The organism is Pseudomonas sp. NBRC 111132, from assembly GCF_001320565.1.
Taxonomy (GTDB): Bacteria; Pseudomonadota; Gammaproteobacteria; order Pseudomonadales; family Pseudomonadaceae; genus Aquipseudomonas; species Aquipseudomonas putida_P.
Window position 1 is genome coordinate 1 of the sequence record NZ_BCBI01000045.1, and the last position, 49391, is coordinate 49391.

Genomic DNA, 49391 nt, shown 5'->3' on the forward strand with positions numbered 1-49391 from the left:
GAGTGTTGTCAACTACGCCTTCTACATGGGGGCAAGCAACGACAACCTGGACGCAATTCGTGACATCGACCCGGCCAGCACACCCGGCCTGAAGGTATTCATGGGTGCCTCGACCGGTAACATGCTGGTCGACAACCCAGACGTGTTGAACGAGATCTTCCGTGTGTCCCCGGTGCCGATCATCACGCACTGTGAAGATACCCCGATGATCAACGCGGAACTGGAAAAAGCCAAAGCGCGCTTCGGCGACGACATTCCAGCCCGAGAGCACCCGCTGATTCGTTCACGCGAGGCATGCATCAAATCTACTCGGCTGGCCATTGAGTTGGCGCGCAAGCACGGTACTCGGCTCCACGTGCTGCACATCTCCACCGCAGAAGAGCTTGAGCTGTTTGAACCAGGGCCAATCGCAAGCAAGCGCATTACCGCTGAGACCTGTGTGCATTTCCTGCACTTCACCGAGCACGACTATGACAGTCTCGGTTTCTTGATCAAGTGCAACCCGGCCATCAAGACTGCCCGTGACCGGGATGCCATCGTGAGGGCGCTAGCTGAAGGCCGCCTCGACGTATTGGCGACTGACCACGCGCCGCACCTGCTTGAAGAGAAGCAAGGCAACTACAGCCAAGCGCCATCAGGTATCCCGCTTGTCCAATATGCACTTCAAACCGCTCTGGAGCGTGTATTCCAAGGAGCGCTGACGCTCGAACGACTGGTTGAAGTCGTGAGCCATGCGCCGGCTGAGCTGTTCCGCGTAAGCAACCGCGGCTACCTTCGTGAAGGCTACGCTGCGGACCTGGTTCTTGTTGACCCTCAGCGTCCGCACTACGTAACCAATGATCAGGTGCTTTCCAAGTGCGGCTGGACGCCTTTCGATGACACCGCATTTTCTTCGAGCATCGTCGCCACTTTTGTAAATGGCGAGCGTGTGTGGGACGGGACAGCGGTAGACAGTTCGGTACGTGGCCAGCGGCTTTCTTTCACTCCCCGCGCTGACCGTGCTTAGTGCAGCAACAAGAGGTTTAGGTAAGCATGAACTTTTCAGAAATGGTGCAACGATTCGCCGCCGCTCTCCCAGGTACCGACTCGTTCAAACACGCCAACGCTCATTGCGAAGCCATCATCCAAAATGAGCCATTCCAATCCTGTGCAGCGTTCTTGATTGCCGGGTTCTGCCGCACATACGTGCTCATCTATGAAGACCAAGCGCTAGAGGCTGACTTCGCCAGACGAAACCACCGCCAGCTGCTGGAGTATATGAACCAGCTGGACACGGCCTTGGTCACCCAAGACCACAGCGTTGTTCACCAAGCGTTGATCGACGTAGTTGAACACTACGCGAAAAGCGACCGAATCTTCTAAGCACCTCGTTTGCCGCGTGAGGGTGACACGGGTGCCACGCACACCTGTAGCGTCCTTGCGCGGCAACTCCTGATAAAAATAAAACAAGTCTGCGCAGCCGAATGCTCGGGGCCAGACCCTTTTAGGATGCTGCAATGAGTCTCAAAAACGACGCGCTCGAATACCACGCCCAGCCACGACCAGGAAAACTCAGCGTAGAGCTTTCGAAGCCTACCGCCACCGCCCGGGACCTATCTTTGGCCTACAGCCCAGGTGTTGCAGAGCCAGTACGTGAAATTGCTCGTGATGCTGAGTTGGCCTACAGGTACACCGGTAAGGGCAATCTGGTCGCGGTGATTTCCGATGGCACCGCCATCCTTGGACTGGGTGATCTCGGCCCGCTGGCCTCCAAGCCGGTGATGGAAGGCAAGGGTGTTCTGTTCAAGCGATTCGCCGGTATCGACGTGTTCGACATCGAGGTCGAATCGGAAAGCCCACAAGCGTTCATCGACACCGTTCGCCGCATTTCGATCACCTTCGGTGGCATCAACCTTGAAGACATCAAGGCCCCTGAGTGCTTCGAAATCGAGCGCACCTTGATCGAGCAGTGCGACATCCCGGTGTTCCACGATGACCAGCACGGTACCGCCATCGTTACCGCCGCCGGCATGATCAACGCCCTGGAAATCGCCGGCAAGAAGCTGGAGGACGCCAAGATCGTCTGCCTGGGGGCTGGCGCTGCAGCCATCTCTTGCATGAAGCTGCTTATAAGCATGGGCGCGGGCGCTAGCAATATCCTCATGGTCGACCGCAGCGGCGTGATCCACGCTGGCCGTGACGACCTGAACCAGTACAAGGCGCAGTTCGCCCACGCTACCGACAAGCGCACCCTGGCTGACGCCCTTGACGGTGCCGACGTGTTCGTAGGCCTGTCCGGCCCGAACCTGCTGAGCCCGGAAGGCCTGAAGTCGATGGCGGCCAACCCGATCGTGTTCGCCTGCTCGAACCCGGACCCGGAAATCTCGCCAGAGCTGGCGCACGCCACTCGCAGCGACGTGATCATGGCTACCGGTCGTTCCGACTACCCGAACCAGGTCAACAACGTACTGGGCTTCCCGTTCATCTTCCGTGGTGCCCTGGACGTTCGCGCCAAGCGCATCAACGAAGAAATGAAGATCGCCGCTGCTATCGCCCTGAAAGACCTGGCCAAGCTGCCAGTGCCTAAGGAAGTGTGCGAAGCCTACGGTGTCGAAGGCCTGGAGTTCGGTCGTGAGTACATCATTCCGAAGCCGCTGGACGCTCGTCTGATCAGCGCCGTATCCGATGCGGTGGCACGTGCTGCGATCGAGTCGGGTGTCGCAACGCTCCCGTACCCAACGCACTATCCGCTCTCGTCTGTCTCTGAGGTTTTCGGCGGCAATTAAGCCCCGCCATTCGAGTTGATCCAAAAGCGCCTGCGCTATCGCAGACGCTTTATGCCATGCAGACGGATAAGTGCTTAAGAGGGTGTATGAGGTCGACAGTTAACATAAGCGTTGACGCGTGTGTGGCGTCGCGTTTCCAACCTCGGAGCTACCGCGCCCTCTTCATCCGCTGCCCAATCAGGGCTTACTACCTGAAGGCATAGAATGACCGCTTCACGCCCTGAGGAGGTCAGTCACCCTAAATCGAGGGTTTTGAGAAGCGTCTGCCGCTTCGCTCGGGCCTGCGCAGCGTGTTTACAGGCGAACGTCTGGGACTCTTGGTAAACTAGGACATCCTTTTTCTTGAGGCGGAGCTGGACGGTATAGCTGACCGTTCCATCGGCCTTTTCCCTTGCTCTGATCGTTGCCATGGTTTTCGGTGGTACAAGCGTGGCTAGCGGTGGTACGCCGTACCACTGCCACACCAAAAACGCCTCAAAAACCCGAAAAATGGCACAAGTATGCGTAGACCAGAATGGCCCTAGAATTAGCTTCAAACCAACAAACCACGCGCCCTGAGCCGTCACGCCGCTTCAGCGTTGCACCCATGATGGACTGGACAGACCGCCACTGCCGGTTCTTCCTGCGCCTGCTCTCCAAGCAAACCCTGCTCTACACCGAAATGGTCACCACCGGCGCCCTGTTGCACAACGATGCCCAGCGCTTCCTGCGTCACGATGCCTCCGAGCACCCGCTGGCCCTGCAACTGGGCGGCAGTGTGCCGGCCGACCTGGCCGCTTGCGCGCGCCTGGCCGAAGACGCTGGCTACGACGAGGTCAACCTGAACGTCGGCTGCCCGAGCGACCGGGTGCAGAACAACATGATCGGCGCCTGCCTGATGGCTCACCCGGCGTTGGTGGCCGACTGCGTGAAAGCCATGCGTGATGCGGTGTCCACCCCGGTGACGGTGAAGCACCGCATTGGCATCAATGGCCGCGACAGCTACGCCGAGCTGTGCGACTTCGTCGGCCAGGTGCGCGAGGCCGGCTGCCGGAGCTTCACCGTGCATGCGCGTATCGCCATTCTGGAGGGGCTGTCGCCGAAGGAAAACCGCGAAATTCCACCCCTGCGCTATGACGTGGCCGCGCAGTTGAAGGCGGACTTCCCGGACCTGGAGATCGTGCTCAACGGCGGGATCAAGACCCTGGACGAATGCCAGAAGCACCTTGAAACCTTCGATGGCGTAATGCTGGGGCGTGAGGCGTATCACAACCCTTATCTGCTGGCCGAAGTGGACCAGCAGCTGTTTGCCAGCGATGCGCCGGTGGTCAGCCGTAGCGAGGCGTTGGCGCAGTTGCGGCCTTATATCGTGGCGCACATGGAAAGCGGTGGCGCGATGCACCACGTTACCCGGCATATTCTGGGGCTGGCCCAAGGGTTCAAAGGCGCGCGGCGTTTCCGCCAACTGCTGTCGGCGGACATCCACAAGGCGGCAGAGCCGCTGGCGGTGTTTGATCAGGCGGTGGAGTTGTTGCAAGGGCGGTGACCCCAAGGGCGAGGGAACCTCAGGCTTGCTTGCGACTCGAAACTTCACCCTTCGTACAGCCCTTCGCGGGCAAGCCCGCTCCCGCAGCTGGCCCGCAGGGCTCCGAGGCCCTTGAGCGGCTGTCGGGGCTCGGGTAATGTCGAGTAAATGCACAGGACAGAGCACGCCCATGACCTCCAAGCTGGAACAACTCAAGCAGTTCACCACCGTGGTCGCCGACACCGGGGACCTGGACGCCATCACCCGCCTGAAGCCGGTCGATGCCACCACCAACCCGTCTTTGCTGCTCAAGGCCGCTGCCATCCCGGGCTATGCCGATCTGCTCAAGCAAGTGAAGGCCGACGCCAAGGGTGATGTCGACCTGGCCTGCGACAAGTTTGCCGTGGCCGTGGGCTCAGGCATTCTCAAGGTCATCCCAGGGCGTATCTCCACCGAGGTTGATGCACGCCTGTCGTTCGATGAGCCGGCCCTGCTGAACAAGGCTCGCCAGTTGATCGCCCTTTACGAGGCGGCCGGTGTGCCAAAAGACCGAGTGCTGATCAAGCTGGCCTCCACCTGGGAAGGCATTCGCGCCGCCGAGAAGCTGGAGAAGGAAGGCATCCAGACCAACCTCACCCTGCTGTTCTCCTTCGCCCAGGCCCAGGCCTGCGCCGATGCCGGCGTGTTTCTGATTTCGCCGTTCGTGGGCCGTATCTACGACTGGTACAAGAAAAGCACTGGCAAGGACTACGTCGGCGCCGAGGACCCGGGCGTGCAGTCGGTCACGCGTATCTACAACTACTACAAGGCCAATGGCTACAACACCGTGGTCATGGGCGCCAGCTTCCGCAATATCGGCCAGATCGAGCAACTGGCCGGCTGTGACCGCCTGACCATCAGCCCGGAACTGCTGCAACAGCTTAGCGATGACCAGGGCGAACTGCCGCAGGTGCTGAAGCCAGGCAATGCCGGTGAAGCCAAGCAGCCGTTGAACGAAAGCCAGTTCCGCTGGGCAATGAATGAAGATGCCATGGGCACCGAGAAGCTGGCCGAGGGTATTCGCCAGTTTGCGCGGGACCAGGAGAAGCTGGAGAAGTTGATGGCTGAAAAGGCCTGATACAGTTCTGGTTTGCCCGACGGGCGGGAAGTGTTCAGCATTTTCCGCCCGTTTTGTTTTGCCTGGCCTTAGTTGTGTATAGCCACCCGAGCTGTCGATGACCTCCTCTACCTCCTTGCCCCTCGTACTCGCCGGCCCGGTACTGCGCCGCCTGGAACCGCAGCGCCTGGCCATTTGGCTGGTCGCTACCCAACCGCTGCAACCCGAATTCATCTGCCCGACCAGCGAAGCCCAGGTCGATTGCCAAGTGGTCGTGGCCGGCCAGCATGCATTCATTCATCTGCTGGACATCCACTTCGCCCGCCCCCTGCCCTGCAACCAACTGCTGGACTACGACCTGATCATCAACGGCCAGGGCATCGCGGGCTGGGCACCGCACCTGCTCTACCCCGGCACCCAGCGCCCAAACCTGGTACTGCGCGAGCGCCTCGACCACTTGCTGCACGGTTCCTGCCGCAAGCCGCATCACCCCGCGGCCGACGGCCTGCTTTGCGCCGACCGCCTGCTACAGGGCTGCGCAAGGCCCGAAGACCGCCCCGCCGTGCTGCTGATGAGCGGCGACCAGGTGTATGCCGACGATGTCGCCGGCCCCATGCTGCGCGCCATCCATAGCCTGATCACGCGCCTGGGCCTGTTCGAAGAGCAGCTGGAGGGCGCAGTGGTGGCCGACAGCCAGGCGCTTTACCAGCACCCGGCCAGCTACTACCACCGCGCCGACCTGCTACCGGCGCAAGCACTGAACGACACCCTGCGCGAACGCTTTTTTGGCGGCAAGCGCAAGCCGATCTTCTCGTCCAGCAACGCCGACAACCATCTGGTGACCTTCGCCGAAGTCATGGCCATGTACCTGCTGGTATGGTCGCCAGTACCCTGGCAGCTGGTGAACATGGGCATGCCCAGCGGGCTCAGCGACGAGCATCAAGCCCGTTACCAACAGGAGCTGCCGCTGGTCCAGGGATTTGCCGACAACCTCGGCCAGGTGGCGCGGGTGATGGCCCACCTGCCCTGCCTGATGATCTTTGACGACCATGACATCACCGACGACTGGAACCTCTCGGCGCAATGGGAAGAAACCGCCTACGGCCACCCGTTCTCGCGAAGAATCATCGGCAATGCCCTGCTCGGTTACCTGCTCTGCCAGGCCTGGGGTAACAACCCGGACGGGTGCAACCCGCTGATCGAGCAATGCCAGGCATTGACCCGCCAGAACCAGGATGAGCTGATCGGCGAGCTGCTGCGCTTTCAGGGCTGGCAGTACAGCCTGCCCACAGAACCACCACTGCTGGTACTGGACACCCGCACCCGTCGCTGGCGTAGCGAGAGCAACCTGGCAAAGCCATCCGGCCTGCTCGATTGGGAGGCGCTGAGCGAGCTGCAGCAAGCGCTGCTTGACCACCCGTCAGCAATCATCGTGTCGCCTGCGCCAATTTTCGGTGTAAAGCTGATAGAAACGGTGCAGAAGGTGTTCAGCTGGCTGGGGTACCCGCTGCTGGTAGATGCCGAAAACTGGATGGCCCACCGCGGTGCGGCGCAGGTCATCCTGAACATCTTCCGCCACTCGCGCACACCGGGGCACTACGTGGTGCTGTCTGGAGATGTGCATTACTCGTTCGTCTATGAAGTACTGATCCGCCATCGCCAGCGCAGCCCGCATTTGTGGCAGGTGACCAGCAGCGGGATCAAGAACGAGTTCCCCCGGCGCTTGCTGGATGTGCTCGATCGGCTCAACCGCTGGCTGTATGCGCCACGCTCACCGCTCAACTGGTTTACCAAGCGTCGCGAGATGGAAGTGGTGCCGCGTACGCCCAGCCACAGCAAGGCTGGGGAGCGGTTATGGAACGGCGCAGGGTTGGGGCAAGTGTTCTTCGATGAACAGGGGCGGCCTGCGCGGGTGTTTCAGCTGGATGCAGGCGGGGGTAAGGCGACCGAGTTTGTCGGCCGAGAGTAGTCCAGAGAAGGCCCTAAAGCCTGTACCGGCCCTTTTGTGCGTATACCCGCTAAAGGGCTAGGACAGGCTACAGATCAGCTGCGCTCCAGCGCATTGACCAGGTCATGGAAGGCTTCACGGTTGGAGTCGTTCAGGCCCATGAGAATCTTGTGCGCCTCCAGCACCTTGGAACGCACCACATCTTCGTTCTGGTCCTGCGACGGCAGGTCAGTCAGGCATTCGGGGCACGGTATCGGTCGATCGACGATGTTGAACACCTGATCGAAGCCCATTGACTGCAGCAGCCGGGAAATGTCCGGGTTGGTGGTGACCACGGTCGGCAGCAGGCCCACTTTTTGCCGCGACAGAATCGACAGCTTGGCCAGCAGGCCCAGGGTGGTGCTGTCGATACTTTCGGTTTCGGTCAGGTCGATGACAATCGCCGAGAAGTTCAGCGCGGTGAAAATCTTCTCGATCGTCGCATCCAGCGCCGAACACAGGGTCAGGCGCACTTCACCGACGAATTTCAGTACGAAGGTACCGCTCTGCTCGGCGAACTGGATTCTACCGGTACTCATTGAAGGTTCCTGCTCAACACCAATAGGGCGATATCATCCGGCATCTCCCCAAGCGTAGCCAATCCAAATCGTTGACGCAGCCCATCCAGGCTGCCACCTGCTGCCTTGACGATTTCCGGCAAGGCGGCTTCTTTATCTTTGAGCGTATCACCCGGCAAAAGGTCCAGAATGCCATCGGACATCAGGCTGAGGCTGAACTGCGGGGGCAGCTCCACGACCAAGTCCTGGTAGGTGGCCTCATCGAACAGCCCCACCGGCAGGCCACGGCCTTCCAGGTAGCGAGTGTGCTCGGGGGTATGCAGCACGGGCAGCGGCAAGTGGCCGCCGACGGCGTAGGTCAACAGACCAGACTCTTCGTCGATAACCCCACCGACCATGGTTACGTGCTTGCCCAGCTTGCTATTGATCAGGCCGCGGTTGATGTGACTGAGCACTTCCGACGGCTTGAACTCGCGCATCTTGCTGCGCCTGAGCTCGAACATGAGCCGCGTGGTCATGAATTTCAAAAGCACCGTGACAAAGGCCGACGACGCGCCATGCCCGGAAACATCGGCGAGGTAGAAGGCGATGCGCCGCTCGTCCACGCGGAAGTAGTCGACAAAATCACCCGACAGGTACAGCGACGGAATGATTTGGTGCTCGAACGCAAATTCACCGGCCACCCAAGGGCTTTCCGGCAACATGTTCATCTGCACCTGGCGACCGGCGGTCTGGTCTTCCTGCAGCAGGTGCAGGCTAGCCTCCAGTTCACGGTTGGCCGCTTCGAGCTTGTCGCGGTAGCGCTGGTTTTCCAGCACCAGGCGCGAGCGGTCGAGGGCACGGCGCACCGAATGTTCGAGCACGGCCAAGTCTTCCAACGGCTTGATCAGGTAGTCGGCGGCGCCCAGGCGCAACGCTTCCACCGCATCGCTCATGACGCCGGCACCAGACACCACGATCACCGGCAACTGCGGCGCCCGCTCGCTGACCTGGCGGATCAGTTCGAGGCCGCCCATCTGCGGCATGCGCAGATCGCAGATCACGAGGTCGGGCTGGTGTTCTTCGAAGACCTGAAGCCCCTGCTGGCCATTGCCGGCCTGGAGGACGCTGAAGCCACTGTCTTCAAGGTAGGCGGCGAGGCTCGCACGGACCACGTCGTCGTCATCGATGATCAGCAGCGTTGCACTGGTTTTCTGCATGTGGGCGAACGGCGCCGATTTGGGTTGGTGCAGCGGTGTCGGCAAGGCAGACGGCCAGCTACGGGAATTCTTTATAGTCACACTCTACTTGAGTTGTAGGACAAGAACACTTGCCCGGCAACTGTCAGAGGTACCTTGTAAGGCGCAGACGGTACTCCCATCCGCCAGGGGTTTCAAGCATGCAAGGGTCGACCTTGTCGCTCTTTACAGGGCAAATCACCGGGAGTTATAAGAAAGTCGACCAGCGCAACCCGATGGGAAGGATGCAGCATGCCCCACACGCCCTCCAGCCACAGCGAGAAACGCGACTTCATTCGCATGCGTATCGATACCGAAGTCAGCCTTTTGCACGAAGGCCTGGTAATTGCGGCGGTGTGCCTGGACCTGTCCAGCGGCGGCATGCAGGTACAGGCGCCGCAGCGCTTTGCGGTGGGGGATCGGATCGAGGTACGGATCGACTCCGACCACCCGGCGCTCAAGGGGCTGCATGCCAGCACCGAAGTGGTATGGATTGCCGACCAGCCGGGCGGGCAACAAAAGTTCGGGTTGCGGATTCTGGCCATGCATTGAACCTGGAGCCGCACAGCGGCCCCAAGCTCACCGATTAGAAGTCGTCTTCGACCTCGCCATCCTTGACCTTGAACTCGCGGTTCTGCAGGTAAGCATTGCGAATGAAGATGTACTTGTCACCCTGAATCAGCTTCTCGGCCGAGAGCAGGCTGGCGCGGGTGTCGATCACGTCCAGGGCGAAGATCGAGTTGCGCGTCGGCACGTGGTCGATGTAGCGGTAGGGTTCGGTGTAGGTGTCCGGGTACTTGGCCACACCGTCACGCACGGTGCTTGGGCCCAGCAGCGGAATGACCACGTACGGGCCGCTTGGCACGCCCCAGTAGCCCAGTGTCTGGCCGAAGTCTTCGTCGCTGCGCTGCAGGCCCATCTTGGTACCCACATCGAAGAAGCCACCCAGGCCAAAGGTGGTGTTGACGATCAACCGCGCAGTATCCACGCCCGCCGCGTGGGGCTTGAGCTGCAGCAGGTTGTTGGCCAGGTTGGTCACGTCGCCCAGGTTGCGGAAGATGTTGTGAATGCCATCTTCAAGAAACTGCGGGGTGACAGCCTGGTAGCCCTTGGCCAATGGCTTGAGGGCATAAGTGTCGACCGTATCGTTGAAGCGAAAGATCGGGCGGTTGACCGCTTCCCAGGGATCTTCCTCGGTGGCGGCCTGGGTAGCTGCCACGGGCGCCAGCAGCATGCTGGCGCAGACACAGGCCTGAGTGACTCGTTCGATCACACTGGCACCGATCCTACGCATAGATGTTTCTCCATCGAATTTCTCGGCCGCAAGCGCGACAGGCGCGCTGCTATCAAGGCGGCAGTATAGAGGCTTGCGGGCTGATAAACAGCTTTACACATTTTTGCTCAATATTTTGTGAACAACTGTTGCGCAATGACCGATGTCACAGTGCGGTAACAATCAGCGCATAGCCTGCGGACTATTTGGGGGAAGTTGCCATGGACGCTGCACCCGCCTTCACTGCTGTGCTGTTCGGCTTGCGCGGCTGCCTGGTGCAGGCCACCAATGGCGCACCCTCGCCCGCCCCCGGCGCTCTGGCCACCCTCGCCAGCCTGCGCCAGCGCCAGGTGCCCTGCATCTGGCTGGATGACCTCAACAGCACGCAAAGCAAGCGCCTGGCCCATGTGTTGCCCGCCTGGCTGCCAGGGCATTCGGTCAACGGCGTGCGCTGGCCGGCGCCAAACGCCTGCTGGCAGGCGCTGATGACCCTGGACAGCGAACGCCTGGACGGCTGCGTGCTGGTGAGTGGTGACCCGCGCTTGCTGCAGTCAGGCTTGAACGCGGGGCTATGGACGGTTGGCCTGGCAGCCTGCAGCCCGTTCTGTGACCGAGGCTCCGAGCAATGGCAAGGCATGACCCCAAAGGAACAGGACCAGGCCCGCGGCAAGGCCACGCTGGAGCTGTTCAGCCTGGGCGTGCATTCGGTGATCGACCACCTGGAAGCGCTGGACACCTGCCTGCAGGACATCGCCCAGCGCCGGCGCAAGGGTGAAAAACCCTGATACAGCACCTTTGACGCGGATCATGCAAATCGGCGACAGGTGGATTACGCTGAAGACAGGCCAGAACCTTTGCCGCTTCGCTGAGGTCCATGGCTTGCCAAGCCCTTGATGGAGAAATGCCAATGCCTGCCCGCGAATTGCAAGAGCGCCTGAACAGCTTGCGCGAGCAACTGGACCGCAACGTACCGCTTTCGGAAGACGAACTGGCCGCGTTGCACGAAGAAGCGCGCCAGATCGAGGCGCAACTGAAACTCGAAGAAGCCACGCCCGACAATAACCTGGTGGACGGGGTGAACCTGGCGATCGAGCGCTTCGAGGCCGACCACCCTGACCTCACCGCTACCTTGCGCAGCATCGCCAACTCACTGCACAGCATGGGTATCTGAAGTAGCGGGGCCGCAAAGCGGCCCCCGCATTCCTTGAACTTACTGCCGAACCAAACGCTTGTTATCCGGTTTGATTACCCCGGTACTGCGGTACGGGTTGATGTCCAGCCCACCGCGGCGCACATAGCGCGCATACACCGTCAAATGCTCTGGCTGCAGCAGGTTCTTCAAGTCCAGGTAAATTCGCTCCACGCATTGTTCGTGGAAGTCGGCATGCTGGCGGAAGCTGACCAGGTAAGTCAGTAGGCTGGCGTGGTCCAGCGCCCTGCCCTTGTACTCGACCACCACGCTGCCCCAGTCCGGCTGGCCAGTGACCGGGCAATTGGACTTGAGCAGGTGGCTGTGCAGGGTTTCTTCCACCACCTGCGCCGGGTTGCAGCGCAGCAGCTCTGGCTGCGGCTGCTCGTAGTTGCTGATGGCCACGTCCAATGCATCGATGCACTGCCCCGGTAACGCTACCACCCCCTGGGCTTCAACTTCGGCCAAGGTGCGCACCTTCACGCCCACAGGCTTGCCGGCAGCGGCGGACAGGTCTTTCTCCAGGCATGCCTGCAACTCGCCCAGCGAGGCGAACACTGTCTGGTTCAGTGAGTTGAGGTACAGCTTGAACGACTTGGACTCGATGATGTTCGGCGAATCGGCCGGGATGGCGAACTCGCCGATCGCCACCACAGGCTTGCCCGAAGGCAGCAGCCAGCTCAGCTCGAAACAGTTCCAGTAATCCACGCCTTGCCAGGGCAAGGTCTGTGCAGTGACGCCCAGCTCGGCCCACTTGGCAGTACGCGGGATCGGGAACAGCTGCTCCGGGGAGTAGGTGGCGATGTATTCGCTGGATTTGCCCAGCGGGGAGTGTTCGGCAGCGGGATGCATGGAAACTGACCTACAGGTTCGAAATTGCCCTTAGTCTACCGGTTTTGCACCCCGCCTTGCAGGGCCAGTCACTCGATGGTCAATGCCCCGACCATGCCGGCCTGGTAATGCCCCGGCACGTTGCAGGCAAACTCGATGGGTGCCGACTTACGGAAGGTCCAGGTCAGCTCGGCGCGCTGGCCGGGCATTACCAGCACGGTGTTGCCACCACCGTGGCCATGGCCACCGCCGTGACCCATCATTTGCCCGTGGTTCGCCATCTGACCGTGGTCCATGCCTTCGTGGTTCATGGCCTCGGTGAACATCTTGCCTTGCATGGCGACCATTTCTTTCTGGTGTTCGGCATGCATGGCCTTGTCGCCCAGGTTGAACTCGTGTGGCAGCTTGCCCTCGTTGACCAGCACGAAGCGCACGGTCTCGCCGGCTTTTACCTGCAGGCTCTTGGGCTCGAAAGCAATGTCCTTGAGCACCACGTTGACCGTGCGGGTGGCCTTGGCCGCTGCAGCCGGCTCGCCAAAGGCGAAGGTTTGCGCCTCGCCGGCAAAGGTCGGCAGGCTGGCCAGGGCAAGGGTGGCGGCAATGAACAGGCGCTTCATGATGACTCCGGGAATACACAACGAGAGAGTGCCACCTTAGTCAGGGGCGACTGGCAGCTACCTGACGGGAAGATTACAACTTTGTCAGCTTGGGCGAGCCGGCGCATCGTCACGTATCATTTCACTCACCGCATCGCCCGCTCCCACAGGGTAGGCACAAACCTTCAGATTATGGACAGTGCATGAAACTGCTGATCGTCGAAGACCAGGCCCGCACCGGCCAGTACCTGAGCCAGGGCCTGAGCGAGGCCGGCTTTGCCACCGAGTTGGCCACCGATGGCGAGACCGGGCAGTTCCTCGCCCTGACCGGCGACCACGACCTGCTGATCCTCGACGTGATGCTGCCCGGGCGCGACGGCTGGCAAATCCTTCAGGCCGTGCGCCAGGCTGGCCTGGATACACCCGTGCTGTTCCTGACCGCCCGCGACGCCGTCGAGGACCGCGTGCATGGCTTGGAGCTGGGCGCCGATGATTACCTGGTCAAGCCGTTCGCCTTTTCCGAACTGCTGGCCCGGGTACGCAGCCTGCTGCGCCGGGGCGCCAGCCCAAGCCAGGACACCACCCTGAGCCTGGCCGACCTGCGCCTGGACCTGATCCGCCGCCGCGCCGAACGCGCAGGCACCCGTATCGACCTGACCGCCAAGGAGTTCTGCCTGCTCGAACTGCTGCTGCGCCGCCAGGGTGAAGTGTTGCCAAAATCGCTGATCGCCTCGCAGGTGTGGGACATGAACTTCGACAGCGATACCAACGTGATCGAAGTGGCAATCCGCCGCCTGCGCCTGAAAATCGACGACCCGCACCCCAACAAGCTGATCCACACGGTGCGCGGCATGGGCTACGTACTCGAAGAACGCACTGAATGATGCGCCGGGTATCCCTGGGCAGCCGGCTGGCGCTGCTGTTCGCCGCCTGCACCGCCACCGTATCGCTGGGCGCCGGCCTGCTCTTCAGCCGGGCCAGCGAGCAGCACTTCGTCGAACTCGACCAACAACTGCTGGACTCGCGCCTGTCGCTGTTCCGTACACAACTGGCCGGCGTCAGCACGCCGGATGAGCTGCAGGCGCGCCTGCCCGCGCTGCGCGACGAATTGAGCCACCAGGCCGACCTGGCCCTGCGCATCAGCGGCAGCGACGGCGCCACCTGGTTCGAAAGCCGCAGCGGGCTACCGCAGGCACCGCTGCCCGCCGGGCTGGCCACCTTGCACGCGCAAGGCACCGACTACCGCAGCCTGGCTGTACACCTGGCGCAGGGCGCCGCGCAGTCGCCGCAACTGACCCTGTACCTCGACATCACCCACCACCAGCATTTTCTGCAGGGCATGCAGCGGCTGATCTGGCTGACTGTCGGCCTATCGGCGCTGGCCACTGCGCTGCTCGGCGCCTGGGCCGCCCGCAGCGGCCTGCGCCCACTGCGGCAGATGGGCCAAGTGGCCGCCAGCGTGTCAGCCCGTTCGCTCACCACCCGCCTGCCGCTGGCGCAGATGCCCGAAGAACTGGCCGAGTTGGCCGGCAGCATGAACGCGATGCTGCAGCGCCTGGACGATGCCTTCCAACGCCTGTCAGCGTTTTCAGCTGACATCGCCCACGAACTGCGTACACCGCTTTCCAACCTGCTGACCCACACCCAGGTCACCCTCACCCGCCCACGTAGCCTCGAGGAATACCGCGAAGCGCTGCATGGCAACCTGGAAGAGCTGCAATGGATGGCGCAGATGATCAACGACATGCTGTTCCTGGCCAAGGCCGACCACGGCCTGCTGGTACCGGGGCAAGCGCCTTTGGCGCTGCATGACGAAGTGGATGCACTGCTGGAGTACTACGCGCCACTGGCCGAGGACAGCGGCGTACGGATGCTGCGCGAAGGCGAGGCGATGCTGCAGGGCGACCGGCATATGCTGCGCCGGGCGCTGTCCAACCTGCTGGACAATGCCTTGCGCTTTACCCCGGCGGGAGGGCAGATAAAGGTGACGCTGGAACCGGGAGCGAAAATCAGTGTGGCCAATACCGGGCAGGCTATCGAGCCGACTGCGTTACCGCGACTGTTCGACCGCTTCTACCGAGTGGACCCGGCGCGGCGGGAAGGCAGCAGTGAGCATGCGGGGTTGGGCTTGGCGATTACCCGGTCGATCGTGCAGGCCCATGGCGGGTGCATTCGGGCAGAGTGCGGGGATGGGTGGACGCGGTTTGTGATCGAGTTCACTGAAGGCCGGTGAAATTATGGGGCTGCTTTGCAGCCCCATAATTTCAGGCAAGCATCAAACCGCCAGACCGATCGCCGGCTGCACCTGCGACGCCCGGTAAGCCGGGTAAATGGTCGCCAGGAAGCTCATCACCAGGCCAGCCGTGCAAATCATGGCCACATCACCCCACTGCAATTGCGACGGCAAGCTGCTGACGAAGTACACATCCGAGGTAAAGATGTGCTGCCCGCTCACCCGCTCCAGCCAACCAACGATTTGACTGACATTGAACGCCGCAATCACGCCCAGCACGCCGCCGATCAGCGTCCCGACAACACCAATCAGGCTGCCCTGAACCATGAACGTGCCCATGATCTGCGCTGGCGTGGCGCCCAAGGTACGCAGGATGGCAATGTCCGGCCCCTTGTCGTTCACCACCATCACCAGGGTGGCGATGATATTGAACGCCGCCACCGCGATGATCATCATCAGCAGCAGGCCGATCATGGTCTTCTCCATTTTCATGGCGCTGAACAGGCTGCCCTGGGTGTGCGACCAGTCATCGGCGCGGTAGGCGTCGCCGAGCCCTGCAGCAATTGCCTTGGACACCTGCGGCGCGGCATACAGGTCATGCAGCTTCAGGCGCACGCCCTGCACCTGGCCCGGCGCCCAGCGTTGCATCTCGGCAGCATCAGCCACATGGATATAGGCTTGCGAGCCATCCAGCTCGGCGCCCACCTTGAAGATCCCGACCACGGTCAGGCGCTGCATGCGCGGGGTAATGCCACCCGGCTCCTTGCTGATTTCCGGCACGATCAAGGTCAGTTTGTCGCCAGTGTTCAGACGAAAACGCCGCGCCGTCAGCTCGCCGATGACCACACCGAACTCACCTGGCTGCAGGTCTTGCAAGCGGCCCTGCACGATGTGCTGGCCAACGATCGAGACCTTGCCCTCCTCGGCCGGGTCGATACCACCCACCTGAATCGGCTGCATCGCACCTTTGTACGACAGCATGCCTTCCATCTCGGTAATCGGCGCCACCGCCATCACCGCCGGGTTCTGCATGGCAGCGTCGGCCACCTTGTGCCAATCGTCCAATGGCTGCACGCCAAGGATGGCGGCATGCGGCACCAACCCGAGAATGCGCGAGCTCATTTCGCGCTGGAAGCCGTTCATCACCGACAGCACCACGATCATCGCCAGCACGCCCAGCGACAGGCCGATCATCGACGTCATCGAGATGAACGAGATGAAGTGGTTGCGACGCTTGGCTCGGGTGTAGCGCGCGCCGATAAAAATGGGCAAGGGTCTGAACATGTACGAAATCACCCAATGAAAACAGGAAAACGGGGCGGCACCAGCCACCCCGAGCAGTCGATCAGATCGCCACCAGATGGCCGTCGTCGAGCTTCAATACACGGTCCATCTGCCGCGCCAGGTTGAGGTCATGGGTAACCACCAGGAATGCCGTGCGCGAGGCGCTGGACAGCTCCTGCATCAGTTCCTGAATGCCCTGAGCGGTATGGTGGTCGAGGTTGCCGGTCGGCTCGTCGAGCATCACCAGGCCAGGGCGGTTGACCAGCGCTCGGGCAATCGCCACGCGCTGGCGCTCGCCACCGGACAGCTCGGCCGGTTTGTGGTTCAAACGGTGGCCCAGGCCTACGCGCTTGAGCAGCGCCTCGGCACGCTCACGGGCCTCGGGGATGGGCGTGCGGCCGATCAGCAGCGGCATGCACACGTTCTCGATGGCGGTGAACTCTGGCAGCAGGTGGTGAAACTGATAGACAAAGCCCAACTCACGGTTGCGCAGCAGGCCACGGGCACGCTCGCCTAGCGCGGACAGCTCTTCGCCCGCCAGCCACACGCTGCCTTGGGTCGGCCGGTCGAGGCCACCCAGCAGGTTGAGCAAGGTGCTCTTGCCAGAGCCCGAGCTGCCGACGATGGCGATACGCTCACCGGCGTGCAGCTCCAGGTTGAGGCCGGACAGCACCTGCACCGACTCCGGGCCCTCGTCGTAGGACTTGCCCAGGTTGCGGCAACTCAGAACGGCTTTATCACTCATGCGCGACTCACTCATAACGTAGCGCCTCTGCAGGCTGGGTGCGGGCCGCACGCCAGGCCGGGTACAGGGTGGCGAAGAAACTCAGGACCAGCGCCGCACCGCAGACCATGTACACGTCCTGGGCCTGGATCTGCGACGGCAGGTAATCGATGAAGTACACGTCGGCGTTGAGGAACTTGTGCCCGATCAGTTTCTCGATGCCGGCGATCGCCGCGCTCACGTTCAGCGCGGCGACGATCCCGACCACGGCGCCGATCAGGGTACCGATCACCCCGATCACCGTGCCCTGGACCATGAAGATGAGCATGATCTGCCCAGGCGTGGCGCCCAGGGTGCGCAGGATGGCGATGTCGCCGCGCTTGTCGTTGACCACCATCACCAGGGTGGAAATGATGTTGAACGCCGCCACCGCCACGATCAGCAGCAACAACAGGCCGATCATGGCCTTTTCCATGCGGATCGCCTGGTACAGGTTGCCGTGGGTACGGGTCCATTCACGGCTGTAGAACTCCTGGTCGCCCAGCTGCTGGGCAATGCTCCAGGCGACGCGCGGCGCCTGGAACAGGTCGTCGAACTTCAGGCGCAGGCCCTGTACCTGGTCGGGCTTCCAGCGGTGCAGGCGGGACAGGTCGCTGATGTTGGTCAAGCCCAGATAGCCGTCGATTTCGCCCGCGCCAACATGGAAGGTACCAACCACGGTGAAGCGCTTCATGCGCGGGAACATGCCGGCGGGAGTCACGCTGACTTCCGGGGCGACGAAGGTGAGCTTGTCGCCGATGGCCACACCCAGCTTGGCCGCGGCCTTGTCGCCGATCATGATGCCCCACTCGCCCGGCGCCAGCTGGTCCAGGCGGCCTTGCAAGACGAAGTTGTCGATGATTGACACCTCGCGCTCGCGAGCCGGGTCGATGCCGTTGAGCAGCACCTTCTGCACCTTGCCATCATGGGTCAGCAAGCCCTGCATCTGGGTGAACGGCGCAACCGCCACCACCTGCGGATTCTGCTTTACTTGTTGGGCAAGGGCCGGCCAGTCGGCAATGGGCTGGCCGCTCTCCAGCGTGGCATGGGGGATCATGCCCAACACGCGGGTGCGCATCTCGTGGTCGAAACCGTTCATCACCGACAGCACCACGATCATCACCACCACGCCCAGGGCGAGGCCGATCATCGAGGTCAGGGAAATGAACGAGACGAAGTGATTACGGCGTTTGGCACGGGTATAACGCGTACCGATGAATGCGAAAAGAGGTCTGAACATGTCGGGGCTTGTTCGGATGAAAGGGAACGTCCTTGTGGCGAGGCGCCTACGGCGGCTTTACACTCGGACCACCGCCGCTACCTTGGGTTCGCCATGACGACATTAGACGAAGAAGATCGCCGCGAATACTACCGCATCGAAGATCGGATCGCACTTCAAATAAGCCCCCTCAGCGCGGCCGAAGCCCTTGACCCAGATGTGTTGCAAGATGATTCCCCGCTGTTCAACCTGCTCAGCGAGCTGCACCTGTCCGACTTCGAGTCGCAGCACCTGTTGCGCCAGCTGAGCGACAAGGACCGAACCCTTGCCGCCTTCCTGCGGGCGCAGAACAAGCGCCTCGACCTGCTCAGCGCGGTGGTTGCGCAAACCCTGCTGGGTGAAGTCGGCCAGCCGTTGCCGGTGGTCATTTCCGAAGGCGGCATCGAGTTCACCCAGGCCACGCAGATTGCCCCCGGCACTCGGGTCAAAGTGAAAATGGTGCTGATGCCACGCGCCCATGGCCTGCTGCTGCGCGGCAAGGTCACCCATTGCGACCCGCGCCCGGAGGGCGGCTTCGAGGTCGGCACCGAATTCATCGACATGACCGACGCCCAACGGCAATTGCTGGCCCGTTATATCCTGCAGCGCCAGCAACAGCAGCGGCGCCAGCAACTGGGGCAGAACGACCCTGCCTCCTGAGCCCATTTCTCTCTGATTTGAAGGAACGAACGTGACCCTGATCTACGGCCATCGCGGCGCCAAGGGCGAAGCGCCCGAGAATACCCTGAAGAGCTTTCAGCAATGCCTGGCCCATGGCGTGACCCGCTGCGAGCTGGACCTGCACCTGTCAGCCGACAACGAGCTGATGGTCATCCACGACGCCACCCTCAAGCGCACCACTGGGCGGCGCGGCAAAGTGGTCGAACACCCGGCCGCCGACCTGATCAAGATCGATGCCCGCAAAGGCGGCCCGGGCCATGTGCAACCCTGCCCGATTCCGAAACTGGAAGAACTGTTCGAAAAATGCCCGTTCGATCACTGGCAGCTGGAAGTAAAAAGTGCCTCGCGTACCCGTGCCGCCACCACCGTGCTGGCGATTCGCGAACTGGCCCAGGCGTATGGCCTGCTGGACAAGGTAACCATCACCTCCAGCTCACGTGAAGTACTGGGCGCTGCCCTGGAACTGGTGCCGGACGTGAAGCGCGGGCTGGTGGCCGAATACGCCTGGCTCGACCCCCTGAAGGTGGCACAGAACTATGGCTGCGAGCTGCTGGCATTGAACTGGACACTGTGCACCCCCGAGCGCCTGCTCAAAGCACAGGGCCAGGGTTTGCACGTGTCGGTATGGACAGTCAATGAGCCGGCACTGATGCGCCGGCTTGCTGACTTTGGTGTGGACAGCCTGATTACAGACTTTCCCGGTTTGGCCAAGACCACCCTCGGGTAGGGTTGAAATCGGTCTCTCCGACCGGCTCAGGCCACCGGTCGGAGCCGCTCAAAAAAGCCGGTTCAGGCCGTCGTAGGCTGCTACCCGATAGGCTTCGGCCATGGTCGGGTAGTTGAAGGTGGTGTTGACGAAGTACTTCAGGTTGTTGTGCTCACCCGGCTGGTTCATGATCGCCTGGCCGATGTGGACAATTTCCGAGGCCTGGTAGCCGAAGCAGTGCACGCCGAGGATTTCCAGGGTTTCGCGGTGGAACAGGATCTTCAGCATGCCCTGCGGTTCGCCGGCAATCTGCGCACGCGCCATGCCTTTGAAGAACGCCTTGCCCACTTCGTATGGCACCTTGGCCTGGGTCAGCTCTTGCTCGTTCTTGCCGATCGAGCTGATTTCCGGAATGGTATAGATACCGGTCGGCACGTCGTTGACGAAGCGCCAGCTGCCATTGTCGACGATGCTGCCAGCGGCCGAGCGGCCCTGGTCATGGGCGGCACTGGCCAGGCTAGGCCAGCCAATCACGTCACCGGCACCGTAGATGTTCGGCACGGTGGTGCGGTAGGCCTCGTCGACCTCGATCTGGCCGCGGCTGTTGACCTTGATGCCGATGTTTTCCAGGCCCAGCTTGTCGGTGTTGCCGGTACGGCCGTTGCACCACAGCAAGGCGTCGGCCTTGATCTTCTTGCCCGACTTCAGGTGCAGGATCACCCCGTTGTCCAGGCCTTCGACGCGCTCATACTCTTCGTTGTGGCGCACGGTGATGTTGTTGTTGCTGAAGTGGTAGCTCAGCGCCTGGGAGATTTCCGAATCGAGGAAGCTCAGCAGCTGGCCACGGTTGTCGACCAATTCCACCAATACACCCAGGCCACTGAAGATCGATGCGTATTCGCAACCGATCACACCGGCACCGTAGACGATCAACTTGCGTGGGGTGTGGCTGAGGCTGAGGATGGTGTCGCTGTCGTAAACGCGCGGGTGGTGGAAGTCGATGTCGGCCGGGCGGTAGGGGCGCGAGCCGGTGGCAATGATGATGTGCTTGGCGTTGAGCTTCTCGACCACGCCGTTCGGGCACACCACTTCCACGGTTTGCTCGTCGGCGAAGCTGCCGGTGCCGAAGAACACGTCGACGCGGTTACGGGCGTAGTAGCCGGTGCGCGATGCAACTTGCTTGGAAATCACCTTTTCGGCGCTTTTCAGCACGTCCGGGAACGAGAACCAGCGCGGCTCGCCGATGGCACGGAACATCGGGTTGGTGTTGAACTGCATGATCTGCCGCACCGAGTGACGCAGTGCCTTGGACGGGATGGTACCCAGGTGCGTGCAGTTGCCACCGACCTGGCGACGGTCATCGACCATTGCCACCTTGCGCCCTGCTTTGGCGGCGTTCATTGCCGCGCCTTCACCGGCCGGGCCGGAACCCAGCACCACTACGTCGTAGTTGTAGACAGCCATGCGTACTCCTTCAGAACTGGCCCGCAAGCCACGGTCGCTCGCGGGGCGCGATCATGCCGCCGGGGCGTCATGAGAAAATTCGGGTGCAGTCTAATCAAGCGTGAACGCCGCGCACATTAACCCTTGGTCGCGTCGTAGGCCAATTTCGCCCGCACTACATATGGTTCACCCATTCCCTGGCGGCAATCATCCCTGCTTGTGCTTTCGCTCGCCTTTCACCGCCCGTTCGAACGCGGGCGTAGCTCGGGAGACGAAGCCACCCTCGGCTCGAGTCACCAATACCGCGGCCAAGCCATGCGCCACGGCAAAATCCCAGCCACGCTCAGGGCCAAGGATCAACAGCAGCGTCGAATAGCCGTCGGCCTGCAGCGCCGAGGCGCTCAGCACTGTAACGGCCGCCAGGTCATGCTCGACCGGGCGCCCCAGGCGGGCATCGAAGGTGTGCGAATAGCGCCGGCCATTCTGCTCGAAATAGTGCCGATAGTCACCCGAGGTCGATACTGAAAGGCCATTGACCGGGATGATCTGGCGGGCGATCTGGCGGTCTTCGCGGGGCAGCTCCAGGGCAATGCGCCAGGGGCTGCCATCGGGCTTGCGGCCGACCGCCTTCAATTCGCCGGTAGCCTCGGCGACGAAGCTGGCCACGCCCATGGCCTGAAGGCGTGCGGCGATCAGGTCGACAGCGTGGCCGGCGGCGATGCTGTTGAAGTCGAGCTGTACCGGGGCATCCTTGCACAGAGACTGGCCTTTGACGTGCAGGTGCTGGTAACCCACGCGCAGGCGTACCTGGGCCAGGGTTTGCGGGTCGGGCACCTGCTCGTGGCGGGCCTGGGGGCCAAAGCCCCACAGGTCGAGCAGCGGCTCGACGGTGAGGTCGAAGGCGCCTTCGCTCTGCTCGGCCAGCTGTTGGCCAAGGGCTACCAGTTCGAGCATGTCGGGCGGCAGGGCCAGGCACTGATTGGCCGGTAACTGGTTGAAAAGGCTGACGACGGAGTCACCGCGATAGGTCGAATAGTGCTGGTCGATGTCGCTCAGGATGGCTTCGACCGCTGCCTGCACCTGGGCCGGCGCCGGGCCGCCGGGCTCGCGGACGTATTGGATGCTGTAGCTGCTGCCCATGGTCGGGCCGCCCAGGCGCTCCAGGGTGGGGCCTTGGTTGCAGGCGGTGAGCAGCAGGAAGATGAACAGTAAGGCTGTGCGCAAAAATTCGGTTCCTGGGTGCTTGGCTTGAGTTTTGTGGTGTGGCACATATCGAGCGCCGCGCGGGCGGCGCCCGATCTCACAGGCGCCACACAACTTACTCCAGGCAAAAAAAACGGGAACCCGAAGGTTCCCGTTTTTTTATTGCCTTACAAGCGAATCAGCGTGGAAACGCTGGCGGGTTCACACCGGCCATGTCTTCCATCACACGAACCACCTGGCAGCTGTAACCGAATTCGTTGTCGTACCACACGTACAGGACAACGCGGTTGTCGTTGGCGATGGTCGCCTCTGCGTCAACCACACCGGCGTGGCGCGAGCCCACGAAGTCGGTCGAAACCACTTCCTGCGAGGCCACGTAGTCGATCTGCTTGTGCAGTTCCGAGTGCATGGCGGTCTGGCGCAGGTACTCGTTGATCTCGTCGCGAGTCGTGGCCTTTTCCAGGTTCAGGTTCAGGATGGCCATCGAAACGTTCGGCGTCGGTACGCGAATGGCATTGCCGGTCAGCTTGCCTTTCAGCACTGGCAGAGCCTTGGCAGCAGCGGTGGCGGCGCCGGTTTCGGTGATGACCATGTTCAGCGGCGCGGCACGGCCACGGCGGCTGCCCTTGTGGAAGTTGTCGATCAGGTTCTGGTCGTTGGTGAACGAGTGAACGGTTTCGACGTGGCCATTAACGATACCGTACTGGTCGTTGATGGCCTTGAGCACCGGCACGATGGCGTTGGTGGTGCACGAAGCAGCCGAGATGATCTTGTCATCGGCAGCGATGTCACCGTGGTTGATGCCATGCACGATGTTCTTCAGCGCGCCCTTGCCAGGTGCGGTGAGGATCACGCGGGCAGCGCCCGGGCAGGCCAGGTGCTGGCCCAGGCCGTCGGCATCACGCCATACGCCGGTGTTGTCGACGATCAGCGCGTTGTCGATGCCGTACTGGGTGTAGTCGACTTCGCTCGGGCTCTTGGCGTAGATAACCTGGATCAGGTTGCCGTTGGCGGTGATGGTGTTGTTGGCTTCATCGATGGTGATGGTGCCATCGAACGGGCCGTGCACCGAGTCACGGCGCAGCAGGCTGGCACGCTTGACCAGGTCGTTCTCGGCGCCTTTGCGCACGACGATGGCACGCAGGCGCAGGCCGTCGCCGCCACCGGTCTTCTCGATCAGGATGCGCGCCAGCAGGCGGCCGATGCGGCCGAAGCCGTACAGCACGACGTCGGTGCCTTTGCGCGCCGAAGCGTTCTGCTGGCCAACCACGTCGGCCAGCTCTTCACGGACGAACTGCTCGGCAGTGCGGCCATTGCCTTCCTGCTTGAACTTGTTGGCCAGCTTGCCCAGGTCGACCGAAGCGGCGCCCAGTTTCAGCTCGCTCATGGCTTTGAGCAGGGGGAATGTCTCGTGGACGGACAGTTCGGTTTCGTCGGTTTGACGATGACGCGCAAAGCGGTGCGCCTTGAGGATCGAGATAACCGAACGGTTGATCAGGCTACGGCCATAAATCGAGCTCACCACGTTGTTGTTGCGGTAGAGCTGACCGATAAGCGGGATCATCGCTTCAGCCAGAGCTTCACGATCAATCCACTCACCAAGACACTGGTCGGGCTTCTGAGTCACGGGAACCTTCCACATGTAGGGACAGAAAAAAGGGGCTACATTATGACGCCCCAACGCAGAACCGGCAATGAGCGCCTGTCGCAGTGACGCAAGCCAGCGTTCACGCCCTTTCGAGCCTGACAGCCGGCACCGTCACCGGTACAATCGGTCTCTTTGCCGCAACGCTTGGAGTGCAATCTCCCGTGTCAGTTCTGCGCCTTCCGCACATGTCGGCCACGGCCGGCAAACAAACCTGGGGCAACCTGCCCGGTGCCGCCCTCAGCCTTGCCATCGCCGAGGCCGCCACCAGCGCTGGCCGCTTCACCCTGCTGCTGACAGCCGACAGCCAGGCCGCCGACCGTCTGGAGCAGGAGCTGCGCTTCTTCGCCCCGGACCTGCCGGTGCTGCCGTTCCCCGATTGGGAAACCCTGCCCTACGACCTGTTCTCGCCGCACCAGGACATCATTTCCCAGCGCATCGCCAGCCTGTACCGCCTGCCGGAACTGAGCCACGGCATCCTCGTGGTGCCGATCACCACCGCCCTGCACCGCCTGGCACCCACGCGCTTCCTGCTGGGCAGCAGCCTGGTGCTGGATGTGGGCCAGACCATCGATGTGGAACAGATGCGCACGCGCCTGGAGGCCAGCGGCTATCGCTGCGTCGACACCGTCTACGAGCATGGCGAGTTCGCCGTGCGCGGCGCGCTGATCGACCTGTTCCCGATGGGCAGCAAGCTGCCCTACCGCATCGACCTGTTCGATGACGAGATCGAGACGCTGCGCACCTTCGACCCCGAGACCCAACGCTCGATCGACAAGGTGGATTCGGTACGCCTGCTGCCGGCGCGTGAATTCCCGATGCAGAAAGAGGAAGTGACCCGCTTCAAGGCACGCTTTCGCGAGCGCTTCGATGTCGATTTCCGCCGCAGCGCGATCTTCCAGGACCTGGCCAGCGGCATTATTCCCGCTGGCATCGAGTACTACCTGCCGCTGTTCTTCGAAGAAACTTCGACCCTGTTCGACTACCTGCCGGCCGACACCCAGGTGTTCTCGCTGCCTGGCGTGGAACAGGCCGCCGAACACTTCTGGAACGACGTGCGTGGGCGCTATGAAGACCGCCGTGGCGACCTCAGCCGGCCGCTGCTGCCACCGGCCGAACTGTTCCTGCCGGTGGAGGACTGCTTCGCCCAGCTCAAACAATGGCCTCGGGTGGTGGTCAGCAGCGAAGACCTCGACCCAGGTGCGGGTCGCGAACGCTTTCCGGCACGCGCGCTACCCAACCTGGCCATCGAAGCCAAGGCCAACCAGCCGCTGGCCGAGCTGGCCAACTTCCTCGACCAGTTCCCCGGCCGCGTGCTGTTCACCGCCGAATCGGCGGGGCGCCGTGAAGTGCTGCTGGAGCTGCTCGAGCGGCTGAAGCTGCGCCCGCATACCGTCGACGGCTGGGACGACTTCGTTACCGGCAGCGAGCGCCTGGCAATCACCATCGCGCCGCTGGACGACGGCCTGCTGCTGGACGACCCAGGCCTGGCCCTGGTCGCCGAAAGCCCGCTGTTCGGCCAGCGGGTGATGCAACGCCGGCGCCGTGACAAACGTGGCGAAACCGCCAACGATGCAGTCATCAAGAACCTCACCGAGCTGCGCGAAGGCGCACCGGTGGTGCACATCGACCATGGCGTTGGTCGCTACCTGGGCCTGGCCACGCTGGAAATCGACGGCCAGGCCGCCGAATTTCTCACCTTGGAATACGCCGAGAACGCCAAGCTGTACGTGCCAGTGGCCAACCTGCACCTGATCGCCCGCTACACCGGCAGCGACGATGCGTTGGCACCGCTGCACCGGCTGGGCTCGGAGGCCTGGCAGAAAGCCAAGCGAAAAGCCGCCGAACAGGTGCGCGACGTGGCCGCCGAGCTGCTCGACATCTATGCCCGTCGCGCCGCACGCAAGGGCTATGCATTTGCCGACCCGTCAGCCGACTACGCCACCTTCAGCGCTGGCTTCCCGTTCGAGGAAACCCCGGACCAACAGGCCGCCATCGAAGCCGTGCGTGCCGACATGCTGGCGCCCAAGCCGATGGACCGCCTGGTCTGCGGCGATGTGGGCTTCGGCAAGACCGAAGTGGCCATGCGCGCGGCATTCATCGCCGTGCACAGCGGCCGCCAGGTGGCCGTACTGGTGCCCACCACCCTTTTGGCCCAGCAGCACTACAACAGCTTCCGCGACCGCTTCGCCGACTGGCCGGTGACGGTGGAGGTGATGAGCCGCTTCAAGTCGGCCAAGGAAGTGGCCGCCGCTGCCGCCGACCTTGCCGAAGGCAAGATCGACATTCTCATCGGCACCCACAAGCTGCTGCAGGACGATGTGCGCTTCAAGGACCTGGGCCTGGCCATCATCGACGAAGAACACCGCTTTGGCGTGCGCCAGAAGGAACAGCTCAAGGCCCTGCGCAGCGAGGTCGACATTCTCACCCTGACCGCCACGCCGATTCCGCGCACGCTGAACATGGCTGTGGCGGGCATGCGCGACCTGTCCATCATCGCCACGCCGCCGGCGCGCCGCCTGTCCGTGCGCACCTTCGTCATGGAGCAGAACAAGAGCACGGTGAAGGAAGCGCTGCTGCGTGAGTTGCTGCGCGGCGGCCAGGTTTACTACCTGCACAACGATGTGAAAACCATCGAAAAATGCGCCGCCGACCTCGCCGAGCTGGTGCCCGAGGCACGCATCGGCATTGGCCATGGGCAAATGCGCGAACGCGAGCTGGAACAGGTGATGAGCGACTTCTACCACAAGCGCTTCAACGTGCTGGTAGCCTCGACCATCATCGAAACCGGCATCGACGTGCCCAGCGCCAACACCATCGTCATCGAACGTGCCGACAAGTTCGGCCTGGCCCAGTTGCACCAGCTGCGCGGCCGAGTTGGCCGTAGCCACCACCAGGCCTACGCCTACCTGCTCACGCCGACCCGGCAGAAGGTCAGTGCCGACGCCGAAAAGCGCCTGGAAGCCATCGCCAACACCCAGGACCTGGGCGCGGGCTTTGTGCTGGCCACCAACGACCTGGAAATCCGCGGTGCCGGCGAGCTGCTGGGCGAAGGCCAGAGCGGGCAGATCCAGGCCGTGGGCTTCACCCTGTACATGGAAATGCTCGAGCGCGCGGTCAAGGCAATCCGTAAAGGCACCCAGCCAAACCTTGAACAACCACTGGGCGGCGGCCCGGAGATCAACCTGCGCCTGCCGGCGCTGATCCCCGAGGACTACCTGCCCGACGTGCATGCGCGGCTGATCCTGTACAAACGCATCGCCTCGGCTGCCGACGAGGAAGGCCTCAAGGACCTGCAGGTCGAGATGATCGACCGCTTCGGCTTGCTGCCCGAGCCAACCAAGAACCTGATGCGCCTGACTTCGCTCAAGCTGCACGCGGAAAAGCTCGGCATCAAGAAAGTCGATGCCGGCCCCAATGGCGGCAAGCTCGAGTTCGAAGCCGAAACCCCGGTCGACCCGCTGACCCTGATCAAGCTGATCCAGGGCCAGCCCAAACGATACAAGTTCGAAGGTGCTACCCAGTTCCGTTTCCTGGTGCCGATGGAACGCCCCGACGAACGCTTCAATACCCTGGAGGCGCTGTTCGAGCGCCTGACCCCACAGCCTGCCTAAGGAAGACCCATGCGTGCCATCCGTTGCCTGACCTTGCTGCTGGCGCTGTTCGCCCCAGCTGCCTTCGCCGAAGGCCTGTATCAGGTAGAAATGATTCTGGTGCGGCAGAACAGCGTGCCCGCCTTCACCAGCCCGTTCGCCCCCGAAGACTGGAGCGCCGGCGCCCCGCGCCTGGCAAAAGACGCCGAACGCCGCCTGGCGCTGGAAGACGAAGCCACCCGCCTGGAAGCCACCGCCGACTACACCGTGCTGCTGCACAAGGCCTGGCAACAGCAAGTAGGCAGCGAGCCCAGCCGCATCGCGCTGGGCGAAGGCGCCGAGCGGTTCGGCCACTTCCCTATCGAGGGCAACCTCAGCGTCGCTGAAGGCCGCTTCATCGCGGTCGAGGCCAACTTCTGGGTCAACCAGCTGGACAGCAACGGCAACGTACTGCAAAGCGAGCAGTTCAAGCAGAGCAACAGCAACGTCAAGGGCGGCCAGCTGACCTTCCTCGACGGTGGGCACCTGGCGGTGCTGCTGAAGGTGACACCGCCGGGCACGCCGAAAATGCCGGTGATGGACCCGGAGATGATGGAGCAGTGATGTGAGCGATGGCGATGCGCAGCAACTGCTGAGGGCCTATCCGGGGTGGGTCGACTTCATCGAAGCCGGCACGATGGCACGAGGCCGCAGCTATGCTGCGCAAGAGCGAGCACGCATCCTGTCGCTGCACGGCGCAACGATCGAAGCCATCTGCAAGGGCTCCACAGGCGAGACCTACCAGCAGAACATCCGGCTGGTCGTTAACTACGGGGACCTGCGGGTATTTGGGCGCTGCAGCTGCCCAGTTGGGCTCAACTGCAAACACTGCGTCGCGGCGCTGCTGCAATTGCAGGACGGCCTCGACGCCGCAGGCCCCCATGAACAATCCGCCCTGTCGCTGCCACCGGACCTCAACCTGTGGGTGCAAACCCTTGAGTCCCCCTCCCAACCTGCATCGCCTCAAGGGCCAGCACGCAAAGGCCCGGCAATCTATTACCGCATTCACGTGGATCACGGCGTCTGGCGACTCGAGCCGATCAAGGGCACCCGACAGGCAGACGACACCTTGAAGATCGGTCGCATCACATCGATGCCCGAAATGCTCTACTACACACCTCGCTACGTCACAGAAGACGATGCGCGGCTTTTGCGCCTGATTGATTCGCGCAGCGAAACCACTACGCCCATGGCGCAACTGGAAGGCAAGCAGGGCGGGGAGCTCTACAGCTATGCCCTGGCCACCGGTCGCCTGCTATTTGAGGACGACTTGGCGCCACTGTCCCCTGGGCCGGAGCTGCATGCCGAGTTTCGCTGGGTCAGGCTGGACAATGGCAGCTACCGTGGCGCCTGGTACCACGATGATCACCAGCAGTTGCGGGCAGTGCCCATCGAGCCCATGCACTATGTCGACCGACAGCGGCATTTGACCGGCAAACTGCGCCACGACCTCGACCCCTTCATTGCCAGCCAGCTTGCGCGCGCGCCCATCGTGCCGGAGCATCTGGTCATCCCCTTGAGTCACCGATTGAACGCCTTGAACCGTCACGTCCCCACGCCGACTGCCGTGAGCACCGAACATATCGAAGACATCACGCCAAAAGGGCGACTGACGCTGGGCAGCCTCGAATTCAGCGCCTACATGCCCAAGACCGGCCGTATGCAGCGACAACTGCAACACCGTGCCGCGCTGGCATTCGACTACGACGACCTGCGTACCAGCGGTAACGACGAAAAGCCGCTGACCCGCCTGGTCGGCAACACCAGCCAGCGCATCCGCCGCCAGCCGCAAGCCGAACAGGCCCTGCGCAAGGTGTTACGCGACCTGGGCTTCAAGGCCGCCACCCGGCAGAGCAAGGCGCTGCCCGACAGCGCCGGCGAAATGTTCCAGCTACCCGACGACGAGGCCTGGCTGCGTTTCGCCCGCGAAGGCCTGCCGCGCTTGCGCCATGCCGGTTGGAACATAGACGTCCAGCGCGACTTCGCCTTCAACCTGCAGGAGGTGGACGACTGGTATGCGAGCATCGACGAGGCGCCCGGCCATGAATGGTTCGACCTGGAGCTTGGCATTGTGGTCGATGGCCAGCGTCACAGCCTGCTGCCGATCGTGTTGCAACTGCTACGCAGCAGCCCAGAGCTGCTGCGCCCCAGCGAACTGGCCCGGCGCAGTGACGACGAGCACCTGCTGATCGACCTCAACCGTGGTCGCCTGGACAGCCCGGCCCTGCGCGTCGCCCTCCCGTATGGCCGCGTCAAAGCGGTCATGGCCACCCTGGGCGAGCTCTACCTGCACGAACACACAACCGGCCCGTCCCTGCGCATGGAACGTGCCGACGCCGCGCGCCTGAACGAAATCGAAGGCCTGCCCCTGCAATGGGAAGGCGGCGAGCACGTTCGCGACCTGGGCCGGCGCCTGCGCGATGCCCGTGATTTGCAGGTTGAACCACCGACAGGGCTGCAGGCCAGCATGCGCCCCTACCAGCAACAAGGCCTGAACTGGTTGCAGGCCCTTCGCGAGATGGGCACCGGTGGCATCCTGGGCGACGACATGGGCCTGGGCAAGACCCTGCAGGCCTTGGCCCACTTGCTGCTGGAGAAAGAATCCGGGCGCTTGAGTACACCGGCACTGGCGGTCATGCCCACCAGCCTGATACCCAACTGGCTCGACGAAGCCCAGCGCTTCGCCCCCGATCTGCGCGTACTGGCACTGCATGGGCCGGGGCGCAGCAAGCATTTTGCCACGCTGCATGAGTACGATCTGGTCCTGACCACCTACGCCCTGATGCCACGCGACCTCGAACACCTGCGCACGCAGGCCTGGCACGTCCTGGTACTGGACGAGGCGCAGAACATCAAGAGCAGCACCAGCAAGGCCGCCCTCGCCGTCTGCGAGCTGCAGGCCGGCCAGCGCCTGTGCCTGACCGGTACGCCGATGGAAAACAACCTGGGCGAGCTGTGGTCGATCTTCCACTTCTTGATGCCCGGCTGGCTGGGCGACCTCAAACGCTTCAACCAGGACTACCGCGCGCCGATCGAGCGCCACGGCGACAGCGAGCGCATGGCCCACCTGGCCAGCCGCATCCGCCCGTTCCTGCTGCGCCGCACCAAGGAACAGGTGGCCACCGAACTGCCGGCCAAGACCGAGATGGTGCACTGGGTCGAACTCAGCGACGCCCAGCGCGATACCTACGAGGCCGTGCGCGTGGCCATGGACCAGAAGGTCCGCGACGAAATTGCCCGCAATGGCGCCGCACGCAGCCAGATCGTCATCCTCGACGCGCTGCTCAAGCTGCGCCAGGTATGCTGCGACCTGCGCCTGGTCAAGGGCGTGGAAAGCAAAGGCAACCAGGCCGACAAGGGCAAGCTGGGTGCACTGCTGGAAATGCTCGAAGAGCTGCTCAGCGAAGGCCGCCGCGTGCTGTTGTTCTCGCAGTTCACCTCGATGCTGGCGCTGATCGAACAGGAGCTGGAAAAGCGCAAGATCCGCTACAGCTTGCTGACCGGCGACACGCGCGACCGTCGCACACCCGTGCGGCAGTTTCAGCAGGGTGACAGCGAAGTGTTCCTGATCAGCCTCAAGGCGGGGGGCGTGGGCTTGAACCTGACAGCTGCGGACACCGTGATCCACTTCGACCCCTGGTGGAACCCGGCCAGCGAAAACCAGGCCACCGACCGCGCCTACCGCATTGGCCAGGACAAGCCAGTGTTCGTGTTCAAGCTGATTACCCGGGGGACGGTGGAAGAGAAGATTCAGCTGTTGCAGCAGGAAAAGGCGGCGCTGGCGGCCAGCTTGCTGGACGGCGGCCAAGCCGGGCAGTGGCGGCTTGGCGACGAAGAAATCGAGGCACTGTTTGCGCCGCTGCCTGGAAAGCGCGGGCGTTGAGGCCGCACCTTCTGCTGCCTGTACCGGCCTCTTCGCGAGCGTGCCCGCGAAGAGGCCAGCGCGATCAATCGACCAGCTGAGCGTCCTTCAACGCACCCAATGCCTCCAGCCAGCGCGGCTGCTGACGGTAATCGGTCCGCGCAAACCCTTGCCCGCGCATACGCGCAATCCGCGGCGACGGCTTGACCTTCATGCGCTGTGCCGCACTCAGCGCCAGCTCTGCCGCCGCCCGGTCATTGCATACCAGGCCCATGTCACAGCCGGCGCTTAACGCCGCCTCGATACGACTGGCCGCGTCCCCCACCACATGCGCACCGGCCATCGACAGATCATCGCTGAAAATCACCCCGTCAAAGCCCAGCTCACCACGCAGGATGTCCTGCAGCCAACGCCGCGAGAAGCCAGCTGGCTGGTTATCGACCTGCGGGTAGATGACATGCGCCGGCATCACTGCCGCCAACTGCCCGCTCAGGCGGGTGAACGGCACCAGGTCGGCCTGGCGCAGTTGCTCCAGGCTGCGCTCATCGGTAGGGATCGCCACATGCGAGTCCGCCTCGGCCCAGCCGTGCCCAGGGAAGTGCTTGCCACAGGCCGCCATGCCGGCCGCATTCATACCACGAATGAACGCCCCGGCCAGTTGCGTGGCACGCAGCGGGTCCCCCTCGAAGGCTCGGCTGCCAACCACGGCACTACGCTGGTGATCCAGGTCGAGCACAGGGGCAAAACTGAGGTCCAGGCCAACCGCCAATACCTCGGTCGCCATCAGCCAGCCACACTGCTCGGCCAGGTATTCGGCATTGTCATTGTCGGCCAGCGCGCGCATGGCTGGCAGCCGCACAAAGCCCTGGCGCAGGCGCTGTACGCGGCCACCTTCCTGGTCCACCGCCAGGATCAGCTCGGGGCGAATAGCGCGGATCGACGCGCACAACTCGCGCACCTGACGCGGGCTGTCGATGTTGCGGGCAAAAATGATCAGGCCAGCCACTTCGGGCTGACGCAACAGGTGACGGTCTTCGGCGGTCAGCCATTTACCGGCGATATCCACCATCAGGGAGCCTTGCAGGCTGACGGTCATGGGTAATCCTTCATTGAAAACTTCAGAGACGCCCACTGGGGGCAGGCGGCTTGCTCGATACGTACCGGGCAATGGGCCGGCACCCGCTCGAACAGGCTTAGCAAGTCGGTGTTGCGCAGGCGTATGCAGCCATGGGACAACGCTATGCCCATGGGTTCCGTGTCAGGGGTGCCGTGCAGGTAGATATAGCGGCGAAACGTATCGACCGCGCCCAGGCGGTTGACACCGGGTTCGCAGCCGCTGAGCCAGAGGATGCGAGTGAGGATCCAGTCGCGATCTGGATTTTTCGCATGCAACTCCGGCGACCACACCTCTCCAGCCCAGCGCCGCCCGACCAATACCGCATTCAGCGGCAGCCCCGCGCCAATCTTCGCCCGCACCTGATGCATGCCACGCGGCGTGCAGCCTGAACCATTGCGCTCACCGGCACCGTTGCGCGCCGTGGAAACCGGCACACGCACGCGCAGCTGACCACGGGCAAAACCGTACAGGCATTGATCAGCAAGGGAGATGTGCAGCAGATCGAGATCGGGCATGAGCGCTAGCTTAGCCGAAGCGCCCTGCCTCGCCCAGCCTTCAGGCCTTGGCTGTGGCGCTACTGATCTTGGTGCGCGGGCGCAACTGCGCAGTGGCCATGGCATCGTCGGTGACACCGCTGTCGGCGCGCATGCCTGCAGCCAGGAACGGCACCATCAGGCGCATCACCTGCTCGATCGAGGTGTTGATACCAAAGTCGGTCTCGGCAATCGCCCGCAGGGCCTTGATACCGGACATGCTGAAGGCCGCAGCACCAAGCATGAAGTGGACGCGCCAGAACAGCTCCAGTGGCGGAATGCGTGGCGCAGCCTCGTTGACCAGCAGCATGTAGCGGCGGAACACCTTGCCGTACATGTCTTCCAGATAACGCCGCAGGTGGCCCTGGCTCTGGCTGAACGCCAGGCCCAGCAGGCGCATGAAGATCGACAGGTCGTTGTTGCTGCGCGGCTGCACGGCCAACGCCTGCTCTACCAGCATTTCCAGCAGTTCTTCGAGGGTCGGCTTGTGCTCCGGCTTGGCCTGGCGCCGCTCCAGCTCACGCTCGAGGCTGGTGCAGAACGGGCCGAGGAAGCGCGAGAACACCGCCTGAATCAGTGCCTTCTTGGAGCCGAAGTGATAGTTGACGGCCGCCAGGTTGACCCCGGCCTTGCTGGTAATCAGCCGCAACGAGGTTTCGGCGAACCCCCTTTCCGCGAACAGCTGCTCGGCAGCATCGAGAATGCGTTCAACGGTTTCCGATTGGGCCATGACTACTCCGACTACTCCGCCAGACAAACAAGTGTTTGAAACATACGTTTCAGCCCTGCTTCTGTCAAGGCTCGGTGACCGGGCGGTCGCCATTTAAAAGTGCCAGACGCCCGGCTGCAAGCGCCACCTGTACTGTTTATTGCGCCTTTTGGCTTGCAGCGCATCCAGTACTGTATATAATCCCAGTCACTGTACAAAAAGACAGAGCGCTCACCATGTTGAAACTGACGCCACGCCAAGCCGAAATTCTCGCGTTCATCAAGCGCTGCCTGGAAGACAACGGCTTCCCGCCGACCCGCGCCGAAATCGCTCAGGAGCTGGGTTTCAAATCGCCCAACGCCGCCGAGGAGCACCTCAAGGCCCTCGCCCGCAAGGGCGCGATCGAAATGACGCCAGGCGCCTCGCGCGGCATCCGCATTCCTGGCCTGGAAACCAAAGCCGAAGAAAGCGGCCTGCCGATCATCGGCCGGGTTGCTGCTGGCGCGCCGATTCTTGCCGAACAGCACATCGAGCAATCCTGCAACATCAACCCTGCCTTCTTCCACCCCCAGGCCGACTATTTGCTGCGCGTACACGGCATGAGCATGAAGGACGTCGGCATCTTCGATGGCGACCTGCTGGCGGTACACACCTGCCGCGAAGCGCGTAACGGCCAAATCGTGGTAGCGCGCATCGGCGACGAAGTCACCGTCAAGCGCTTCAAGCGCGAAGGCAGCAAGGTCTGGCTGCTTGCCGAAAACCCCGAATTCGCCCCCATCGAAGTCGACCTGAAAGAACAGGAGCTGGTGATCGAGGGCTTGAGCGTCGGCGTCATTCGCCGCTGATCCAGGAGGCGTCATGCAGCAGTTCATTCACGCACCCGAGCAAGCCCAGTTGCCCCTGTTCGAAGCATTCCTCGCCCAACCCGTGCTACCTGGCCTGAAAGCCAGTGAACTGGCACGCAAGAGCAGCCAGCCGGACCTCTTCAGCGAATTGTCGCTACGCGGTGCCCCAGAGCACTGCCAAAGCCTGCTGGCACCCGTCCTGCGCGAGCTGAGCGAAGAAGATGAGGCCCGCTGGCTGACCCTGATCGCTCCGCCATCGAGCCTGACACAGGCCTGGTTACGCGATGCTGGGCTCAACCGTGAACGTATTCTGCTGCTGCAACCCCGCAGCAATCAAAGCCCACTGCAACTGGCCTGCGAAGCTTTGCGCCTTGGCCTCAGTCACACTGTGGTCAGCTGGCTGGGCAACGTCAACGCCACCTCACGCCAGCAACTTCTGCGCGCAGCCAGCACCGGAAACGCACAAAGCCTGAACATCCGCCTCGGCTGATGTCCAGGCTTTGCCTGGTAATTCAAAAAGCTTGATACGCCGCTGCACCCTCAGTGCAGCACGCGCGGCCCTTCATCACGCTCGAGCTCGCCATCCATCAGGCGACCGGCCATCTGCACGCCCACACTGAGCATGGCCTTGGCCACTTCCACATGCTGCCCCTGCAGGAACACCTTGGCGTCTTCCGAGAAATCCAGGGTTACCAGAGAGCCCTCATCCTCGGCGCGACGCAGTTCGATGCGGCCATCAGGCAACTCGACAATTTCCAGAAAAGACGTAGACATAGATGGCAGTTCTCCGCGAAAGGCCGTTATTGTACCAGCCGCTGCGGCTATCAGCACTCACTCAACGCGTCGCGGAAACGTCTCACCAAGCCCTTGAGGTTGTTGCGCCAGCTTTCCAGCTCGGCACGCGACAGCGCTGCAGGCTCAGGTTCATCGAGATTGACCGCTTGAATCAGGGGTTGGGTAACGTCGGTTTTCGGCGCTTTCCTGGCGACCGGTGGTCGGAACAAATCGGCATAAGCACCGAGCATTTGCGCCAGCCACGTTTCACGCTGGCGAGCCAATTCCAGCAACTCTGCCACTTCCGGAATGGCGATGCCGCTCAGGGCGTCGTCAGCCAGGGCTTGCTCGACCCCTGCAACCACCGGCAAGCGGTAGAAGCCACCAATTTCATGGCACAGCCCCAGCAGCGCACCATACAGATGGAACAGCGCCGACTCGCGCTCGGCCTGGACCAGGCCCTGGGCATTCATGGCCTGGCTTTGTTCGGCCTTGGCCATGGATTCCAGGGCGAGACCGGCAAAAAACAGTTTCTGATTGGTGCGGGTATAGAGTTCCTGGGCCATTTCAGTGTGCTCCCATGAGGCTGCAAGGCGGATAGCTGCATCATAAATGATTGGGGCCGCGAAGAGCGGCCCCAATTACAACGCCAAACGATCAGCGCTTGTCTTCAACCTTCCACGCATTACCGTCGTAGAACGCCTTCCAGCCGGTCGGCTTGCCATCGACCTCGGACTGCACGTACTGCTCCTTGGTCTTGCGGCTGTAGCGAATTACCGCCGGGCGGCCATCTGGGTCTTTCTGCGGCGCATCGCACAGGAAGTGGTACTTCGGGTCGATCTCATGCTTGTGCGGCACGATCTCGAGCACCAGCGGCGCGCGGGTTTCGCGGTTTTTAGGGAACTGGCTGGCAGCCAGGAACAACCCCGAAGCACCGTCGCGCAGCACATAGGTGTCGTCGACCTTCTCGCACTTGAGCTCCGGCATGTCCACCTTGTCCATCTTCGGTGGTGCCGCCTCGCCACTCTTGAGCAGCTTACGGGTGTTCTTGCATGCCGGGTTGGTGCAGCCGAAGAACTTGCCGAAACGACCGGTCTTCAATTGCATCTCGCTGCCGCACTTGTCGCACTCCAGGCTAGGCCCTTCGTAACCCTTGATGCGGTAGCTGCCCTCTTCGATCTCATAGCCAACGCAATCGGGGTTGTTACCGCAGATGTGCAGCTTGTGCTTCTCATCCAGCAGGTAAGCGTCCATCGCCGTGGCGCAGATCGGGCAACGGTGCTTGCCCAGCAGCACGCGCGACTCCGATTCGCCCTCGTCATCAGCGGCAATTTCGTCGCCCGGCACCAGGTTGACGGTGGCCTTGCAGCGCTCTTTTGGCGGCAAGGTGTAACCCGAGCAACCCAGGAACACACCGGTGGACGCGGTGCGGATCATCATTGGCCGGCCACATTCCTTGCACGGAATGTTGGTCATGGTCGGCTGGTTGGCGCGCATGCCGTCTTCGCTGGACTCGGCAGTCTGCAGCTTCTTGCTGAAGTCGCCGTAGAACTCGTCGAGCACGTTCTTCCAGTCACGCTCGCCCTGGGCCACGTCGTCGAGGTTCTCTTCCATGTCGGCGGTAAAGCCATAGTCCATCAGGTTGGAGAAGCTCTCCGACAGGCGCTCGGTGACGATATCGCCCATCTTCTCGGAGTAGAAGCGGCGGTTGTGCAGGGTCACATAGCCACGGTCCTGAATGGTGGAAATGATCGCCGCGTAGGTCGATGGGCGGCCGATGCCGCGCTTTTCCATTTCCTTGACCAGGCTGGCTTCGGTGAAGCGCGCCGGTGGCTTGGTGAAGTGCTGGCTCGGGTCGATCTGGATCAGCTTTAGCGCTTCACCCTGAACCATTTCTGGCAGCACGTCGTCTTCGCCCGGCTTGCTTTGCTGTGGCAGCACACGGGTGTAACCGTCGAACTTGAGGATACGACCCTTGGCACGCAGCTCGAAATCACCGGCAGCCACGGTAACGCTGGTGGACAGGTACTGCGCAGGCGGCATCTGGCATGCCAGGAACTGGCGCCAGATCAGCTCGTACAGGCGCTCGGCGTCACGCTCCATGCCACTGAGCTTGGTCGGGTGGGTATTCACGTCAGAAGGACGAATCGCTTCGTGCGCCTCCTGGGCGCCTTCCTTGCTGCCGTATACCAGCGGCGCTTCCGGCAGGTACTGCTTGCCGAATTCACGCTCGATGTAGCTGCGCGCCATGTCCAGGGCATCAGCCGACAGGTTGGTCGAGTCGGTACGCATGTAAGTGATGTAGCCGGCTTCGTACAAGCGCTGGGCCATCATCATGGTTTTCTTTACCCCAAAGCCCAGGCGGTTACTGGCTGCCTGCTGCAGGGTCGAAGTAATGAACGGCGCCGACGGTTTGCTGCTGGTCGGGCGATCTTCACGCTTGACCACGCTGTAGCTGGAAGCCTTCAGCTTCTCTAGCGCAGCCATGGCCTGGGCTTCGTTCAGCGGCTTGAAGGCCTCGCCCTTCTCGCGCGCCACCTCAAAACGCACCTTGGCGTTCTTCGCGGTGCCGAGGTCGGCGTGGATCTCCCAGTACTCTTCCGGGATGAACGCGCGGATTTCACGCTCGCGCTCCACCACCAGCTTGACCGCTACCGACTGCACACGGCCAGCGGACAGGCCACGGGCAATCTTGGCCCACAGCAGTGGCGAGACCATGTAACCGACCACGCGGTCAAGGAAGCGCCGCGCCTGCTGGGCGTTGACCCGGTCGATGTCCAGCTCGCCCGGCTGCGAGAAGGCCTCCTGAATGGCCTTCTTGGTAATTTCGTTGAACACCACGCGCTTGTAGCGGGTGTCGTCGCCGCCGATGGCCTCGCGCAGGTGCCAGGCAATGGCTTCCCCCTCGCGATCCAAGTCGGTTGCGAGATAGATGGTGTCGGCATCCTTGGCCAGGCGGCGCAGTTCTTCGATCACCTTTTCCTTGCCAGGCAGGATTTCGTACTTCGCCTTCCAGCCATGGTCGGGGTCGACACCCATGCGCGCTACCAGCTGGCGACGAGCTTTTTCTTTCGGCGAAAGGGCCGGAGCCTCACCCGCGGCCTTGCCACGCTTGGCGGCCGGCTCTTTGCTCGCGCTGGCCGAACCGCTGGTGGGGAGGTCTCGGATATGGCCGATACTCGACTTCACCACGTACTGGTTGCCCAGGTACTTGTTGATGGTCTTGGCCTTGGCCGGGGATTCCACAATGACCAGCGATTTGCCCATGGATCGGAGTATTCCTGAATCTGAAGATGAAAAACACGTCAGGTGCCAGACGCGGCACCGCTATATATAGTGGCAAAAGTGTGAGGTCAAGCTCGGACGATCACTCGTGCGACTTGCCCAGCAACCCAGGCAGCCCTTCTTCGGCCTTGACCAAAGCAAAGCGTGGCACCTGCTCGCCGTCAACCTCGACGCACTCCTGGAACATCGAAAGGGGGCGCACCCAGAAGCTGTAATCACCATACAGGCATTGGTAGAACACCATCCACTCTTCGCTTTCGGAGTGCCGCGCAACACTGAAGACACGGTACTCAGGCCCTTTGTAATGCCGGTATACGCCTGGTTGTATCTGCATGTTGCACACCCTCTTGAAAAAACCTGAAAAAAACAAAACCGGGGCACATGGCCCCGGCTGCTGTCCTGCTACGCGATCAGACGCGTTCGAAGACAGTGGTGATACCTTGCCCCAGGCCGACGCACATGGTCGCCACCCCCAGCGTACCGCCATTTTGCTTCATGACGTTGAGCAGGGTGCCGGAAATCCGCGCCCCGGAGCAACCGAACGGGTGGCCCAAGGCAATCGCGCCGCCGTGCAGGTTAACCTTCTCATCCATCTTGTCGAGCACTTTCAAGTCTTTCAGCACTGGCAGGGCCTGTGCAGCGAAGGCTTCGTTGAGCTCGATGAAGTCGATGTCGGCCATGGTCAGGCCGGCACGCTTGAGGGCTTTCTGGGTCGAAGGCACCGGGCCGTAGCCCATGATCGCCGGATCGACACCGGCCACCGCCATCGAACGGATCACTGCCAATGGCTGGATCCCCAGGTCCATGGCACGCTGGCCGGACATGACGATCATGCACGATGCGCCGTCAGTGATCTGCGACGAGGTACCGGCCGTGACAGTCCCCCCTTTCGGGTTGAACGCCGGCTTGAGCGACGCCAGGCCTTCGAGGGTGGTTTCCGGGCGAATGGTTTCGTCGAAATCGAACACCTTCAGGAAGCCGTTCTCGTCATAGCCCTGCATCGGGATGATCTCGTCCTTGAACTTGCCTTCGACCGTGGCCTTGTGGGCCAACTGGTGCGAACGCACGCCGAACAGGTCCTGCTGCTCACGGGTGATGCCATGCATCTTGCCGAGCATTTCTGCAGTCAGGCCCATCATCCCGGAAGCCTTGGCGGCATGCAAGGACAGGTGCGGGTTGGGATCGACGCCGTGCATCATGCTGACGTGCCCCATGTGCTCCACGCCACCGACCACGAACACATCACCGTTACCGGTCATGATCGCCTGGGCGGCAGTGTGCAGCGCGCTCATCGACGAACCGCAAAGACGGCTGACGGTCTGGGCCGCAGAGGTGTGCGGGATCTGGGTCATCAGCGACGCCATGCGGGCGATGTTCCAGCCCTGTTCCAGGGTCTGGTTGACGCAGCCCCAGATCACGTCCTCGACTTCTTTCGGGTCAACCTTGCCGTTGCGTTCCAGCAACTTGCTGATCAGGTGCGCCGACATGTCTTCGGCGCGGGTATTACGGTGCATGCCACCCTTGGAGCGGCCCATTGGCGTGCGACCGAAGTCGACAATCACCACGTCTCTTGGATTCAGGCTCATATCAAATCTCTCGCTCTAGCTCGTTGACCGCTCAGTTGAAGAAGCGCTGGCCGTTCTTGGCCATTTCACGCAGCTTGGCGGTCGGGTGGTACAGCGGCCCCAGATCGGCATACTGATCGGCCAGGGCGACGAATTCGGCAACACCGATCGAGTCGATGTAACGCAGCGCACCACCGCGGAAGGGAGGGAAACCAATGCCGTAGACCAGGCCCATATCGGCTTCGGCAGCGGTTTCGACGATGCCGTCCTCCAGGCAGCGCACGGTCTCCAGGCACAGCGGGACCATCATCCAGTTGATGATGTCTTCGTCGGTGACTTCACGCTGCTCGAACACGATCGGCTTGAGCACATCGAGCACGGTGGCGTCGAAGACCTTCTTCGGCTTGCCGCGCTTGTCGGTTTCGTAGGCGTAGAAGCCTTTACCATTCTTCTGGCCCAGGCGGTTGGCCTCGTACAGCGCATCGACGGCCGAGCGGCGCTCGTCCTTCATGCGGTCCGGGAAACCTTCGGCCATTACGTCGCGACCATGGTGGCCGGTGTCGATACCGACCACGTCCATCAGGTAGGCCGGGCCCATCGGCCAGCCGAACTTTTCCATTACCTTGTCGATGCGCACGAAGTCGACACCGGCACTGACCAGCTTGGCGAAGCCGCCGAAGTAAGGGAACAGCACGCGGTTGACCAAAAAGCCCGGGCAGTCGTTGACCACGATCGGGTTCTTGCCCATTTTCTTGGCGTAGGCCACGGTGGTGGCAACCGCCACTTCACTGGACTTCTCGCCACGAATCACTTCCACCAGCGGCATCATGTGCACCGGGTTGAAGAAGTGCATGCCGACGAAGTTTTCCGGGCGCTTGAGCGCCTTGGCCAGCAGGTTGATGGAAATGGTCGAAGTGTTGGAGGCGAGGATCGCATCGTCCTTCACCTGGCCTTCCACTTCCGCCAGTACCGCTTGCTTGACCTTCGGGTTCTCGACCACGGCCTCGACGACGATGTCGACATTGGCGAAATCGCCATAGGACAAGGTCGGGCGAATGGCGTTGAGTGCCTCGGCCATCTTGGCCGGGGTCAGGCGGCCCTTCTCGACGCGGTTGCCGAGCAGCTTGGAGGCCTCGTTCAGGCCCAGCTGGATGGCTTCCTCGCGGATGTCCTTCATCAGGATCGGGGTGCCCTTGACCGCCGACTGGTAGGCAATGCCGCCACCCATGATGCCGGCGCCGAGCACGGCGGCCTGCTTCACGTCATGGGCGATTTCGTCATGCGCCTTGGCCTTGCGCTTGAGCTCCTGGTCGTTGAGGAACAGGCCGATCAGGCTCTCGGCGACCGAAGTCTTGGCCAGCTTGGCAAAGCCTGCGGCTTCGACTTCCAGCGCTTTGTCGCGACCGAAGTTGGCGGCTTTCTGAATGGACTTGATGGCTTCGACCGGGGCTGGGTAGTTCGGCCCGGCCTGGCCGGCGACAAAGCCCTTGGCGGTCTCGAAGGCCATCATCTGCTCGATGGCGTTGAGCTTGAGTTTCTCCAGCTTTGGCTGGCGCTTGGCCTTGTAATCCAGCTCGCCACTGATGGCGCGCTTGATCAGGTCGAGAGCACCGGCCAGCAGCAGCTCAGGGGCGACCACGGCGTCAACGGCACCCACTTTCAGGGCGTCCTCGGCACGGTTTTCCTTGCCGGCGGCGATCCACTCGATGGCGTTGTCCGAGCCGATCAGGCGTGGCAGACGCACGGTGCCGCCGAAGCCAGGGTAGATACCCAGCTTGACTTCTGGCAGGCCGATCTTGGCGCTGCTGGACATGACCCGGTAGTCGGCTGCCAGGCACATTTCCAGGCCGCCGCCCAGGGCGATGCCGTTGATGGCGGCAACGGTGGGCACTTCGAGGTCTTCGAAGGCGTTGAAGATGCGGTTGGCTTCCAGGTTGCCGGCGACCAGTTCGGCCTCGGGCAGCTTGAAGTTGTCGACGAACTCGGTGATGTCGGCGCCGACGATGAACACGTCCTTGCCACTGCTGACGATCACGCCCTTGACCGAGGCGTCGGCCTGGATGGCTTCGACGGCCTGGCGCAGCTCGTTCAGGGTCAGGCGGTTGAACTTGTTGACGGACTCACCCTTGAGGTCGAACTTGAGCTCGACGATGCCACTTTCAAGAGCCTTAACCGTGATGGCTTTACCTTCGTAAATCATCAACTGATCTCCACGATATGGAAGCTGAACTGTACACGCCGATCGCTGCAGCAAAAGCAGGCCTAGCTGCCCTGCCCCAGGCACACCCGTCAGCGCGCTAGTCGGAAGTATGGCTTGGCGTCATGACATACAAACGCTCAATTCATACGCCCGTTTGATTTGGGTGTGCACACATTCTCCGAAAAGATCGGCGTTGTCAAATGCTCACGAGCACGGGGAAAACGCGACTTTCCAGTCATTTTGTATCGGATGGGTACAAAACATGATGACAGTGATCGCCGAGCATTCATGTCAGCGATTGACCACACGCGCTGGCAGTGTGCTGCAACTTTCGGCTTGCGTGGCAAGCGCGGGCGGCTACACTGGCACTTGCTTGAATGAATACCCGGCCTGCCTGGCCTTTTCTGCGCAGCAGAACGCAAAGCGGCGACTTGGCACCCCACCCCTTCAGGGTTCTGCCAAGCCGCCGCTTTGTCGTTTGAGAACAGGTTTATCGCGCGTGACGCCTACCCTGCGGGAGCAAGGCAGGACTCAGGCCAGGGTTTCGAGGGCGTAGGCAACATCCTGCAATACAGCCGTATCGCCCCGTTCGGTCCAGTACAAGGCAATCATCCGCGCATCGGCCTCGACCTTGTAGACGCTCGCCGGCAGGCGCGCCAACGCCTCCATGAAGCGCGGGTCTTCGCAGGGTTCGCGCCACTGGTTCCACCACACCCCCGGGCTGACCTGCCAGAAGCTAAAGCTGTCCTCATGCCCACGGCGCCTGGCCCGGTGGTACTGCGGGCAAGGGCTTGGCGGCTCCTTTTCCAGCCAGTGCGGCCACTGCTGCGGCGCCAGTTGCATGGCCAGGCCCATGCGCCGCGCCTCCAGGCGCAGCTTCATCTGCTCGCTCTGCTTGCGCGAGCTGCGCAGCCAGGAAAGCGGGCTGAGAATCAGCGCAAGGATTGACACCACCAGCAATACCGTCATATCAGTACATCCCATAAAGCGTTGCAAATGAGCTGGTTAGCCATTTTTCACGGTAGACCCGCCCGAAAGCGACCATACTTCTTCTATCGCGATTGTCAGGAGTACCGCTCATGTCCTACGAACATCTTCTGGTTGCCGTCGACCTGACCGAAGAATGCGACCCGGTGATCAAGCGCGCCATGGCGCTGGCCGCGCCTTCGAACGCCAAGGTTTCGCTGGTGCACATCGTCGAGCCGATGGCCATGGCATTTGGCGGTGACGTGCCGATGGACCTGTCGCAACTGCAACAGCAGCAGTTCGACCAGGCCAAAGAGCGCATGGACCGCCTGTTCAATAAATACCCGGACATCAAGCGCGGCGACTCCCACTTGACCTACGGCCAACCGCGCCAGGAAATCCACCAGCTGGCCAAGGACCAGAACTGCGACCTGATCGTGGTCGGCAGCCATGGCCGTCATGGTCTGGCGCTGCTGCTGGGCTCCACGGCCAATGACGTGCTGCATGGCGCGCCGTGTGATGTGCTGGCGGTACGCCTGCTGAAGAAAGAATGACTTAACCAGATCTGGCCTCTTCGCGGGCTTGCCCGCAAGGAGGCCAGATCTGGCTGACGCCGATCAGCCTTCCAGCTCAGCCCAGCGCTCTACCAACGCATCCAGCTCACCTTGCAGCTTCTCGATGTTGGCCAGCACTGCCGAGGTTTCCGCGATCGGCCGCTGGTAGAAGCCCGCCGCATTCACTTCTTCCTGAGCCTCAGCCATGCGCTGTTCAACTTCGTCGATCTGCCCTGGCAGCATCTCCAGCTCACGCTGCAGCTTGTAGCTGAGTTTCTTTTTCGATGCCTCTTCCACCACCGGTGCCGCAACGGGCGCGGGCTTGGCCTCGACCTTCTCCACAACCGCGCTGTTGAGTGCGGACTTGCCACCTTTGCTCTCGGTCACGCCCAGCAGTTTCGGCGAGCCGCCCTGACGAATCCAGTCCTCGTAACCACCCACATACTCACGCACCTTGCCCTCGCCTTCGAACACCAGGGTGCTGGTGACGACGTTGTCGAGGAAGGCCCGGTCGTGGCTGACCATCAGCACGGTGCCCTTGTAGTTGGACAGCACCTCTTCGAGCAGCTCGAGGGTTTCCACATCCAGATCGTTGGTCGGTTCGTCGAGTACCAGCAGGTTGGCCGGCTTGCTGAACAGCTTGGCCAGCAGCAGCCGCGCACGCTCACCACCCGACAGCGCCTTGACCGGCGTGCGCGCACGCTGGGGGCTGAACAGGAAATCGCCAAGGTAGCTCAGCACGTGGCGGTTCTGACCATCGATCTCGATGAAATCGCGGCCTTCGGCCAGGTTGTCGATCACGGTCTTTTCCAGGTCGAGCTGGTGGCGCATCTGGTCGAAATAGGCCACCTCAAGCTTGGTACCGCGCTCCACTTTGCCCGCGGTGGGCTCAAGGTCGCCCAGCATCATCTTGAGCAACGTGGTCTTGCCGGTACCATTCGCGCCCAGTAGACCGATACGATCCTGGCGCTGCAGGACCATGGAGAAATCCTTGACCAGCAGGGGACCGTCCTTGTGATGGAAGCTGACATTTTCCAGCACCATCACCTGCTTGCCGGATTTGTCCGCTGCTTCGATCTGGATGTTGGCCTTGCCCTGGCGCTCACGGCGCTCGCCACGCTCCACACGCAACGCCTTCAGTGCACGCACGCGGCCTTCGTTACGGGTACGCCGGGCCTTGATACCCTGGCGAATCCACACTTCTTCCTGGGCCAGGCGCTTGTCGAACAGCGCGTTGGCGGTTTCTTCGGCGGCCAATGCGGCCTCCTTGTGCACCAGGAAGCTGGCGTAGTCGCCGTTCCAGTCGATCAGGCCGCCGCGATCCAGCTCAAGGATACGGGTGGCCAGGTTCTGCAGGAAGGAACGGTCGTGGGTAATGAACAGCACCGCGCCGTTGAAGCCGCGCAGGGCCTCTTCAAGCCAGGCGATGGCGCCGATATCCAGGTGGTTGGTTGGCTCATCGAGCAGCAGCAGGTCGGGCTCGGACACCAGAGCCTGAGCCAGCAGCACACGGCGGCGCCAGCCACCGGACAACTCGGCCAGGGTCTTGTCGGCCGGCAGCTGCAAGCGGCTCAGGGTGCTTTCCACCACCTGCTGCAGGCGCCAGCCGTCACGGGCTTCCAGCTCGTGCTGAACGTGCATGAGTTTTTCCAGGTCTTCGTCGCCCTGGATGTTCATGCTCAGGTGATGGAACTGCGCCAGCAACTCGCCCACACCGTCCAGGCCAGCGGCAACCACGTCGAACACCGTGCGCTCGTCGGCCACCGGCAGCTCCTGAGGCAGCTCGCCGATCTTCAGGCCAGGGGCACGCCAGATTTCACCGTCATCGCCCTTCTGCTCGCCCTTGACCAGGCGCAGCATGCTCGACTTGCCGGTGCCGTTGCGGCCGATGATGCACACCCGCTCGCCACGAGCGATCTGCCAGGACACTTTGTCCAGCAGCGGCATGGCGCCGAATGCGAGGGACACATCGCTGAATTTGAGCAGGGTCATGTTGGTCTCCATAAATCGGGCGCGCATTCTACCTGACTTGGGCCTCGACGGCACCCGCCAGCCCCACCGGCGAGCGACAGGTGACATCTGGTCGAACTTAATATCCCGATACAAGCACAGTGCTTTCACCCGCCGCCGGCAAACGGCTAAGCTAAGGCAATAGCTTTCAACAGTGCTGGCTCCGCCGTCACTTCCCCATGGTTCAACTGCCCGGACGTATCATGCGCAGCCGCCTGTTACATATTGCATCCTGCCTGCTGCTTACCGCCGCCACCTGCGCGGCGCAGGCCACCGACCTGACCCTGCAACGCCAGTATTATGACGAGGCCAAGCGTGCGCTGGCCAAAGGCGACAAAGGCCCCTACCTGCGCTATGCCCAGGCCCTGAGCGACTACCCGCTGACGCCCTACCTGGCCTACGACGAGCTCACCGCCCGCCTGAAAAGCGCCAGCAACCAGGAGATCGAAGGTTTTCTCGCCAAGCATGGCGACCTGCCCCAGGCCAACTGGATGAAGCTGCGTTGGTTGCGCTGGCTGGCCGAGCGCGGCGAGTGGGACACCTTCGTCAAGTACTACGACCCCAAGCTCAACTTCACCGAACTGGACTGCCTCAACGGCCAGTACCAGCTCAGCCACGGCCTGCGCGCCGAAGGCTACGCCACCGCCGATAAGCTGTGGAACGTCGGCAAGTCGCAACCCGCTGCCTGCGACACACTGTTCGGCATGTGGGCAGCCGAAGGCCAGCTGACCGAGGCCAAGCGCTGGGAACGCACCAAACTGGCGGCCCAAGCACGCAACTATGGCCTGGCTAACAACCTGGTCAAAACCCTGACTACCCTCGGCCCGCAGGGGAGCCTGCTGGTCGACGTGGCGCAGAAGCCCGAGCTGCTCAACCAGCCGTCACGCTTCACCCCGGTCAACGAAGCGATGTCCGACGTGGTCAGCCTCGGCCTTCGTCGCCTGGCCCGGCAGGACCCGGAGCGAGCCATGGCGCTACTCGACGACTACGCCCAGCGCATGCACTTCTCCCGCGACGAAAAGGTGGCCATCGCCCGCGAAATCGGCCTGACCCTGGCGCGTCGTTACGACCCGCGCGCGCTCGACCTCATGACCCGCTACGACCCCGAGCTGCGCGACAACACCGTCAGCGAATGGCGCCTGCGCCTGCTGCTGCGCCTGGGCCGCTGGGAAGACGCCTACGAGTTGACCAAACGCCTGCCCCAGGACCTGGCCAGCAGCAGCCGCTGGAAGTACTGGCAGGCTCGCAGCCTGGAGCTGGCACAGCCAAACAACCCGCAGATTCCACTGCTGTACAAGACCGTGGCGCGTGAACGCGACTTCTATGGTTTCCTGGCCGCCGACCGGGCACAGACGCCTTACCAACTGAACAACAAGCCATTGCCGCTGAGCCCGCAACTGGTCAAAAAGGTGCGCAATACGCCCGGCATTCAACGCGCATTGGAATTCCACGCCCGTGGCCAGATCGTCGAAGGCCGCCGCGAGTGGTACCACGTCAGCCGTCACTTCACCCGCGACGAAATGGTTGCCCAGGCACGCCTGGGCTATGAGCTGCGCTGGTATTTCCCGGCTATCCGTACCATCAGTCAGGCGCAGTACTGGGACGACCTGGACATCCGCTTCCCGATGGCCCACCGCGACACCCTGGTACGCGAGGCCAAAGTTCGCGGCCTGCATTCGAGCTGGGTATTCGCCATCACCCGCCAGGAAAGCGCCTTCATGGAAGACGCACGCTCACCGGTGGGCGCCAGCGGCCTGATGCAACTGATGCCGGCCACCGCCAAAGAGACCGCGCGCAAGTTCAGCATCCCGCTGGCATCACCCGCGCAAGTGCTGAACCCAGACAAGAACATCCAGCTGGGCGCGGCCTACCTGAGCCAGGTACACAGCCAATTCAACGGCAATCGAGTGCTGGCTTCGGCGGCCTACAACGCCGGCCCCGGGCGCGTGCGTCAGTGGCTCAAAGGCGCCAAGCACCTGAGTTTCGATGTATGGGTGGAGTCGATCCCGTTCGACGAAACACGCCAGTATGTGCAGAACGTGCTGTCGTATTCGGTGATCTACGGGCAGAAGCTGAATTCGCCACAGCCGCTGGTGGATTGGCATGAGCGGTATTTCGACGACATGTAAGGGTTGCAGAGCCTGTACAGCCCTTGCAGGAGCGGCCTGGTGTCGCGCCTACAAGGGCCAGTGCTGGCGCTGGCAACACGGCTATTCCAGAACCTCTACCTGCATCCCTACCTCTAACCGCCCACTGCCATCCACCGCCAGGTTTTGCCCGAACAGCACATCCCCCTCCTTCTCGCGAAAGGTTTTGAGCGTCGCCATCGGCTCACGGTCGGCACTGCGCTCCCCGGTAGCCGGATCGATGGTGGTGAAAATGCACCGCACACTGGGCTTGAGCACGCGAAATTCCAGGCTGCCTATACGAATTCGCTTCCAACCATCCTCGGCAAACGGCGCTGCCCCCTGCACCACCAGGTTGGGGCGAAAGCGCAGCATCTCCATGGGCCGGCCGATGCGCCGGTTGAGCTCGTCCAGCGAGCCCTGACCAATCAACAGCAACGGGAAGCCATCCGGAAACGCCGCCCGATCACTGTTGAAGCCATAACCATTGGGCAGGTAACGCGCACGCGGCTCCGGGCAATGCACCAGGCGTACGGCTTTACCCAGCAACTCGCTCAGCCAGGCCGCCGCGGCATCGCCGGCGTCCGGCACACGCAGGGTATCGCGCCAGATGGTCACGCCGCGCAAGGCGTCATCCGCAGGCGGCACAGGCACCTGCAACAGATCCTGCCCAGGGGCCTGTAGCAGCAACTGACCGCTGTCGTCTTCGCGCGCGTCGATCTGGCCAAGTTGTGGCCAGGCACGCTGGGTCAGGAAGCGTCCGTTTTCCTCCTCGACCACCATCCAGCGGCGGTCGCCTTGCACGCCCAGCAACCCCACGGCTGCGGTCTGCAGGCTTTGCGCCCGCCCCGACTTCACCGGGTATCGATACAACTCACTTAGAAACATCCCTGCTGCCTCGCGTCATGCCAAAAGCCAAGCTTATACTTGGCCGGCTCAACGTTCACGCAGTGGCGCTATCCAGCAACAGGCGTTGCTTGACCACGTCGACCAAGCGATCAGGCTGGAACTTGGAAAGGAA

Annotated in this window: 43 protein-coding genes and 1 pseudogene; 20 read left to right on the forward strand and 24 right to left on the reverse strand. The window is 62.4% G+C overall.

Annotated elements, in window-relative coordinates; all coding sequences use genetic code 11:
• From APH35_RS19830 to APH35_RS19840, 3 genes are all read left to right on the forward strand, one after another.
• Window positions 1-1006, forward strand: a 1006-nt coding sequence (locus APH35_RS19830) for an amidohydrolase family protein (protein ID WP_060515329.1), incomplete at its 5' end; no start/stop codon positions are given.
• Window positions 1007-1032: 26 nt separating this feature from the next.
• The gene (locus APH35_RS19835; protein ID WP_012271428.1) at window positions 1033-1362 is read left to right on the forward strand and encodes a hypothetical protein; all 330 of its coding nucleotides are present in this window, start codon (window positions 1033-1035) and stop codon (window positions 1360-1362) included.
• Window positions 1363-1496: 134 nt separating this feature from the next.
• Window positions 1497-2765, forward strand: coding sequence for a malic enzyme-like NAD(P)-binding protein (locus tag APH35_RS19840; protein ID WP_060515330.1), 1269 nt, complete (start codon window positions 1497-1499; stop codon window positions 2763-2765).
• A gap of 263 nt (window positions 2766-3028) precedes the next feature.
• On the opposite strand, the pseudogene APH35_RS29460 reads toward APH35_RS19840, so the two are convergent.
• Window positions 3029-3175, reverse strand: a pseudogene (locus APH35_RS29460) (site-specific integrase); the annotation flags it as partial.
• A gap of 104 nt (window positions 3176-3279) precedes the next feature.
• Between APH35_RS29460 and dusA the strand changes: the two are divergent.
• The 3 genes from dusA (at window position 3280) to APH35_RS19855 (ending at window position 7334) form a co-directional block, all read left to right on the forward strand.
• Window positions 3280-4290, forward strand: a complete 1011-nt coding sequence (gene dusA, locus APH35_RS19845) for a tRNA dihydrouridine(20/20a) synthase DusA (RefSeq protein WP_060515331.1) — start codon at window positions 3280-3282, stop codon at window positions 4288-4290.
• 169 nt (window positions 4291-4459) lie between these two features.
• Window positions 4460-5386, forward strand: a complete 927-nt coding sequence (gene tal, locus APH35_RS19850; RefSeq protein ID WP_012271373.1) for a transaldolase — start codon at window positions 4460-4462, stop codon at window positions 5384-5386.
• A 97-nt stretch (window positions 5387-5483) separates the two neighbouring features.
• Window positions 5484-7334: an alkaline phosphatase D family protein gene (locus tag APH35_RS19855; RefSeq protein WP_060493943.1), complete on the forward strand. Its 1851-nt coding sequence runs from the start codon at window positions 5484-5486 to the stop codon at window positions 7332-7334.
• Between the two features lie 74 nt (window positions 7335-7408).
• On the opposite strand, the gene rssC is transcribed toward APH35_RS19855, so the two are convergent.
• Together rssC and rssB are read right to left on the reverse strand one after the other, a co-directional pair.
• Window positions 7409-7891: an anti-sigma factor antagonist RssC gene (gene rssC, locus APH35_RS19860; protein ID WP_009686305.1), complete on the reverse strand. Its 483-nt coding sequence runs from the start codon at window positions 7889-7891 to the stop codon at window positions 7409-7411.
• The gene (gene rssB / locus APH35_RS19865) at window positions 7888-9069 is read right to left on the reverse strand and encodes a two-component system response regulator RssB (RefSeq protein ID WP_012271371.1); all 1182 of its coding nucleotides are present in this window, start codon (window positions 9067-9069) and stop codon (window positions 7888-7890) included. The genes rssC and rssB overlap by 4 nt, the downstream gene beginning before the upstream one ends.
• A gap of 270 nt (window positions 9070-9339) precedes the next feature.
• Here rssB and APH35_RS19870 point away from each other — a divergent pair, with 270 nt between their 5' ends.
• Window positions 9340-9639: a PilZ domain-containing protein gene (locus APH35_RS19870; protein ID WP_060515332.1), complete on the forward strand. Its 300-nt coding sequence runs from the start codon at window positions 9340-9342 to the stop codon at window positions 9637-9639.
• 34 nt (window positions 9640-9673) lie between these two features.
• Here APH35_RS19870 and APH35_RS19875 read toward each other — a convergent pair whose 3' ends face one another.
• Window positions 9674-10381 (reverse strand): MlaA family lipoprotein, encoded by a 708-nt coding sequence (locus APH35_RS19875; RefSeq protein ID WP_012271369.1) that lies wholly within the window; start codon window positions 10379-10381, stop codon window positions 9674-9676.
• A gap of 200 nt (window positions 10382-10581) precedes the next feature.
• Between APH35_RS19875 and APH35_RS19880 the strand changes: the two genes are divergently transcribed.
• Both APH35_RS19880 and APH35_RS19885 read left to right on the forward strand, forming a co-directional pair.
• Complete coding sequence (locus APH35_RS19880) at window positions 10582-11145, forward strand: hypothetical protein (RefSeq protein ID WP_012271368.1); 564 nt, start codon at window positions 10582-10584, stop codon at window positions 11143-11145.
• 122 nt (window positions 11146-11267) lie between these two features.
• Window positions 11268-11531, forward strand: coding sequence for a DUF4404 family protein (locus tag APH35_RS19885; RefSeq protein ID WP_019471256.1), 264 nt, complete (start codon window positions 11268-11270; stop codon window positions 11529-11531).
• A gap of 39 nt (window positions 11532-11570) precedes the next feature.
• Here the strand turns inward: APH35_RS19885 and queF are convergent, their stop codons facing one another.
• Window positions 11571-12401 carry an NADPH-dependent 7-cyano-7-deazaguanine reductase QueF gene (gene queF, locus APH35_RS19890; protein WP_060515333.1) on the reverse strand — a complete coding sequence of 277 codons (831 nt, stop codon included), beginning with the start codon at window positions 12399-12401 and terminating at the stop codon, window positions 11571-11573.
• A 68-nt stretch (window positions 12402-12469) separates the two neighbouring features.
• On the reverse strand, window positions 12470-12997 hold the full coding sequence (locus tag APH35_RS19895) for a cupredoxin domain-containing protein (protein WP_060493946.1): 528 nt from the start codon (window positions 12995-12997) through the stop codon (window positions 12470-12472).
• Between the two features lie 182 nt (window positions 12998-13179).
• Between APH35_RS19895 and cinR the strand changes: the two genes are divergently transcribed.
• Both cinR and APH35_RS19905 read left to right on the forward strand, forming a co-directional pair.
• Entirely contained in the window at window positions 13180-13860 is a 681-nt protein-coding gene (gene cinR / locus APH35_RS19900) for a two-component system response regulator CinR (protein ID WP_012271364.1), read from the forward strand.
• A complete protein-coding gene (locus APH35_RS19905) occupies window positions 13857-15209 on the forward strand; it encodes a heavy metal sensor histidine kinase (protein ID WP_060515334.1) in 1353 nt (450 codons plus the stop codon). The genes cinR and APH35_RS19905 overlap by 4 nt, the downstream gene beginning before the upstream one ends.
• Window positions 15210-15251: 42 nt before the next feature.
• Here APH35_RS19905 and APH35_RS19910 read toward each other — a convergent pair whose 3' ends face one another.
• From APH35_RS19910 to APH35_RS19920, 3 genes are all read right to left on the reverse strand, one after another.
• Window positions 15252-16493: a lipoprotein-releasing ABC transporter permease subunit gene (locus APH35_RS19910; protein WP_060515335.1), complete on the reverse strand. Its 1242-nt coding sequence runs from the start codon at window positions 16491-16493 to the stop codon at window positions 15252-15254.
• Window positions 16494-16554: 61 nt separating this feature from the next.
• A complete protein-coding gene (lolD, locus tag APH35_RS19915) occupies window positions 16555-17238 on the reverse strand; it encodes a lipoprotein-releasing ABC transporter ATP-binding protein LolD (protein WP_171577286.1) in 684 nt (227 codons plus the stop codon).
• 7 nt (window positions 17239-17245) lie between these two features.
• On the reverse strand, window positions 17246-18496 hold the full coding sequence (locus APH35_RS19920; protein WP_060515336.1) for a lipoprotein-releasing ABC transporter permease subunit: 1251 nt from the start codon (window positions 18494-18496) through the stop codon (window positions 17246-17248).
• Window positions 18497-18589: 93 nt separating this feature from the next.
• On the opposite strand from APH35_RS19920, the gene APH35_RS19925 reads away from it, so the two are divergent.
• Window positions 18590-19174 carry a PilZ domain-containing protein gene (locus tag APH35_RS19925; protein WP_012271359.1) on the forward strand — a complete coding sequence of 195 codons (585 nt, stop codon included), beginning with the start codon at window positions 18590-18592 and terminating at the stop codon, window positions 19172-19174.
• Between the two features lie 31 nt (window positions 19175-19205).
• Window positions 19206-19922 (forward strand): glycerophosphodiester phosphodiesterase, encoded by a 717-nt coding sequence (locus tag APH35_RS19930; RefSeq protein ID WP_012271358.1) that lies wholly within the window; start codon window positions 19206-19208, stop codon window positions 19920-19922.
• Between the two features lie 48 nt (window positions 19923-19970).
• On the opposite strand, the gene sthA is transcribed toward APH35_RS19930, so the two are convergent.
• The 3 genes from sthA to APH35_RS19945 all read right to left on the reverse strand — a co-directional run bounded on the left by sthA (window position 19971) and on the right by APH35_RS19945 (window position 24189).
• The gene (gene sthA, locus APH35_RS19935) at window positions 19971-21365 is read right to left on the reverse strand and encodes a Si-specific NAD(P)(+) transhydrogenase (RefSeq protein WP_012271357.1); all 1395 of its coding nucleotides are present in this window, start codon (window positions 21363-21365) and stop codon (window positions 19971-19973) included.
• Between the two features lie 186 nt (window positions 21366-21551).
• Window positions 21552-22568: an FAD:protein FMN transferase gene (locus APH35_RS19940; protein WP_012271356.1), complete on the reverse strand. Its 1017-nt coding sequence runs from the start codon at window positions 22566-22568 to the stop codon at window positions 21552-21554.
• A gap of 157 nt (window positions 22569-22725) precedes the next feature.
• On the reverse strand, window positions 22726-24189 hold the full coding sequence (locus APH35_RS19945) for a glyceraldehyde-3-phosphate dehydrogenase (protein ID WP_012271355.1): 1464 nt from the start codon (window positions 24187-24189) through the stop codon (window positions 22726-22728).
• 167 nt (window positions 24190-24356) lie between these two features.
• On the opposite strand from APH35_RS19945, the gene mfd reads away from it, so the two are divergent.
• The 3 genes from mfd to APH35_RS28480 are packed head-to-tail and all read left to right on the forward strand — an operon-like array spanning window position 24357 to window position 31707.
• Window positions 24357-27806, forward strand: a complete 3450-nt coding sequence (mfd, locus tag APH35_RS19950) for a transcription-repair coupling factor (RefSeq protein ID WP_041166435.1) — start codon at window positions 24357-24359, stop codon at window positions 27804-27806.
• Window positions 27807-27815: 9 nt separating this feature from the next.
• Window positions 27816-28388, forward strand: coding sequence for a CsiV family protein (locus APH35_RS19955; protein ID WP_012271353.1), 573 nt, complete (start codon window positions 27816-27818; stop codon window positions 28386-28388).
• Between the two features lies 1 nt (window position 28389).
• Window positions 28390-31707, forward strand: coding sequence for a DEAD/DEAH box helicase (locus tag APH35_RS28480; protein WP_082425838.1), 3318 nt, complete (start codon window positions 28390-28392; stop codon window positions 31705-31707).
• Between the two features lie 64 nt (window positions 31708-31771).
• Here the strand turns inward: APH35_RS28480 and nagZ are convergent, their stop codons facing one another.
• Genes nagZ through APH35_RS19975 form a run of 3 tightly spaced genes read right to left on the reverse strand, consistent with a single transcriptional unit; the run spans window position 31772 to window position 34066 of the window.
• Complete coding sequence (gene nagZ, locus APH35_RS19965) at window positions 31772-32770, reverse strand: beta-N-acetylhexosaminidase (protein WP_177335381.1); 999 nt, start codon at window positions 32768-32770, stop codon at window positions 31772-31774.
• Window positions 32771-32778: 8 nt separating this feature from the next.
• A complete protein-coding gene (locus tag APH35_RS19970; RefSeq protein WP_012271350.1) occupies window positions 32779-33318 on the reverse strand; it encodes a L,D-transpeptidase in 540 nt (179 codons plus the stop codon).
• Window positions 33319-33358: 40 nt separating this feature from the next.
• The gene (locus tag APH35_RS19975; protein ID WP_012271349.1) at window positions 33359-34066 is read right to left on the reverse strand and encodes a TetR/AcrR family transcriptional regulator; all 708 of its coding nucleotides are present in this window, start codon (window positions 34064-34066) and stop codon (window positions 33359-33361) included.
• A 215-nt stretch (window positions 34067-34281) separates the two neighbouring features.
• Here APH35_RS19975 and lexA point away from each other — a divergent pair, with 215 nt between their 5' ends.
• Together lexA and sulA are read left to right on the forward strand one after the other, a co-directional pair.
• Window positions 34282-34890, forward strand: coding sequence for a transcriptional repressor LexA (lexA, locus tag APH35_RS19980; protein WP_012271348.1), 609 nt, complete (start codon window positions 34282-34284; stop codon window positions 34888-34890).
• Between the two features lie 13 nt (window positions 34891-34903).
• A complete protein-coding gene (sulA, locus tag APH35_RS19985) occupies window positions 34904-35380 on the forward strand; it encodes an SOS-induced cell division inhibitor SulA (protein ID WP_012271347.1) in 477 nt (158 codons plus the stop codon).
• 50 nt (window positions 35381-35430) lie between these two features.
• On the opposite strand, the gene APH35_RS19990 is transcribed toward sulA, so the two are convergent.
• The 7 genes from APH35_RS19990 to APH35_RS20020 all read right to left on the reverse strand — a co-directional run bounded on the left by APH35_RS19990 (window position 35431) and on the right by APH35_RS20020 (window position 43683).
• Window positions 35431-35664 carry a hypothetical protein gene (locus tag APH35_RS19990; RefSeq protein ID WP_003248777.1) on the reverse strand — a complete coding sequence of 78 codons (234 nt, stop codon included), beginning with the start codon at window positions 35662-35664 and terminating at the stop codon, window positions 35431-35433.
• Between the two features lie 50 nt (window positions 35665-35714).
• Entirely contained in the window at window positions 35715-36230 is a 516-nt protein-coding gene (locus APH35_RS19995; RefSeq protein WP_012271346.1) for a DUF6586 family protein, read from the reverse strand.
• Window positions 36231-36321: 91 nt separating this feature from the next.
• On the reverse strand, window positions 36322-38931 hold the full coding sequence (gene topA / locus APH35_RS20000) for a type I DNA topoisomerase (protein ID WP_012271345.1): 2610 nt from the start codon (window positions 38929-38931) through the stop codon (window positions 36322-36324).
• A gap of 100 nt (window positions 38932-39031) precedes the next feature.
• Entirely contained in the window at window positions 39032-39283 is a 252-nt protein-coding gene (locus APH35_RS20005) for a DUF1653 domain-containing protein (RefSeq protein WP_012271344.1), read from the reverse strand.
• A gap of 76 nt (window positions 39284-39359) precedes the next feature.
• On the reverse strand, window positions 39360-40535 hold the full coding sequence (fadA, locus tag APH35_RS20010) for an acetyl-CoA C-acyltransferase FadA (protein ID WP_012271343.1): 1176 nt from the start codon (window positions 40533-40535) through the stop codon (window positions 39360-39362).
• Between the two features lie 31 nt (window positions 40536-40566).
• Window positions 40567-42714 carry a fatty acid oxidation complex subunit alpha FadB gene (gene fadB / locus APH35_RS20015; protein ID WP_060515337.1) on the reverse strand — a complete coding sequence of 716 codons (2148 nt, stop codon included), beginning with the start codon at window positions 42712-42714 and terminating at the stop codon, window positions 40567-40569.
• Between the two features lie 531 nt (window positions 42715-43245).
• A complete protein-coding gene (locus APH35_RS20020) occupies window positions 43246-43683 on the reverse strand; it encodes a hypothetical protein (RefSeq protein ID WP_012271341.1) in 438 nt (145 codons plus the stop codon).
• A 110-nt stretch (window positions 43684-43793) separates the two neighbouring features.
• On the opposite strand from APH35_RS20020, the gene APH35_RS20025 reads away from it, so the two are divergent.
• Complete coding sequence (locus APH35_RS20025; protein ID WP_012271340.1) at window positions 43794-44234, forward strand: universal stress protein; 441 nt, start codon at window positions 43794-43796, stop codon at window positions 44232-44234.
• A 63-nt stretch (window positions 44235-44297) separates the two neighbouring features.
• Here APH35_RS20025 and APH35_RS20030 read toward each other — a convergent pair whose 3' ends face one another.
• Window positions 44298-46226 carry an ATP-binding cassette domain-containing protein gene (locus APH35_RS20030; protein ID WP_012271339.1) on the reverse strand — a complete coding sequence of 643 codons (1929 nt, stop codon included), beginning with the start codon at window positions 46224-46226 and terminating at the stop codon, window positions 44298-44300.
• 221 nt (window positions 46227-46447) lie between these two features.
• Between APH35_RS20030 and APH35_RS20035 the strand changes: the two genes are divergently transcribed.
• Window positions 46448-48373 (forward strand): transglycosylase SLT domain-containing protein, encoded by a 1926-nt coding sequence (locus tag APH35_RS20035; protein ID WP_012271338.1) that lies wholly within the window; start codon window positions 46448-46450, stop codon window positions 48371-48373.
• Window positions 48374-48454: 81 nt separating this feature from the next.
• On the opposite strand, the gene APH35_RS20040 is transcribed toward APH35_RS20035, so the two are convergent.
• Complete coding sequence (locus APH35_RS20040) at window positions 48455-49258, reverse strand: MOSC domain-containing protein (protein ID WP_012271337.1); 804 nt, start codon at window positions 49256-49258, stop codon at window positions 48455-48457.
• Window positions 49259-49391: the final 133 nt, after the last annotated feature.

Excerpts from the sequence above, each read along its gene's own strand:
- APH35_RS19835 (WP_012271428.1), top strand. The coding sequence starts at position 1,033 with ATGAACTTTTCAGAAATGGTGCAACGATTCGCCGCCGCTCTCCCAGGT.
- APH35_RS19840 (WP_060515330.1), top strand. The coding sequence starts at position 1,497 with ATGAGTCTCAAAAACGACGCGCTCGAATACCACGCCCAGCCACGACCA.
- dusA (WP_060515331.1), top strand. The coding sequence starts at position 3,280 with ATGGCCCTAGAATTAGCTTCAAACCAACAAACCACGCGCCCTGAGCCG.
- tal (WP_012271373.1), top strand. The coding sequence starts at position 4,460 with ATGACCTCCAAGCTGGAACAACTCAAGCAGTTCACCACCGTGGTCGCC.
- APH35_RS19855 (WP_060493943.1), top strand. The coding sequence starts at position 5,484 with ATGACCTCCTCTACCTCCTTGCCCCTCGTACTCGCCGGCCCGGTACTG.
- rssC (WP_009686305.1), bottom strand. The coding sequence starts at position 7,891 with ATGAGTACCGGTAGAATCCAGTTCGCCGAGCAGAGCGGTACCTTCGTA.
- rssB (WP_012271371.1), bottom strand. The coding sequence starts at position 9,069 with ATGCAGAAAACCAGTGCAACGCTGCTGATCATCGATGACGACGACGTG.
- APH35_RS19870 (WP_060515332.1), top strand. The coding sequence starts at position 9,340 with ATGCCCCACACGCCCTCCAGCCACAGCGAGAAACGCGACTTCATTCGC.
- APH35_RS19875 (WP_012271369.1), bottom strand. The coding sequence starts at position 10,381 with ATGCGTAGGATCGGTGCCAGTGTGATCGAACGAGTCACTCAGGCCTGT.
- APH35_RS19880 (WP_012271368.1), top strand. The coding sequence starts at position 10,582 with ATGGACGCTGCACCCGCCTTCACTGCTGTGCTGTTCGGCTTGCGCGGC.
- APH35_RS19885 (WP_019471256.1), top strand. The coding sequence starts at position 11,268 with ATGCCTGCCCGCGAATTGCAAGAGCGCCTGAACAGCTTGCGCGAGCAA.
- queF (WP_060515333.1), bottom strand. The coding sequence starts at position 12,401 with ATGCATCCCGCTGCCGAACACTCCCCGCTGGGCAAATCCAGCGAATAC.
- APH35_RS19895 (WP_060493946.1), bottom strand. The coding sequence starts at position 12,997 with ATGAAGCGCCTGTTCATTGCCGCCACCCTTGCCCTGGCCAGCCTGCCG.
- cinR (WP_012271364.1), top strand. The coding sequence starts at position 13,180 with ATGAAACTGCTGATCGTCGAAGACCAGGCCCGCACCGGCCAGTACCTG.
- APH35_RS19905 (WP_060515334.1), top strand. The coding sequence starts at position 13,857 with ATGATGCGCCGGGTATCCCTGGGCAGCCGGCTGGCGCTGCTGTTCGCC.
- APH35_RS19910 (WP_060515335.1), bottom strand. The coding sequence starts at position 16,493 with ATGTTCAGACCCTTGCCCATTTTTATCGGCGCGCGCTACACCCGAGCC.
- lolD (WP_171577286.1), bottom strand. The coding sequence starts at position 17,238 with ATGAGTGATAAAGCCGTTCTGAGTTGCCGCAACCTGGGCAAGTCCTAC.
- APH35_RS19920 (WP_060515336.1), bottom strand. The coding sequence starts at position 18,496 with ATGTTCAGACCTCTTTTCGCATTCATCGGTACGCGTTATACCCGTGCC.
- APH35_RS19925 (WP_012271359.1), top strand. The coding sequence starts at position 18,590 with ATGACGACATTAGACGAAGAAGATCGCCGCGAATACTACCGCATCGAA.
- sthA (WP_012271357.1), bottom strand. The coding sequence starts at position 21,365 with ATGGCTGTCTACAACTACGACGTAGTGGTGCTGGGTTCCGGCCCGGCC.
- APH35_RS19945 (WP_012271355.1), bottom strand. The coding sequence starts at position 24,189 with ATGTGGAAGGTTCCCGTGACTCAGAAGCCCGACCAGTGTCTTGGTGAG.
- APH35_RS19955 (WP_012271353.1), top strand. The coding sequence starts at position 27,816 with ATGCGTGCCATCCGTTGCCTGACCTTGCTGCTGGCGCTGTTCGCCCCA.
- APH35_RS19970 (WP_012271350.1), bottom strand. The coding sequence starts at position 33,318 with ATGCCCGATCTCGATCTGCTGCACATCTCCCTTGCTGATCAATGCCTG.
- APH35_RS19975 (WP_012271349.1), bottom strand. The coding sequence starts at position 34,066 with ATGGCCCAATCGGAAACCGTTGAACGCATTCTCGATGCTGCCGAGCAG.
- lexA (WP_012271348.1), top strand. The coding sequence starts at position 34,282 with ATGTTGAAACTGACGCCACGCCAAGCCGAAATTCTCGCGTTCATCAAG.
- sulA (WP_012271347.1), top strand. The coding sequence starts at position 34,904 with ATGCAGCAGTTCATTCACGCACCCGAGCAAGCCCAGTTGCCCCTGTTC.
- APH35_RS19990 (WP_003248777.1), bottom strand. The coding sequence starts at position 35,664 with ATGTCTACGTCTTTTCTGGAAATTGTCGAGTTGCCTGATGGCCGCATC.
- APH35_RS19995 (WP_012271346.1), bottom strand. The coding sequence starts at position 36,230 with ATGGCCCAGGAACTCTATACCCGCACCAATCAGAAACTGTTTTTTGCC.
- topA (WP_012271345.1), bottom strand. The coding sequence starts at position 38,931 with ATGGGCAAATCGCTGGTCATTGTGGAATCCCCGGCCAAGGCCAAGACC.
- APH35_RS20005 (WP_012271344.1), bottom strand. The coding sequence starts at position 39,283 with ATGCAGATACAACCAGGCGTATACCGGCATTACAAAGGGCCTGAGTAC.
- fadA (WP_012271343.1), bottom strand. The coding sequence starts at position 40,535 with ATGAGCCTGAATCCAAGAGACGTGGTGATTGTCGACTTCGGTCGCACG.
- fadB (WP_060515337.1), bottom strand. The coding sequence starts at position 42,714 with ATGATTTACGAAGGTAAAGCCATCACGGTTAAGGCTCTTGAAAGTGGC.
- APH35_RS20020 (WP_012271341.1), bottom strand. The coding sequence starts at position 43,683 with ATGACGGTATTGCTGGTGGTGTCAATCCTTGCGCTGATTCTCAGCCCG.
- APH35_RS20025 (WP_012271340.1), top strand. The coding sequence starts at position 43,794 with ATGTCCTACGAACATCTTCTGGTTGCCGTCGACCTGACCGAAGAATGC.
- APH35_RS20030 (WP_012271339.1), bottom strand. The coding sequence starts at position 46,226 with ATGACCCTGCTCAAATTCAGCGATGTGTCCCTCGCATTCGGCGCCATG.
- APH35_RS20035 (WP_012271338.1), top strand. The coding sequence starts at position 46,448 with ATGCGCAGCCGCCTGTTACATATTGCATCCTGCCTGCTGCTTACCGCC.
- APH35_RS20040 (WP_012271337.1), bottom strand. The coding sequence starts at position 49,258 with ATGTTTCTAAGTGAGTTGTATCGATACCCGGTGAAGTCGGGGCGGGCG.